The sequence below is a fragment of the Advenella sp. FME57 genome (assembly GCF_014897675.1).
In the GTDB taxonomy this organism is placed as follows: domain Bacteria; phylum Pseudomonadota; class Gammaproteobacteria; order Burkholderiales; family Burkholderiaceae_B; genus Advenella.
In genome coordinates this window covers 287,689-344,286 of record NZ_JABUXU010000002.1, presented here as the reverse complement: position 1 = coordinate 344,286, position 56,598 = coordinate 287,689, and the positions used below count along the sequence as shown (strand labels likewise).

Here is a 56,598-nt window from a genome sequence, read left to right as displayed (position 1 = left end):
ATCTTCAATATCCAGTTTTCCATTCCGGCTAATATAGTCTAAGTGATTACGTACGGCCCCGATACCGCTGGCTGATCCTTTGCGCGGCGGGATTTTTACCATGACTTCGGGCTTTTTCAGTGCTGCGGACTTGATGTTTTTCAAACCCGTACCGCGTTTTAAAGGTCGACGCATCGCTGCCCTACCCTCAGCGCCTTTTCTTGGCCGAGTTGACCGGGTTTTAAACTCCAAGAACCACTTATCCACCCGCCGTTCTAATTGTTTCATTGCAATCGCTCCTCATTAGAGATAATCAGATCCCGCACCTTATGCGTATGATCATCGATAACCCTCATGACGTCGTTAATTTTTTGACTGGTTAACTCGACTGGTCCCTGAGCATTGAAGGCGCGTGCAATTTGATTCAGATTGCGGCCAATCCTTAATAATTGAAAATTAGATTGATATAACGCCCGGACCTCTTCGTTATTCAAAATTGCCGTGTTTGTCAAATGACTACGCAGTGCCAGACGAATAAAGGCGCTGATCGACATATCCGCTTGCTCTGCCGCCTCTCGCAAGAATGCCGTTTCAACTGCATTTAATTTCAAGGAGGGTTTGATCCAATGTACTTCAGCCTCACCCTGCTCCTCCTGATCTTTGCTGATTTTGACCACCGCTTGCATTGGAAAATCAGCAAGCGGGCAGTTTTTCTCACTCAAAACCCGGGACAACACCAATTTGGCGTACTCAGATACGCTATTTATTCCCAGCTTTTCAGCCTGGGTCTTCAGCTGGTCATACTCTTTGGCAGTCAATCCATAGACTTGAATGCGCTTCGCTGTCATCGTTCCACCTCCACTTCTTGACGCTGTGGCAATACTTGCTCCACAGCCAGGGTTTGCTCTTGGTAAAAGGAAACTAATGCCGTTTGCCTGGCATCTGCAGGCAAATGTTTTACCACCTGCTGCATCATGGCCTCCATTGTGCTAAAGCGCTCCTGTTGATCAATGGGCAAAGTTTGCAGCTGTGACTGATAAACCGCCTGCGCGCTTGGCTCTGGCGTTTCTGACATTTGGGTCTTGGCGGGATCAGCCCTGTCTGGTGCACGATCAAGGTACACAGACAGATAGTCCTGGATTTTCTCCGCATCCTGGCACGCCCGAACAATTTCGGTGGGATCTTCTTTTAAGATCTCGACCCAAGAACCGACGTAGGCCATATGTTGGCCAGGATCATGCGATATACCCAGGCGTTGGCCTACCAGCAGCGACCCGATCTCGGCCCGCAGCTCCTCCCGCGCATACCCCTCAGAACCAAAAGCATTAATAAAGGGACGATTGAGCCGAGATTCGTGACCCGTCCAGTGACCAAGCTCATGTAAGGCCGTACTGTAATATCGTTCGGCGTCGGCAAATTGCTCTTTAAGTGGTAAAACAATCCTGTCCTGAGCTGGGCTGTAATAGGCCCTGTTTCCAGACTGATGATCAATCTGCGCGCCGCTTGCCGTAAGCAATTTGTCGATCTGCTCAACTGCGTTCCATTGATGCTCTGGGCGAGATAATTGCGGCATACCCGTCATTTGTTCTGCATTAAATACAACAAAGGAACGAATAATGGGCTTATCCAACTTCGTTTGCTCACGCACAGCATGGCCCTTGTCATCCTTGACTGGCTTGCCCTTGTCGTCCCGCAGTTGCTTTTCTTCATAAAAACGAAAAGTCTGGATCAAAGACCCCTTTTCTCCTTTATTAATCCGGTAGCCTCGTTCCTTAGCCTGGTTAAAGGTCAACCATCGGGGGTCCGTATACCCTGCCAACATGAGATTCATGACATTACTGCCGCGATAGGATTTTCCTGTTGATTCGTTATAGGGCAAACCAATGGGTGCCGTATCCCAGGGCCTTTGCCAAGGCGCCATCCCCGCTTGCAACTGGGTAATGATCTTCTCGGCCAGTTGCTCATGAAATGCCGTTTTTTTCTCGGCCATGTTCTTTCTCCTCAAATGCAAAAAGCCGCTACGATCTCGCGGTAGCGGCTTGTTCTGTGGGATTGCTAAGTAACGTAAAGGCTTAGCTTTCGTCCCGCACTGTGTCCATATCTTGGCCTTGGGCCAGCGCATGGCGCTTGACATGGGTCAAATGATCCTGTTCGTAGCCATAGATGTTCGGCATTTCAAGCATGAATTCAAACAATTGCTGGCACGTATCCACCAGCTTTACCTCTTGTGCATTCATAGTATTGACTCCCTTACTTAGTTATTTACTCATTCATTTGAGAGCGACGCCACTGCCACGGCTCGACCGCCGCGCCGTTTTTCCACAACCCCCGCTTTTCGGTTCGTGCAAGGGATTCCAGTGGTTCATATCTTGAATCCTGAACTTTGCCATCATCACGATAGGCCCAGGCATGGCCCGAGCGTACCAATAGCTCATTCACAGAGAGCCGGCTTTTCTTCTGAGTGGCTGGATCCAACGTCGGCATATACACCTCCCCGAGCGTTCGGCCAGATTTGTCCTGGTTTCCCAAGGCAACATCGACAGAATATCCTTGGATATACTGGTCTAGGTACTGCTTCGCAGCAGCACCATTCTCCTGAGACAGCTCTGGGGCATCAATCCCCACCAGACGAATACGCACTGTATTTTTGTCGATCAGCACATCAATGGTATCCCCATCAATGACCCGCTGAACCACAGCATTGACAGTCGGGACGGTATTATCAGCACGATCAAACCACATCGCCCCAACAATCACCCCGACTAGCAACACGACCGAGCCGATTTTGGCAAGGTAATTTCGCATAAATCCCCTTGAAATACTGACCAATTCATACTACCGATCAAGCGTGATATTCCTCTGCTGTTCCCTTTCCCGGTCCTGCTGATGCACTTGCTGAGTCGATTTCTCAGCCCGCTCTCGCATGGGTTCGGGCACGTTCAACGTGGTGCCATTCACCGCTTTTTCCATATTGGTACTGAAATTGCGGTGCGCATCTTCCCGGCGATCATGACGAAGATAGCTAATGACCGTATTGGCCATCTTCTGCATATACCGAAAATTGGCCTGGTTGGCCGGATTTAAACGACTGGCAAAACCTTGCTTCGATTCAGCCTGTTGCCCGCTCGTGCTCGCGCTTCGCATTTGATCGGCGGCTATCTTAACCTGAGACGGCACGCTTTGCCCGCCAATATCGGCCATGCGGACATCAGCATCGACATCGGCCTTGGCAGAGGTCTCAATATGCGCCTGAGTAGGCAGCTCATTTTGAGAAACTAACCTGTCAGCAACTGAGCCCGCTTGCGGATCTGACGTGGTTGTCGTCTCGATACTTGGCCCCTCAGCCATTTCTTTCTCCTGATGCAAGAATTTCACTTCCCACGCATTTCGATGCGTCTGCACCTTTTCATGCCCAATAACCGTTTCTCCATCATCACCATAGACAGGCTGATCCACTTCAACAGGCTCACGGCCACGATTTTTTAGCATAATCTCATCGCCTACCTTGGCCCCACTCTCTTCAATGGCCACAGGCAGGCCAACCCCCCAAATCGTGCGCTCTGTCTCACCGTGGCGCAGGGTGACAAAGTAGCTCGGCTTATTTTTTTTATCCTGTAAATACGGCGCTACGCCATGCTCTAGAAGGACACCCGATGTTAGGTCTTGTTGATCTGGACGCTGTGACTTATCAGTGGCTTGTGGTTCTTGATCTGACACCATGGCCTTTTGACCGTCCTGCACTTGATTCAAACTCCGTTCTTCAAAGCGTTTATTAACCATACCCAGATCCTCGGGGCTCGGTTTATGACCTCGCGTTTTAATCCCTTGGCTCTCGGCCTCGATGAACATCAGTCGCTTGAACTCCGGCGTACCAGACAATTTAAGCCTTTCCCAGCCTTTCGCCTTGGCGACCTCAACCATATCATGCACCGTCTGAATATCCTCCTTTACGGTAGCAAGGTACTTGCCCTTGTCCTGAAAAATCGTGGTCACCCCATTACCGGCATCTACATATTTGCCCTCAACAAACAAATACCTCACTTCCAAACCATCAGGCGGGGCCTTATAAGCCAGATCCAAGATCGGCTTTTTTAGCACTGCCTCCTCAGCGATGTGCTCCGCTGGTGACTCAACGGAAGACGCTGCTGATGCAGTGTCAACTTCCTCTTCCTCCCGTTCAATCGCTGCTACAGGCGGTTTTACCGGAGATACTGGATCTGCGATCTGGGCCTGTTCGATCACCTGTTCCAAGTCGGGTTCAATCCGGTTTATCTCTTGTCGCCCAAAGACAGACGCCGGCAATGCCGGCGTTTCTTTATTCTCGATCTCTGAGGTATCCTGCTGAATCTGGGCAGGCTGTATTCCCTCGTTGACCGCCTCTGATCCACGAACCTGAGCCAAATCATTGAAATCTGAGGCAATTGCCTCGGGCCCATGTTTTTGCCGGAATGCTGCAAAATCGGTGTCGGTAAACTCCGGCATGACCGCACGAGCCTTTTCTCCCATAATGTTAGCAGCCTGTTCGGCATAGTTAATGCCTACCCCATTGGCATCATTATCAGCACAAAAGGTAACGGCAATACCCGGCATTTTTCCCTTCAACGTCTCGGCAACCGGTTTCATGTTGTAGGCGTGGACAGCCATCAACACAGGCTGACCGGTTGCCTGGCGCAAGCTAGCCGCCGTCGCAAAGCCTTCGGAAACCAACACGCCGCGCTCAGCCGTTGCTTCTTTAGGATGGCCGATCAGAAATGCGGATCCTTGCACCTGACTGCCCCGGCCAAAGGACTTAAAACCATTGGAACCGATCGATTGCAAGGCGACCAGCTCTTTGTTCTGTCGCAATGGGATAAGTAATTGATTGCCGTCTTGGCGAATGGCGCCGATAACGACCGGATCTGTTATTCCCTTGGCAACCAGATAAGGATGTTTGGGATTGGCTGCACCGGCTTTGTCCCAGCGCGCCTGCGCCTCGGCCTTCGCTTGAGCGGCTTCAATTGTCCGCTCAGCAAGTGCCTTCTCTTCTGCTAAGCGGCGCTCCTCCTGCCTGGCCGCCTGCTCGTCGGGACTAGGCGGTGTGTAGGGAGTCCCCGGCGTATACCCCGCGCGCTTGGCTTCAAAAAATACGGAGCCAATATTGACACGACCTGGTTTTAGGCTTTTCCAGGCCGATTTTGCAGCCTTTGCGTTGTAATTATCTGATTGCTGCGACCAGGCGTCCCAAATATCAAAACCGCCCTCTCCCAACTCCGATTTGATGCCGGCACCCATCCGCAGCCACATTTCCCGATCACGAGAATCGACATGGTTCAGGGCCTGTCGGATTTCATTGTCACTTGTCGTTGTTTCATTTGCCATCACTCATTCCTTATTAAGTGGTTGCTCACTGTGCATACTTGCAGTATTACTCGTAAACGCTTCCTAAAACCCGCTCAAAAGCGCGGGTGCCGCTGTCCTGCCATGCTTTGGCAACTGCCTGTTTTAAGTCCGCCAAATATTGCGGTGGAGAGTCCTGTGCGCAAAGCCCAGCAATGACGCTTTGCATCAGTTCCTCCTTGTTTGCCACAGTATTTAAAGGCATGCCGTCCAGCTCTTTCGCGGGCACAATTTCCAACGATCCGCTCTGCTCACTGCCCGCTGCTGCATCAGGTCGGTTAATGCGTGCAGCAGTGTCGATCCTCGGGACAGGCGGCTGGGCAAAACCCAATCGAGGCAAAAACACCTTATCCTTGTAATAAAAGATCTTGTCCGCATAGATGGTTTGCATACCAGACAGATTAATGACGCACTGTTCGTGCGGCATGGTCTTGACCTCTTGCGGTAACATGACCGGACGACGCTGATCGCTGTAGGACTGACTATTGCTGCTGCTTTTGCCGCTGCTGCGCGAGGTGGACCGACTCTTAAAGGTTTCAGTACCGATGATTTCTGAGTATTCCTGCGCATCTTTATTGTCACGAGGCGTGAAGATGATCTGACATTCAAAGTTCGTCGTCAGCGTCCTGGCACCATCAACGCCATACATAGCATTAAGCTGAGCCAGATTCTGAAAGATTGACAACAAACGCAGGTTGTACCCCGCGATATACGCAACGCCAGATTCGATAATATCTACCCTGCCAAGCGCTGCAAACTCATCCAGGAGCAGCAAGCATTGGTATTTAAGCGTAGGATTCTGGCTGGCCAACTGATCGGTGTTCTCACTGATCAGTTGGCTAAAAAATAGGTTAATCAGACGAGAAAACCGGGAAATATCGTTTGGAAGGATGCCCACATAGATTGTCATGCGCTGGTGGCGCACCTGGCGCAGATCGAAATCGTCGCCACTCGTGACTGCCGCGACCATGGGATCCGAGAACACACTGAGTGGCGCCAGAAAGCTGGACACAATGCCCGAGGCCGTGGCACCGGTATTGGAGGCGTAGCTGAGCAGATTGTTTTTACACTCCCGGCTCAACTCTGGGTCTTTGACTGCCTTCTTGATCCAGTCTGCCAAAGGCTCGCCAGTAGCCGGAGTCGACAGATGCAGCATGGCCGATAGTGTTGGCCTGATGCCGGTATCCTCTTCTGTCTCAATCAGGTACAGGCATAGCCCCACAAAAAGCTTTTGCGCCATTTCATTGAAAAACCGGGTATTGCCCTCCATCTTTCCCGAAGTCGGATACAGGATGTTGGCAATAGAAAACGCCCCACCTGGCGCAAAATTGCGATCCCGCTTAATGTAGCTCAGGGGATTCCACCGATGACTCGTAAAGTCCTTGGTACTCGGGTTGAACAAAAACACCTGCTGACCGTGCGCCGCCCGGTAGCCCGCCGTGATCTCAAAGTTTTCCAACTTCGGATCAAACACCACCAGGCTATCGCGATAGTGCAGACAATTGGGAATCACAATACCCACGCCCTTACCAGAGCGAGTGGGTGCAGCCAGAAACGCAAACTGCTTCCCAGCCCAGCGCAAATATCGATTCTTGTATTTGCCAATAATAATATCCGGTTCAGTGTGGCTGTCTTTTAATAGGCCTGCTTTAGCGATCTCTCCAGCACGAGCAAAGCGGGCCGAGCCGTGTAATTCGCGCTTCGGGCGTGAAAACAGCGTGGCAAAACCCAAAATGACCGGAGCAAGCGTAATCACACCACTGATGCCGACTGCTACCTTATATTGCAACAGATCCCAAATACCGCCATCCTGGGAATGTTTATACAAATCCCATAAAACAAAAATACCAGGATCCATCGGCACCTTAGCGAAGCGGATAAATACAAAGCTGCCCACAAACTGACCGATAACGGCAAAAAGTAGAATACTGACAATCAGTATTGCCAGCCATATCAGGAATGTTTTCATCAAGAGCGTCTCCTAATCAATGAACGACTAACAAGCCTTCATCCAAACTGCTCAAGCGGGTTTGCCTGGATTCGAGTGGTTTCGACATGTTCCTGAACGGGTGCGGCCTGCTGCGGTTGCTCTTCTGCCCCCTCGCCGTGCCGGATTCTGCTGTGGATCATTTTCATGTCGTGAACCTTGACCAGGACCGATAAGCGATTCATGCCGCTGCGGCTATCCTCATAGATCTTGGTTTGCAGCGGGCCGCGGATCCAGATTTTGTCGCCTTTTTTCATATATTTGGCGACAATCTCAGCTTGATTACCCACGAGTGACGCGGTATGCCATTGTGTGCCCTCTTTGACTTCGCCCGTGTCCTTGTCGGTCCATTGCTCTCGTGTCGCAATGGAGATGCGCAAACTAGCCGTACCGTTGGCAAAATAGCGTAATTCAGGGTCCTTACCGAGGTTGCCCAGGACGGTCACTTCATTGATGTAAGCAGACATGAAAAACATCCTTTTAGAATAGAGATTGTTTTTTATACCAATTTAGGTATAATGCAGATATGGAAGAAGGAAAGATAAAGTCTTTGTATTGGGTCGCGTCCAGCAAAAAAGATCTGACTGCGATGCCGGAAGATGTGCAAGATACATTCGGATTTGCGTTACATCTGGCTCAAATAGGTACGATGCATCCGCAAGCCAAACCATTAAAGGGTTTTGGCTCTGCTGGAATAGTCGAGGTCGTGGAAAATGCAGACGGTGGCACGTACCGTGCGGTGTACACAGTCAAATTTGGAAATGCCGTCTATGTTCTGCACTGTTTTCAAAAGAAATCTACCAAGGGAATAGCGACCCCAAAACCTGATATGGACCTAATCCGCGCAAGGCTGAAAGAGGTTCAAAATCACGCATTAGGAGAAAACAAATGATTGCTATTGAAAAAAGCAGCGGCAATGTCTATGCAGACTTAGGATTTACCAATGCGAACGAAATGCTCGTTAAGGCACAACTGGCTGCCAAAATAAGTGAAATTATTCGATCTCGTAGTTGGACACAACAACAAGCTGCCACTGCACTTGGTATCTCACAACCTAAATTGTCCAATCTGCTGCGCGGCCAATTTAGAGGTATAAGTGAAGCAAAAATGCTCGATTGCCTCGTGCGTCTTGGACGTGAAGTACAAATCGTCATCGGACCTGAAAAAGCAACCGAAGAAATCGGGCACGTTAACGTTATGTGCGTCGCTTAATATTTGCGCTGTAATAGTGCGCATAAATGAGACGAAGAGCATTTTGTCTCAGCCATCCAAAGCTATGCTTTTTTGCACCGGGTCGTAATACAGTTCGGTCATGTACGTGTCATTAAAAAAACACACAATATCAATCGTCTTTTTTGCACTCCCCAGTAGATATTGATAATCCATACCTGCCCCCACCGGCGACTGCTTGGCCAGATCCGCGATCCGATGAAACACGCTCCGGGAATCATTGGCGTGCACGGACGTTAATCCCCCGGGATGCCCAGTATTTAGCGCTGTCAGATAGTCCCAGGCTTCCCCGCCGCGCAGCTCGGTCAGAAAGATTCGGTCGGGCTTGATCCGCATGCAGGATGCAATCAATGCCTGCGCGGTGACATGTTCCTTAATAAATAAATGAACATGATTCGGATGATTGGGCAGATCCAGCTCGTGAGAATCTTCAAGGGTCGCAATGCGAACATGGTGAGGAATCAGATCGGCAATAGCTTTTGAGAAGGTAGTTTTTCCAGAACCTGTGCCGCCCACCATGCAAATATTGAGTTTATGCTGCACAGCCAATTGGAAGAAATTTGCAAAGTCCCGATTGGCCTTGTAATGCAACAGGTCGAGTTCAAAATCCTCCAGCCGCACATCATATGGAATACGCAATTGCTCGGCCACATCCCGATACTGACGACCGCTGTAGAGCCCCGCAAGGACATTCATCGCTTCTAAGGCAGTTTCGCTCATATCCCGAACCCTGTCCAAGCGGCCGGTATTAATATAGTCATCCAAACAAAACCGTTCCTGTGACGGTTTTCTGAAGCCATACACGACGGTCTGTTCCTCACACGCGGGCGGGATCAAAATATGGCCGCGTTCTCCATCTGGCAGCATGACCGAATGCATGGGCTGGGCCAGGCTAATATGCTTTTGATTAAAAATCGCCAGCACGTTTGCCAGCTCCATCAGGCTTTTAAAATCCAGATCAGGGCTCTCCTCGCGGGTTACCCCGCCCTGCTTATCAATAAAAACCTCGCCTGGGCGGTTAATCATGACATCCGTCACCCCTGGCCGATTCAGATACTCCGAAATGCCCAGCCGATCCAGTATGTTGCGGGCACTAATGTCAGGGGCATAGCCAATATCTGGCCTTTGGCTCACAACATCCATGTTTACTCCCTATTTTGTTGATGAGCTATAGAAGTACGGTTGCACCAGCTCATAGACAGATCTGAAATCCACATCGCGAGCCACCATGACATTGACCAGCGTGCCCTGATTGACATATCCCGTTGGCGCGATATTAATGGTATTTTTTAGAGCCTCGGTGGCCATATCCTCAGCTGAATCCGACGAACTATCGAAAGTGACCCCGCCCTGGTTACGACTACTGCTGTCGGCCATGCGGATTCCGTCTTTGATTAGACTGAGCATAATCGCCCCGCCAAAACGCTTCCAGAAATGCGTATCCACTTGAGCCTCTTGGCCAGAAGCGCCCAGCGAATCGGCACTAGCACTGTTGACAGTCACAGAAACCCCTGCCTGCGTCTCAATCGTGGACCACAGCACATACACCCGCGCCTGGCCCTGTACCAGCGCAGCTGTCTGCTCGCCGATCACTTCGGAGCCACGCTCGATAAGCAACACCCGACCATTGGCCGAATACACGTCTTTTGTGACCATGCAACGGGTGATGCCAGGCTGTGTGGTCACGATTTTCGTATTCAGGGTGCAAGCAATATTGGTGCCCTTTTTGAGCAAATAGGTCAGATCGGCTCGCCGCTGAGCAACAGTCGGCTCTGTCGTCGTGGGCCGCAGCTTCGACGCAAACCCGTTTGCGCTAATGCTTTCCGTACGGCTGACAGGTTGCCTATTTTGCCGCTCTTGCCCCTCTTGGCTGTTAGCAGATTGGCCTGCGTTCGCATCAAGAGTGACCGGACCCGTCAAGCGTCGGTCGACAGGCGTAGGCTCTTTGTGCTGATTCGTTCCTGGCTTTTGCGCTTCATCCGCTACGATAGGGGTTTTGGGCTCCTCGGCTGGCGGGATCGCCACGGGCGGTGGGTCAGGGGCCGGCGGAGTTAACTCCGCCTGTTCCAGAGCAAAATTCTTGGGACGGCTATTTTTCACCATATCCACCTCTTTGGGTGCTGTATCCTGGGATGAGTCCCCACTGCCCGACATGCCCATCACGGTAATGACAATGAGTAATACCGCTAGGACGATCCCTCCAAAGACAAAAACCTTACCTACATTGGTTTTTTTCCGGGAACTCAGATTCTGAGGTAAACCCCGCTCTACCTCATCATCCCCGACCTTTTGCTGAAGCGTCTCATGCTCTTGTTGATCTTCCGCCTCCACCCGGTTGGACCCGTATTCATCCGAACTGTCCCCTGCCGAAACTGGCCGTTCTTTATCATCTTGACTCATCACGTTATCCTTATTTCACAACCCGCACACGGCCATCCATGCCGGCACCGGTTTGATTAAAACGCCCTCGCTGGCTAAAGCCCCTGTTATCGACGCCCAGCACTGTATTGCCCAGACGAAGCACAAATTTGTTGCTGAGCTCGTGAATCACAACGGTATTGCCCTCAACATGCAGGTTCACAAGGGACTCCGACCCATCAGGCATGATTTTGTAAATGCTTGGCATGTCCCGGCCATTATCAAACTCAAGGTACGTAAAACGACCATCGTCATACATCGCTGTCGGCGTCAATGATTTATCGCCGTATCCCCAATAGTTCTGATTAGCCCGAACAACGTTAGGCCGCAGTTTCTTACCGGAGAGAATGTCGTGTGCCTGGTCGTTCTTGGCTATCTGCGCCTCTCTGCTCGCCCGCTGGGTATCTGGATAGCGAAAGCGCAGTACATACGTCGTCGCCTGCTTACCTCGACCATCAATTGAGAGTTGGAACACATACGTGCGCTTGTTTGTCGTCACAATTAGGTTCGTTTCGGGGTTGGGCGCCGTGGGTTTGAAGATGATGTTGTTGCCTTTGACATTCAGTTTCCAGGCTTCCGAATCACCCATGCCCAGCGCAGCGTTATCTCCCTGCAGGCGTTCATCATCTTCCAACTGCACCAACACAGCCCGGCCAATCTGAGCCCGAATATGGAACACATTATTTGGGTTGTAGGTCACAGTCTGAATACGCGGATCCTGACTAGAACCCTTAGGCACTGACAAGGCGCTGGCCTGGCCAGACACAAAAAAGACCGCAATTGCGGTCACCAGTGCAAAATATTGGTTTCGTTTCATGGTCATCCCCTCACCTTAACTACCCGATACGGCTTCCGGATCGATCCGGTAGCTCATGACCTGGAACCCTAATGGATTCACAAGGCGATCTTTTTCAGTGATCGGTTTATTGACATACCGGTAAGCAATCGTTGCCAGCATGCGCTGAGGTGCAGGCGCTTTGGCCTGGTCTGACGCCAACATCTTGACCTTGCGCTCGAACCGTACCTGAGCCACCTCCCCTACCCAACTAACCCCGATGACACGAATATCCACCCGTGCCTTGTCTTTGAGCACCCGGTAAGGCGCAACAGGAGAATCAAAGAAACCGGCGATATCGTTCTGAATTTGCGGTGAGCTCATCAGCATGGAAGCGTCGTAACCCGCCTGGACAGTCCACCAGTCGTACCCCTCCCGAAAACGGATGTACTGGCTGAGCCAAAACTTATCGATGGCCTCGTCGTACTTGATTTTTTTGATGTCCCGAACCGAGGTCACAATGTCCGTCGCACCGGTATTGTTATCTACCCGCAACACGAAGGGCTCGACTGTTTTCAAGGGCGTCAGGCCAACAACGGCACCGACGGCCAGCGCCGAAATAAACACCTGAGCCCAAGCCACACGCCAGGCTCTCTTGTTACTGGATTTAATGTCCTCAATCTGCGAACGCTCAAACTCCTGGGCTTTCTGAATGAAGGTGATTGCTTCCTGTCGTGGCGATATCTCGCTCTTTCGTTTTCTCTTTTTAAAGAACATGGCGCAGCTCTCCCTTTATTTTGTAAGCCTGATTGATGGGAAACGGCTTGCCTTTGGGTTCGGGCGCCGACGTGTGACTCGCACACGCAGTCAGGACGACAAGCATCAACATGCTTGAAAACAGCTTTTTCATGACCTACTCCTATGAGTAAATTGCTTTTTAAAGAACACATTCATCTTCGACAGACGAAAAAAAGCCGCATTGGGAAAAATGCGGCTTATATAAAAATATAGATTTAATGCATCACTATGACGGGTGCAACGTTTTCATCACCACATCAGGCGCGGCTTGCACAATCTTGAGTAATACGGCTGCTGGCCCTGTCGGCGTACGCCGATTTTGCTCCCAGTTTTGCAACGTTTTAGGGCTTACTCTAAGCAGACTGGCAAACTCTATTTGTGAGAGCCCCGTTGCTTCTCTAATTACCTTAACATCAGGTGCGGTTACCAATGTGCGACGTGATGCGGGCGATTTCCCTGTGGATATCGCCTTCGCTTGTTTAAGACTCTGGACTAAATCATCGAATAATGCTTTTTCCATACCTATAACTCCTTAACTAACTTCCTCAACACGGCAACTTCCCGTTCTGTGAGCGAATCTTTCTTAGACTTTGGAGAAATCAATAGCATATAGATCTGTTGATTATCCTTTAGCCAATAATAAATAGCACGAACCCCACCACTTTTACCTTTACCCGCTAAGGCATAACGGACTTTTCTGATACCACCGCCTCCTTTGATAATATCGCCTCGTTCGGCATTTTCCGCTAATAAATGCTGTAAGCCAGCATGTTCATCATCACTAAGCAAATCCATTAATAACCGGGTAAATATAGGGGTTTCTATAAATTCCATGATGTCCATCATATACGCCAATGGCGTAGTTTGCAATTTTTTTGGAAAAAACCGCATCTGTAGCGGCCCTTTGTGTCGGATGTACGAAATAATGACGACTAGCTATCTCGCATAGAGATCGCTCAGTTCATTCAAACCTCGCCAATGAATCACACCGATGACGATCAACGTGATCAGACCGATTCCCAAAGTCATCTCCGACCAGCCGTACTTCGTATAGGTAAGGCCTCCCAGCCCGATCACCCAATTAAAGGTAAATAGTCCGCACATAATTAGGCAGAAGATCGGATATCGGCGTAGCCACATCATCAGGACAAATGCCGCAATACCCACTAACCACGATTTGGCTGCCATCCCAGCAACACCCGCCACCCAGGTCAGCTCCAAGTTAAACAGTAACGACATGCCACGAATGACCCGGTCCCGCGCAATTGCGCGACGATATACGGTTTCTAATCCTTGACTCATAATGATCTCCTTTAATCCTGACTGGCTCGGTTAGTAACGCTGCCACCTCTCCTACCCTTACTGGTGAGATTATTGTAAATACGGCTAATACCACCGGTAAAACGACCTACGGTACGGCCGTGAGAATCCGCCATAGCGCCACCGGTCAAGGCAGATGCAATACTCGGAATGCTCAATGCAGTAAGGGTAAGGATAAAGGTCAAAACTAACAGCTGACCCACGATATCCCATGCCTTAGCTAGGTTCCATGTCGCGGAATCTTCAGCCCAGCGTTGAACGTGATTTGAGACGAAATCACTCTGTATTGCCGTTAACAAAGTGAACATGGCAATAGTTATTGCATAGTTAAGGCACTGTCCTATCCAGTTCATTGCATACTGTCTAGTACCTGGAAATAATGCTGCCCCTAAAAATAACGGACCAATCATCAGAGTAAGAGCGAGGCACACCTTACTAATTAAGTAAAAAGCAAATGCCAATAGGAACAACCAATATCCAGCAATTAATACAATAAACTTTGCACCCATTACGGGTAAATGAGTCGAAAACTCATACCAGGCGGCATCTTTGGAAATATCATCTAAACTGGCTACCATTAAATCAATACTCTGCAAACCGGTTTCAACGGCGCCAATACTCGTTTTTTCATACCCAAAGAGCTCACTTAAATCATCCGGCAGCGCGTATATTATTTCTGCTAATTTAGCGTAGTTACTGGCATTAAATGCGAAGGCGATAATTATTAGCCAAACCAACACGCGTCTTGATAAATCTACGATAGACTCATCAAACCCCCTGTTGTAATAGTAAAACGTCAGTAGAACAACGTACAGGCTCAGACCCATCGAAAACAAAGGGGCAATTCCTTCTATGAATTGCCCCGTTCTCTCAAACAGATCTGGCCCGAGTTTGGAAGTAAAAAGTTCCGTTACCTCGGAAACAGTGCTCATGACTATCCTTTATTCATACAAATCCACTCACTCGCAAGCAGCCTTATTGAAGAATTTTTCACACACTTCTTGACCTAAATCTTTTTTACAACTCTGAGCATGTACCTTGCTATCCTTGCCCGCTAGCTGCGCCTTGCGCTCACATAAAGCCAACTTTAGATCCTCATTTAAAATTTCACCGTCTTTAGGCATTGGAGTTCCTTCTGGGATAGGTTGACCCGGTGGCGTCGGTGGCGTCTCGGCAACTGCCTTCTCTCCGCACCCTGTCATAACACTTAAACCCAAAACGCCAGCAATCAAAAAATTACGCATGTCATATCCTATTCAGATGAACCGATGCAGCAGCAGGCATACTATCCTGCCACTGCCCTCACCCATAAGAATGCAACATTCGAGCGTCAACTACAACCACCATTCGTTCTGTTAGCCCATGCTTTTAGTGAACAATTGTTATATTCAGACAATTTCCGGCTTTCGATTTCCTTCTGGTTTTCGTGCAGCCTGGCCATCATATCCAACTTAACCTGAGTGTTCATAATGGCCGCGTTCTCCGTGGCAATACGGTTTTGCAAATCGGCTGCACCCTTCACATCCTGGGTCAAATCAATCTGACCCATCAAACCTTCGATGTTACCCAGTCTTGCCTTAGTATCTTTAAAGGCCCGTTCAGAGAACTCCTGAATCGAGGCCAGATTCTTCAAACCCGCTTGCGGATCAAAGCCCTTCAGATCTGTAATTTGAGACACGTCGACATTGGCCGCTTTGTAAATATCCGCCCACTCTGACGGGATCACGTCCTTGACCTGACCTCTGAGAAGACTTCCCATATTGCGAGAACCGGTCACAGCTTTGACTTGATTTTTCAGTTGGGTAATTTGTGATATTTGGTTTTGAATCTGCGTCTGCATATGCCTGACCTGCTCGGCCATTTGCATCAGCGCCGCTGTATCAATGGTTGGAACCCCTATCCCATATGCCTGGGTGGACAAAGATAAGGCCACAATCAGCGCGGATTGCATTATGAATGTAAGAGTCTTCATTGTAATTTTCCTAAAAAATGGTAGCGAAGAACGTGGATGGCCAATTCAGGCACACTATTGTCAGAACAGAGATCAGGTGCTAAGCCGCTTTCTTTCTCTTGGCCTGCCGCGCGTCACGCACCCGCTCCTTAAAGACGGGATACCAAACATTCACCGGCTCCGCTCCCAATTCGTAGTGAACATCGTCAAAAATGGCTACATTGTCCGATGAACCAGACAACACGGCGATCTCATCCTCGAAGCCGTACAGATTCAATTTTGCAAACGCAGACTGTCGAGATTGTCTGATCAGAAAAGTACGCGACTCCAAGGAGAGTTTTACCAGCTCCTCGAATTCCTTCTGTGTGATACCGCAACGAGCGTAGCTACCCTCAAACTCAGCATCGGGATTGGGCAAGAATATCTTGGTCGGTGTCTGCTGCACAATGGCCGCAAAGATCGGGCTGTTAATCGCGTCTTCTGGGCTCTGGCTCGTCAAAACCACCCAACCACCCAATTTACGGTCAGTTTTCAGGCTCTTAAGCATAAAGTCCTGAGTCGTCTCGAATCTGGCTGGATACCAGAACTCCTCGATGACAGTCGCCAGAATTCCACCCGAAGCAGCCACTCTGTCCATCATTTGTGACCGCAGATAAAACAGATAGGCCAGGACAGGCTCCGTCGGCAGGTAGTCGTCCTTTAAAATGTCCGTTAGATCAAACCCGATCCGGTAAAATGTAGCCGGATCAAAATCATTAGACGGATTATCCAGACACCATGCATATCGCCCGCCTTCACTGCGGCACCAACGCGACAGCCGGGTTCTAAGACTATCGGCATTGCCTGGATCGTGCGGAATCGATTGAAGCAGAACACTGAAATTGCGGTTCTCAAAATCAATGGTGTTCATCAGGGTATCGACAGCGAGCTGGATCTGCTTCTCTTCTACTGCCGTGACTTTTCCCTCAGATGTCTTGCCGCATATCCCGACGAGCTTATATAGAAACTCTCGAGTTTTGGGGCTATCCTGTATCTGGAACGGATTACAGCCTGTAGGCCGGCCATCTTTCAGAGAGTAATAGGTGCCTCCTGTCGCTCGAATGAAAATTTTCATTCCCTCGTCCAGATCCATCACAAATAAATGCGGGTCAAAACGGTCGCAGAAGGCTAACAGCGCTGTTTCCAAGGTTGTTTTACCGGTCCCCGTCGCGCCCAGAATCAACGTATGGCCCGCGATCTTGTCGCCGATATTGTCCTCCTTCGGATTAGAGAAGTGAAAATTGAAGTCATAGATAGTATTGGAGACGGTTTGCAGCGGCATAATGGCGGATCCATCGCCAATGGGATTGCCCTGGCTCTTGCCGTGAGAATAATTGTGCATACCGAACGTTGTAGCCAAATTGACTGTCGATTTTGGGAAACACCGAGGCTTGTGCTTGGAGCCAGGCACTTGACTAAAATACGTGGCTGGCGCGGACAGGCCCGCTTTGACAAACCGATAGCCACCCGAGTTCTGAAACCGGGTATAGACCTTGGCTCCGTTCTGAGAAGCTTGTTTGGCAGTGTCCCCATACACAACCAGAACACTGTGATACTCGCCAAACATCAACTCCCCAGAGGCCAGACCACCTTGGCCCGCTTTGAGTTCGTCCTGCTGAGTTAGAGCTTGGTCTCCCACTGACCGCAGGTTATTAAGCTGCTTTTTGATGGTCTCTTGCATTGTGGGAGAATCGACGTACACAAAAGATTGTGTCAGCGTAAACTCACACGGTAGATCCAGAATGCCACTGAGCACCTTGACCTTGGAAATCCCAAAATCCTTCAAATCAAGGGAAGTCGCAAAGCGTGTCCCTGTTTGACTACGAATCTCGCACACATCGGTCCCAAAGTGTAGATCCGAGCTGGCTAGCGTTTGAAAGGCATCAACGTTGGATAGGGGTATCTCCTCCTGAACGCCATTGATCAGAAAGCCGAAGAACGAAAATACTTCAGAAAATAAAACACCCTCTTGGTTCTGCCATGCCGTCAGCGTCACCGGGTCATACGGTTGCAATCCTTGCATCAATACGGTAAGCAGGTCCTGAGCCTCTTTGATACCATCATCAAAATCCTCGTACTTAATCAACCCTGTCAGGTAAAAGACATTCTCGAAATAGTCCCCGGTCGCAAACTTCGCCAAATACTTGGCTGCAAATTCCTGACAAAACGGATTATCAAACGCATATTCACGGTCAAACACTTTCTTGCGCCGCTGCAGCGTTGTCCACAAACCGAGTCGACCACCGAGCGTTTTACCTGCGCCAGACAACAAACGCGCCAACTGCGTAAAGTGGGCGGCAAGGTGGGTTTCATTCTCACTCTCAAAAGGCAAACCTTCTAGACGGATCACAAACCCGATATGTCCGGTCTTAATGTGAAACAGCTCAGCGGTGATATGTTGGGATATCTTGGGCAGGAACATATCGCCGGAGGTCTGTTTTTTCAGTATGTTGTTCAACAAATCGCTGATAATCATTTAAATTTCTCCCAAAATGGGTCGCCAAAAGTGTGGTTGTGCCGTTAAAAAACGCCGCATTACGTCGATAAAACCAGCACCGCAGCTCAAAGCCGATGATTTTTAATGCCTGGTCGTCATTGCGTGAGACGGTTTTCATAAAAATGACCACGGGAATGGGAATTAACATCAAAAGTAAGGCTTTGCCCTTGAGAATGGTCAGGAGCAGCATGGTGGCGGCCAGGCTGCCACCAGCCACCATCGCCAGTGGAACAACAGGGATTCCCAGCACGAGCGCTGCTCGACCCAATGCATTAAACGTGGGGAATCCCATTTTTTTATAGTTCTCTTCTTCGTGCATGGATAAACATTCCTTATGCTTAGACGCTAATAGAGCCGCCTTGTGAAAATATCCATGTCGTCACAACAATTGCGGCACCGGCTGCAAACACCCACAAACCGATATGCAACAAATCCATCCACGTCTTGCGGCCACCTGCCCCCTCAAAAATGCACCACAGCACTGTGATGCCGCACATCGTGCCGACGAAAATATAAATTCCATCTCGGATGCCCTCGCCCATGCTATTAATTTCATTGGCAAAACCCTGGGCTATTGCCAGAGGCGAAGCTAGTAACAACGCCACTGTGAAAGCGGCTTCGGCGATACAACGCAGTCTTGTCTTGTGAGGTGCATTGCTGGATACGTGTGTCATCGGTATTTCCTTAAAAATCAAACATGAAGAACAAAAAAACACTCCTCGGAGTGTCATCAGGTACAACAAAGAGCAAGAGTTGCGATGAATGGCAAAGCAGTGGCTTTGGCCATCACTCGACTTCGTTTGTGATTCAAAAAAGCCACTGTCAAATACCAGCGGTCAAAGATCGCGACAAGGCCCGATCCCTATGGTTATATAGGTTATACAAGGTTAATGGGCTCATAACATATTGATAAAACGGGAGAAATCCGGCTTGTTTGACGGTCAAAAATCGCAATATCAACGGTCAAAGATCGCAATTTCAGCGCTCAAAAGTCGCAGCATGTGTGGATAAGTCAGCGCTCAAAGATCGCAGAATGACGGTCAAAAGTCGCACATCGGTGAAAAATCACTGTTTGTGCACAGGGGTTAGATGAAAAAGTCGAATTTTTCTGGATATAACCTGCACCGAAATGAGCCAAAACAGCTTCAGGCGAGATTTTTGACCGCTGGTCCCCTTTTATTCTGACGGTCAAAGATCGCAACGCCGTCATTGCCATCACGACTTATCCACAGCATTGACGGTCAAAAGTCGCAAAGTCTAATTGACGGTGTCACTCACATGAGTGCGCAAGTGCGATCTTTGACCGCTGCTTTTAAGCAATGGATTCGGTCATTTTCGACAAAAATATCAGCCACCCAGCCATTACTTTTTAATTCCTGGCACTTGGACTTGGCAAATGTGCGCGCTCTGGCGGCAGAATCCATCTCAACGCCACACAGATTGACAAAATTCTCGACGCTCAGAGGCAACGGCGTTTTGTGCGAACTCACGTAATCGACCAACCGGCGGGCGGCGGGTGATAGGTTTTTGTAAGCATCCCAGTTATGAGAGGTAAACAAATTGCCTGCAAATAAAAGCATTATTTTTGGGCTCATCCGAACATAGTAGGTATGTTGGTCACCCTTCTCATCGTTGAGGCTGTCATACTCAAGCATACTGAACGAACCGCTCACCCCATAGGCCTTTTTATTAGTGACAAGCACTTCCGTGGCCCGTAAGCGGCTAATGCACTCTCGCAGCCTCTGGTAGGCCGCTCCACTGCGAGGCCAATCCAAATCATGAAGTAACTGGGTCAAATTGAATTCAAACGTGCTTCCCAGATCAACATCTTTTGCATAATGTACCAACTGCATCCAGACCAGCTCATCATCAACCGCCCGTAACTCAAAGCCCGTATATAGTATTTCCACGTCATGCAGATGAAACAGTTTGGTGCGCAGCATATTTTTACGTGGCTGCTTATTATTACGTGCGGTAAATAGTGAACTTCGACAATAGTCGTTGGGCATGTGACGCAAATCCTCGCGTCCCCCGATCGCTGCCGGAAATTGAAATGCCAATTGGCTTTTGCTCTGCGGGTCAATGCCTTTTGACAATAAATAATTCTTTCTGTGTAGCGCTTCTGCTTTGTCCTGCAGCTTCTGCACTTGCACAGGGAGTGTTTCGGTATACATACTCACAGTTACCTCGTTTCTCTTGAATTACCAGTCTGAGAAGGCATCCCAACCGGCTGTCTCGCGTGTCTCATCAACCTTAGTGGCTGCTACCTTGTCAGATTCGTTCCGATTTTTTACCTTTTGGGCTGAACGATTTTTGACCGTCGCCGTCGCCGGTGTGGACAAAGGCGTATTGATACTGATGGCCGGTATTTTGAGTTTTTCATTATCAGAATTTTGTGCAGCGGCCAATTGAATCCGCTTCACATAAGAGGGCTGCCCCTTAAAGTCCTGGGTAAAGCCTGTCCGGAAATTACCGCTGTAATAGCAGGACAGTGCTTTCTGTAGGGCAACCTGAGCGTCTGCAGATCCTGCACGATCAAAACAATCCTCAAGGATCTGCGCGCCCGTTTTCAAGTTCTGACAAGGGTCAAACACCGTTTCATATGACAGACCGAATCGGGACAGATTGTGTTTATTAATCTGAGCCAAGCCCATGCTGAAATTCTTACCGGACTTATGCAACGCCTTCGCAGTCGCGACTGCCTCCTCCAGTGTTTGAGGCTGGGCGACTATTCCACCCACCACACCGATGGCATAGGGGTTAAAATGACTCTCCGTTCGGGCCAGTGCCTGAAGCGTACTGATATGCACGGCGGGTGCGCATTTAGCTGCCAACTGATTAAATGTCAGTGCCTCGGACTCATTCTGCGTGGCACCCTCGTCCTTGGCAGCCTGAGCCGGACGCCATAAGCATAATCCAACCAGCATAGCCACTATCGTGGTATTGATTCCATTCATTGCCATCCTCTCATTTGTAGAAACACCGAGCCGATACCCAGCGTCAATAAAACAGCCAACATCAGGAAGACGACGACCTGTTGCCTCAGGCGCTGTATGCGGTCCAAAACCTTACGCTGCACCCGGTTTTCGACCTGGAGAGCAATCTGCTGGTTTTTAGCAAGCAACTCCGCCACCACCCGCTCCCGGTACTGGACAAGCTCGGAATACATCGAATCGATCTTGATCTGACGCTCGTCAAGTTGTGCGAAGAACGCTTTGTTTTGGTTGCTGCGGTCAGAGCTTTGTTTCTCTAACGCGCGCTGCAGGCGCTGTTCTTGCAACAAGATCACGGCAAACAAGGGGTCATCGGGCGACAGTTTGACTTTTGTCAGAGCAAAGACTTCATTAACCAGCTCATCTTTCCTGGTCTGCATACTGACCTCCCTCCAACAAAAAGCCGGTCACGAGACCGGCACCATCAAACTACTGAATTGGAGGATCAATGAAATGACCGTCCTCTTTTTCTATTCCGATATAAATCGGGATCACCCCTTGCGTGTACTCGTTCTCGTCGTACACTTTGCAATAGCCCGGCAACTGGTTTCTGACGTATTCCACCCGTTCGATACGAACCGTATCATCGTCGCGTGACCACTTGTTCCAGCCCTTATCAACCGTTGTTTTCTCGTAATAAGCCTTGTTTAGGTTGTTCAAATAGGCGGCATCGCAATTGCCTGCACCCCTGGCAATGGCATTGACCAAAGCTGGCATATTGTTTTCCACATTATGAGATGTTGGGCACAGATTCAAGAAATCTCTGCGAGCCTCGAATGTCTTGTCAGGACGGGTGAATTTAATGGAAAAGTATTTATTCAAATACTCATTGCACTCACTTTCTCCACGGCCAGCACCACTGGCAAGGCATAGCACGGCGCCGCAGGCCAGTCGCTCGTCCCCTTGGGATTCTTCTGCGTCTTGGGCATAGGCCGGCCATAAAAAAACCGCCCAATTGGCGGCTATCACTACAATAAGCGCTGGCACGCTATGCCTGACGCTCTTTCTCCACGATTTGGGATTCATTTTTCTCTCCGAAATTAATAGCGTCTAATTGCTCGTATATACCGCGCTTAAACATCAAAATCCGTTGTTTGCTCATTATGAAGAACTTGTCCGATTGCGTGACCTCGTCAAAGGTGAGGTTCTGAGCAGTCATACTACGAATATCCATGCCAAACGTATCCTTAGAACGATCTGGAATATCAACTATTCCGCAAATCAACGCTTTGTTACTTTTATAGACACCCATGTCTTGAAACCCCTGGACATTATCGACAACTTGACCCTGAAAATTGTTTAGCCAGACAACCGTTTGGGTTTTCAATGATTTCAGGACCTTAGCAAGTGCTAAAATCGTATCGCCAAATGCCTGGCCACCCTGTAATGGCACATGGCAATAGACTGTGGTGCCTGCTTCGCGCAAAAAGTCCACAACACCATTCTCATTCATATAAGCAAGCAGTGGAATGAAAGAAGTTGACCCATTATCGATAATCCGGATTCCGTCAACAGAAATGAGTTTTTCCACCAAAGGGTCAAACTGCCTGGCATCGATCTCGTTCTTTTTATTTAGGATATTGATAAGCTCCACTTTCAAAGCAGCAATCTGGCTGAAACTCCTATTTACCGGATCCGTATCAAAACAATGTACCGGGTCCACGTTTTTTTCTAAATAGTATTGGGCAAGGATAGAGGAAATAAAGGTTTTGCCAACGCCTCCCTTCCCTTGGATAACGATATGAACTGATCTCATATAATCCCTTAAAATAATAACGAATTCGTAACAAAATAATCTCTTACGCGCTTCGGTTCTCTGATATTTTCACGATCAGTACTATCGAAAACTGTACTATTGCGGGAAATCGCAGTGTTAAAAATCAGGAACTTACAACAACTGTATATCTCGATTTATAGTACAGTTGTATCCAGCCAACTCATTGAATTTAAAAAACAAATACCCGCATAGACAATCCGGCTACGAACCAAGGGGTCGTGGGTTCAAATCCTGCCGGGCGCGCCACATTACTTAGGGTCTCCATATGGAGACCTTTTGTTTTTTGTACGCGCTGGATTACCGCGCCACTGAATCGTGATATAGAAATTGCCCGGGACATCGGCATTACCACCATTAAACTTGGTTTTTCGCGAATACAAGTTTAATGAATACCGCTTGTCCCCCTTTTATGATGAAGAGCCCGAGCCAGAGCCCGGCCCATCACCTTAATTCACACTCAGATTCAATCGCTTAATGATCGGTCCCCAGCGCTTGAGCTCCTCGTCCATATAGCGGGCAAACTCTTCCGGCTGATTACCCACAGGCAGCATGTATTGCGCCTTCAGGCGCTGCTGCACGTTTGGATCATGGATTGCCGCAATCAGTGCATCGGTCAGGGTTTGTCGGACATCGTCCGGCATGCCGGCAGGCGCGACAAAGCCTATCCAGCCTGATCCTTCAATGTCTTTTACTCCCTGCTCGGCAAGCGTCGGAATATTCGGAAACATATCCGTAGATTCATTGAACACAACTGCCAATGCGCGCAACCGTCTGTCGTTCACCATGGGCATGACAGCAATCGGTGGAAGTGCCGCAAACTGCCCATCGCCTGACAGCAGGGAGGACAGCGCCGCCGGTGAAGACGCATATGGGACATGAACAGCCTTTCCACCCACACGTTGCAGAAGTAACTCGACTGACAAATGCGCGATCGTGCCTGTTCCGGTCGAAGGAAAATTGTATTGCGACTTCGGATTACGCATGGCCTCAAGCAATTGCGGCAGTGTCTTGATGGGAGAGTTTGCCGGCACGACCAGCACGTTTGGCTGGTGCACAGCCAACGTCAGCGGCACCAGGTCCTTTTTGGGATCGTAGGGTAAGTCCTTGTAGATAAGCGTGTTGTTGACCAGCGGGCCGGTAATGGATACGCCAAAGGTATAACCGTCGGGTTTGGACTTGGCGATCACATTGGTTCCCAGATTGCCGCTGGCACCAGGACGATTCTGTATCACGATGGGTTGACCCAGTGTCTTGCTTGCCTGCTCGGAAATGACGCGCGCCATTTGATCGGGACTGGAACCGGGACCGAACGGCACGACAAGCGTCAAGGGACGCTCTGGCCAGGATCCTGCTGCCATGGAAATTGTCGAGATACTAAGTGCAATGGCGGAAAATCCCGCTTGAAACCATCTACGCATTCTGCGTTCTCCTTTTATTGTAAAAATATGGCTTTGAATAACGAGTAAACAAACGGAATCAACGAATGGCTCGCATGAAGGTTTCCATTTTGGTGGCCGTTTCAACAATTTCATGATTGGGATCGGATCCGGTCACAATACCCGCTCCGGCAAACAGCCGCAATTTGTCTTCACCTGTATGCAGTGCGCATCGCAAGGACAATGCCCATTCACCATCTCCATCGGCCTGCTGCCACCCCACCAACCCGGCAAAGTAACTACGATCGAATGGCTCCAATTGGGCCAAGTGCGAGAACGCCGTTGCTGTCGGATAACCGCAGATGGCAGGAGTTGGGTGCAGCGCACAGGCCAGTTCCAGCGCGGACATGGCAGGATTACGCAGCCGACCTGTAATGTAGGTCGATAAATGCCACAGTGTATCGGTGCCAATGACCGAAGGACCCTCAGGGATGTCCAGATCAACGCAATGCTCTTGCAGGATACGCACGATATCATTGACAACGTAGGAATGTTCGCGCAGATCCTTTTCCGACATGGCTAAGCCATCCCGCAGCAGTTGATCCTTTGACGGATCCTGATTGCGGCCGATCGAACCGGCCAGCGGATTCACATGTATCGTATCTCCTACACGGCGCACCAGGAGTTCCGGGCTGGCACCTACCATCATGCCGGCAGGAACCGTCTGGTCATCGTCTTCCCATACGGGGATGGCGAACGTATAGCCGAGTGCGTTGCGTGAAAGCAGATCTGGCAGAAGACGCGAATAGTCCAGCGGACGATCAAGGGTGACCTCCATGGTGCGCGCCAATACAATCTTGCGCAAGCCGTCTTCCGACATAAGGCCAAGCGCCTTGCGCACCATATCACCGTAATATTCGGGTTCAGGGACGGGCTTCTGAGCCGCAATTTGTGGCCTGCCGCTGGCTTCGGAACGTTTGACCTGCTCAGCGGGGATAGACGCGCTGTCTACGTGCGAAGCAATTGCCAGGCTGGCACGGCGGCTCACATCAAATGGCACCAATCCAAACATGACAGGCTCTGCCACACCATGCTTGCGCGCCTTATCGAACAGGGCATTCACCGTTTCTGCATTCGCCGGCTGATAAGCTACGGCAGCCACATCGTGGCGGCTTGCTCTCCATTGTCGCTGAGGAGACGCAAAGAAAAAATCGCCGATTCGAAAATCATTAATAAGCCATTGCCCTACTGACCCGTTCGACGCTATTTCGTCATTTGTATTTGCTGCTGCCGAAATATCTGGCTCCCTGGACATATCAATACCTGTAACAGTCGATTAAAAACACTGTACATTAGCACAAAAGCCTGCATCATGCTTGGGCTTGCGGCGCAGTCCGGCCCATCAGATCCGCGGTTTCATGGAGCGCAATTCAATCGCCGCCAGCGTCACGCTGCTCCATACTCTGCCGGCCATGTCTGTCGCTCCGGAGATGACAAAGCAACGGGTTGAACAGATCGCTCCTGAACTGCTCACAGTTGTCGGACAGCTCGTGATGGATCCCGATATCAACAACTGAATCATCAACCACAACCGGTCAACGGCGTCTGGCGACAAGCTTCGCAGTCAACTACGCTCCAGCGGCTCAATACGCTCGCCAAGCTCCAGAGAATGCCGCCTCACTCAGCGCCGTTTTCCCGCTTTATCCACCCATAAATCCTGGCGTTTGGCAGACATGCTATAAAATGGCCGTTGCACCTCTTTCGGAGAAGGAAGCATGTCTGTTCAAACGTTTAGCCGATGCGCCGTTGTCTTGTCTCTCGCCGTCTTTATTGCTGGCTGCGGTGGAGGCGCCAATAAAAAGCCTGTCGCTGCCGATCGCCACAACGATTGCAAGTGGCATCGCAGCAGTTGTCTGTATGAAGGCTCATATGAGCCGGGAGAGCGGGACTACGCAGAACAAGAAGCCAAACGCCTGAATGAGGCCCAATCTATCAGGTTGGTTCACAGCTCCTGGCAGTGATCGTAGAACCGCCCCGCGCCTTGTCCCTGTCCTGTAGGCAATGAAATCATTGCGGATAACATTGGCACTGGTCTTGAAAAAGCGCTATTGAAACATGCCCGTATGTTCACCCCTTGCGAACACACTTAGCATAACCTTGCGCGCTTGCACTGAAAATCACAATTACAATCGCCATTGCCTGTTGCGGCTTATTTCGCACAACCACCCTGTTGACATGTACGCCATACGCAAGGCCAAGTGACAATCTTGCCAGTGCGTCCGGGCAGCGGCTTCACGCCGGGCAATACTTTCAACTATCCAATCTAATGCTAATGCAGCCCAATCGCTGAGCAGAATCTGTGTGCGTTTATGATACCGATTTAATATCAAATAATCTATTTTTAATATTGGACCAATATCGTATTTATGCTTATGCTTTTCCTTATTCGGAAAATCATAATATGAACGACATCACATCCTCTCCCAGCGCATTGGCCGGTATTACCATTGTTGACCTGACCTCCGTGGTCTTTGGTCCGTACGCCTCTCTGATCCTGGCCGACTATGGTGCCACGGTGATCAAAGTTGAACCGCTACAGGGCGATTCCACACGGTATACCGGACCAGCCTACCAGGAAGGTTTGTCCGCCGTTTTTCTGGGTTCCAACAGAAACAAGAAAAGTATCGCAATCAACATCAAAACCTCGGAAGGGCTCGAGGTGCTGCAGCGATTACTGGAACACGCAGATGTCTTCATGCATAGCATCCGTCCCCAGAAACTGAATAAGCTGGGACTGGATCCGGCCACACTGACACGGCGCAATCCGAAACTGATCTACGCAGCGCTACTGGGTTACGGATCAAATGGCGCTTATAGCGGCATGCCGGCGTATGACGATATTATTCAGGGCTTGTCCGGCATACCGGATCTGATCAGGCAACAGACCGGCGCCGTGCGCTATATGCCGATCATTGCCGCCGATAAAACCTGCGCCCTGATGGCTGCCCACGCGATTCTGGCCGCCCTCTTCCAGCGCGAGCGCGATGGCCGCGGGCAACTGATCGAAATCCCGATGTTCGAATCCATGGTCTCGTATGTGCTGGTTGAACATTTCTACGGACGTCATCTGGCCGACAAGGATCTGGACGCGGGTTATGTCCGGGTGCTGTCCGAATGGCGCCGACCATACCAGACCACAGATGGCCATATTTGCATGATGCCCTATACCGATGAGCACTGGAAGCGGTTCTTTATAGAATCGGGCCATGGCAAACTGGCGCAGGACAGCCGCTTTCACAGCATCAGTGCACGCACACAGAATATCAACCAGCTGTATGAGCTGACTGGCAGCATCGTTAAAAATCAGTCCACCGCACATTGGTTGCAATTTTGCGATGAGCAGGAAATTCCTGCGGCACGTATCAATACGCTCAACGAGCTGGAGCAGGATCCCCATTTGCAGTCTGCGGGCTTTTTTTCGGAGCTGACCGACCAGGGTCACCGTTACCGCTTCACAAACAATCCGGTCAGCCTGTCAAACTCACAAGTGCCATTGAAAATGCCGCCGCGGCTTGGCGAACACACCCAGGAAATTCTGGATCAGCTGAGCTATTCGCAACAACAAATCAATCATTTACGTGAGCAACATATTGTGGGCGCTGACCAGCCGGACCAAACCACTTAACAGGAGTATAAAAAATGCAAAACGACCCAAAAATACTGGGCATGGGATTTTACTGGCAGGATCTGCAAGTGGGACAAAAGTTTGTTACCTTCAAGCGGACCATCACCGAAACCGATATCATCAATTTTATCAGTTGCACCGGCATGCTCGAAACCATCTTCATAGACAAGACCTTCGATGCCGGCGCCATATCGGGCAGGCCCGTGCCCGGTGCGCTTACCTACGGCATCATTGAAGGCATTCTCATGCAATCAATGGTCCAGGGCACCGGCCTTGCCTTGCTCGAAGTGCATAAAAAGATGCTGGCGCCGGTCATCGCCGGCGACACCGTTCATGCAGATGTCCTGGTCACCGGTATCAAACCGACCAGCAAGCAGAATCGCGCCGTCGTCGATACTCACATTGACATCAAAAATCAACACGATGTGGTCGTAATCAGTTATGACGTAAAGCGGATGCTGGCTGGCCGCCCGCAATAATTCAGACATGACATCGGCAAAACAGAGCGAGCAACTATGCTGACAAATCTTGAACTTGCCCGGCTGCCAGACCAGGACGAAAACGTACGGCAACCGATTCGCGCATTCATCCAGGAAAATACGCAGCACATGACTGCGTTTGACCGCGCCCGGTCATGGATGGGATTCGATGCTGATTTCAGCAAAAAGCTCGCGCAGCAAGGCTGGCTGGGCCTTACCCTGCCGCAGCAATATGGAGGCGCCGACAAAGGCTACTTCACCCGTTTCGTGGTATCCGAAGAATTGCTGGGCGTCGGCGCGCCCGTATCGGCACACTGGATTGCCGACCGGCAAAGCGGCCCGTTGATCCTGCGTTATGGCACCCAGGCACAACGCGATTTCTATCTGCCTAAAATCTGTCGGGCCGAAGCCTTCTTTTGTATTGGCATGAGCGAACCCGACTCGGGATCCGATCTGGCCAGCATCCGTACTCGGGCCATAAAAAATGATGATGGATGGACGCTCAATGGCAGCAAAATCTGGACCACCAATGCCCAGCACTCGCATTACATGATCGCATTGGTGCGCAGCAGTGGCACCGCCCAGGAAAAGCACAAAGGCCTCTCACAATTTATTATCGACCTGAGCCTGCCAGGCATCACCATCCGGCCCATTCATGACCTGGCCGGCGATGCCCACTTCTCGGAAGTATTTTTTACAGACGTACAGTTGACGCCAGAAGCTTTGATCGGCCAGGAAGGCGCGGGCTGGGAGCAGGTCAATGCAGAATTGGCTTTCGAGCGCAGCGGACCGGAACGCCTGTATTCCAGCATGGCATTGGTCGAATGCTTTATCCGCGAGTGTCGTCAACAGGATTGGGGCAGCCCGGTTATTCAAAGCACGGTGGGCGAAATCACAGCGCGCCTGGCGGTGTTGCGCACCATGTCACTTGCGGTGACAGCAAAACTGGCCAATGGACAGAATCCGGCGCTTGAAGCCACGCTGGTCAAGGATTACGGCACTTCGCTCGAGCAGGACATTCCCAAACTGATCGACCGGTGCCTTGGCCTGTATCCCGCTCACATGCCCTCGACAGAACTGATCAATACACTGTCGTTCGTCAGCCAGATTTGCCCGAGCTACTCGCTACGTGGCGGTACGCGCGAAATATTGCGCGGCATTATCGCACGAGGCCTGGGCTTGCGCTAAGGAAACAACATGGACACATTACTCGAAGATGCCCTTGGCGAGCTGTTTCGGCACGTAACGTCAGGCGCATCGCCTGGCCTGGAAATCACGGCGGATCAGCACAAGAAAATATCAAATGAAATTTACGCCAGTGGCTTTGCCGACCTGCTGCTGCCGCAAGCGGCCGGTGGCAGCGGCATCAGCCTGTATGAGGCGGTTGCATTGCTGAAGATGGAAGGGTATTACAACGTGCCCATACCTTTTGCTCAGACCGTGGTCACACGTGTTTGGGCACACACGCACAGTGTGGATCTACCGGAAGGCTCGTTCAGCTACGCCAGTTCGGCGCTTCAGATTGATGCACAGACCCGTTCGGCCACATTGCACAAGGCCTGGCATGGTCACTGGGTTGATCACATGCTGATCGCCACGGACCAGCAATGCTTCCTGGCGCACAGCCATAATCGTCGGATTTTGCAAGCCTACCATGGCGGCCTGTTCGCAGCCGTGGCCTGGCCGACTCAGGGCCTGAGCAGACTCGATCTGCGCGAGCAGGCAACGCACGACCTATTTCATTTGAGTGTCTTTGCCATGCTGGCAGCGACCGTGGGTGCCATGGAAAAAACCTTCGAACTCACGCTGGAATATGCTGCCCAGCGCCAGCAATTTGGCCGGCCGGTAAGCAAATTTCAGGCCGTGCAGCACCAGATCAGCGAAATGGCCGAACACGTGTGCGCTGCCGATATGGCATTGCAGATGGCGGCCGCCACTGACGGCAGCGCCCAGACTGCCCCTGGCTCCCGAGCGCTTGCCATCGCGCAATTTCAAATCGCACATATCGCAGACAGAATCGCCGATATCGCACATGCAATACACGGCGCAATCGGCATCAGCCAGGAATACCCCCTGCATCACTACACCCGCAGAATCCGGGAATGCAAGTCCTGCTTCGGCTCAGCCCAATACTGGGCGGCTGAAATCGGGCAACACATCCTGCACAAAAACAATGACACGCTTTTCGCATTCCTGACTTCGGCCCAGGATGAACAAAGGACAGGCTAGATACCGGTTCCAGCGAACCGGCTCGCCAAATAAAGTCTGGCCGTAAGCACGCTCACGCAGGTGCAGTCCACAATCACATGAGGAGACAATCATGTATTTCTGCAACACCCGCAAATCCGCCGCAGCCCTGCTTCTTGGCTGCACCCTGACCAGCCTTTGCAGCGCAGCCGCTACAACCGATGTCACATGGCCACGACAGCCGGTTACCATGGTGGTCCCCTTTCCACCGGGTGGCCCAACCGACATCGTGGCAAGGCAATTGGCAAAGCAGCTGGCGCAACGTCTTGAGCAACCGTTCGTGGTGGAAAACCGCGGCGGCGCCAATGCGACCATCGGCATGCAACATGTGGCCACCGCCAAACCCGATGGCTACACCATCCTGTACAACACATCCTCCATTGCCTTGAGCCCCGCTCTGTACCCGGATTTGTCATATGACCCCACGACGGCATTCGATCCCGTATCGACAACGGCCAATGTGCCAATGGTCGTGCTAGTCAATCCAAAGATACCGGTAAACAATCTGGAACAGCTCAAGGCACATGTGATCGCACACAAGACGAGTTATGCCTCCAGCGGAATGGGCAACATTACCCACCTGGGCGGTTTTTTGCTTAACAAAGGGCTCGACATCAAGGCATTGCATGTGCCATACAAGGGCAGCGCTCCGGCTATGGTCGATTTGATGGGCGGCCAGGTAGATTACATGGTCAATACACTAAATGATTCCCTATCGGCCATTCGCGGCAAAAAAGTGAAGATACTGGCACTGGCAAGTCTGCAGCGCAACGAGCAGGTGTTGCCCGGCGTGCCGACGGTAGACGAAGCGGGCGTTAAAGGCTTTGAGATTGGCGCCTGGCAAGGCGTCGTAGTGCCACGCGGCACCCCACAGCCGATTATCGACAAATTGAACAAAACTATCCGGGACACACTGGACTCACCCGACTTCAAAGCAACCCTGCAAAAACAGGGCACAGATACGCTTGGCTCAACGCCCCAGGCGTACCGCCAGTTTATCCTGCAGGAAACCAAACGCTGGAAACAGGTGGTGCAGGAAGCCGGCGTCAAATCCAATTAAAGTGGCCTGGCTGTCGATTCTACAATCGACAGCCAGCATACACGTCATGACATTCAACATAGAATGATGGAGACAACATGAAAAAATCCCCCTCAGCAGCGCTTTGGGTCGCAGCCGTACTCACCGCAGCGATTGTCCCGGTAGCCGGATGGGCAGCCTATCCGGAAAAACCCATCAAAATGATCGTCTCATTTCCTCCGGGCAGCGGGACCGATACCAATGCCCGTTATGCGGCAAAAAACATGTCGGAAAAACTCGGTGTGCCTGTCATGGTGGAAAACAAGCCCGGTGGCAACAGTTTCATCGCCGCCGAAGCCGTTGCCAGTGCAAAGCCGGATGGTTATACCCTGCTGTTTGCCAGCAACTCGCCCGTTGCCACCAATGTAGCGATGTTCAAGTCCCTGCCCTATGACCCCGTCAAGGGCCTGACACCGCTGGCCAAACTCAGCTTTGGAGCAATGGGCGTGGCCGTCAATGCCTCTGCACCTTATTCATCGATTCCGCAATTGCTCGAGTATGCCAAAAAACATCCCGGAAAAATGAACTATGGTAGCGGCAGCGCTTCCTATCGAATTGCCACTGAATTATTTCTGTCCATGGCGCAGATTACCGCCAGACAAATTCCTTATAAGGGCGCATCCCCAGCGCTCACGGACCTGGCCTCGGGCCAGGTGGATTTTGTATTTGCCGACTATGGCGCCATACTGCCGCTGGCCAACGCAGGCAAAGTCAAAATCATTGCCGTCACCGGCACCGATCGCCTGGCCACGGCCCCATCCATTCCCACCCTGAAGGAACTGGGCTATACGGACTATTACATGGTCAACTGGACAGCGGCTTTCGGCCCCGCCGGCTTAACCGAGAATGTGCGCGACCTGCTAAGCAAAACGCTGGAGGACATTTATCGAACTGACGATGCCAAAGCTTTTCTGGCGAAAATAAACTGGGAAGCCTTCCCCGGCGACTCGGGTGATCTGGCCCGCTTTCAGCGCACCGAAATTGAGCGCTGGTCCAAGGCGGCAGCACGTGCGGGCATTGCCAAACAGTAAGCTTGCCGGCGCAGCATCAGCCATAGTCCTGCCAAGCTTGATAAAATCGGTCAGACTGTTCCGGTAATGCGTACCGGCAACACCCCTACGTATGCGATTATCAGGATATTCAAATTGGAACTGCGCCGTATCAGACATTTTGTCGTGCTAGCCGAAACGCTGAACTTTCACAAGGCAGCCGAAAAATTGCATATTGCCCAGCCCCCGCTTTCGGTCTCTATCCAGAAACTCGAAGCCGAACTGGGGCTTACGCTGTTTCATCGCAATCCCAAAGGCGTGTCGCTCACAGAAGAAGGCGCCCACATTCTGCCGCTGTCGATCCGTCTTTTGCAGGCTGCCGAGCAAGTGGAACAAACGGCACTTGAAATCCGCGAGGGCACCAACGGCTCTTTGCGTATCGGCATAGTTGGCTCGACCACCCAGCAGTTGTTTCAGAAGCTGGTATCGGCATTTCGTACGTCATATCCCAAAATTTCGCTCTCTTTCAGCGAAGCTACCTCGACACAAATCGTGCAAGCTGTCAGTTCGGGCAAGCTCGATATCGGGCTTATCAGGACCCCGATATTGGCCAGCGCCGATGTCAATATGCAAATTCTGGAGAACGATCATTTCATTCTGGCGCTGCCCGAGGGGCACGCATTGGCCAACCAGCCGGTACGGCTGAGCGATCTGGCCGACACCCCGTTCATCGTCTATTCGTCCGAGCATGCTCGCGGCCTGCATTATGCGATGATGGCCGCATGCCAGTCGGCCGGCTTCTCGCCAAAGGTATCCCAGGTTGCCGTACAGGTGCAGACGGTCCTATCGCTGGTCGAAAGCAATTTTGGTCTGGCCCTGGTGCCGTCAGTGATGGAGAATATCAACCGCTATCGCATCATCTACAAACGGCTTGAAGATGAATCGACCGTCAAGCGCATTGGCTACGGATTGGTATACAGGCAGGAAACCGAATCGATGGCCACCTCCAGATTCCGGGCGCTGGCCTCGGATATGTCGGTTCGTACATGAGCGCCATATACTGCAGCATTATTGGGCTGCTATGCACTGCCCTGTTGGATCTCCAGTTGCTTGTGTAACCGGCTGAACACCCGCAAGGCATTGCCGCTCATGATTAGCTTTCGTGCATCAGGCGTAAGCCAATCAACGGCATCGATATAGCGTTTCGTGTCGTCATAGTTAAAACCGGTTTGCGGATCCACGCCCTTGACTGCACCAATAATTTCCGATGCAAACAAGATATTTTCATGCGGTATGACGTTCAATAGCAACTCGATGCCAGGCTGATGGTAAACGCAAGTATCAAAGAACACGTTTTCAAGCAGTGTATGCAATGGCGGTCTGCCCATGTTCTGGGCAAGACCGCGATAACGCCCCCAATGATATGGCACGGCCCCGCCTCCATGCGGGATAATCAATTTGAGCGTAGGAAAATCACGAAACAGATCCGATTCGACAAACTGCATGAAAGCCGTTGTATCTCCATTCAGATAATGTGCTCCGGTAAAATGGAAATTGGGATTGCAGGAGCAACTGGTATGAATCATGCCGGGAACATCAAGTTCAACCATTTTTTCAAAAAGCGGGTACCAATGACGTGTGGTCAACGGCGGATCGGTCCAATAGCCATCAGTGGGATCAGGATTAATATTGCAGCCGACGAACCCCAGTTCCTGCACACACCGTACAAGTTCAGATACACAATTGCCAGTGCTTACGCCTGGCGATTGCGGCAATTGACAGACACCGGCCAGCCTGGTCGGGAACAGGCGTACTGCGCGATGAATCAAATCATTGCAATGCCGTGTCCAAATCTCACTGCTGCGCGCGTCACCTATATGATGCGCCATACCACCGGCACGTGGAGAAAATAAGGTCAGATCGACCCCACGCTCTTGCTGAATACGCAACTGGTTTTCCTCCAGGGACTCGCGAATCTGGTCATCGGTAATATGACGCATTCGTCTGCACTCGCCGCCAAAATCTTCGGCCAGCATGGCGATCTGGCATTTCCTGAAATCTTCAAGCGCTTTGGGCGCTGTCGTATAGTGTCCGTGGCAATCAATAATCATTCCCCATCCCATTTTTTATGCAATGCCAGGCAAGTCGCTTCGTTTGCAGGCGGTTGATTGGATTCAGTATCAGTTGGCGCGAAGGTTCGCCTTTTCTACTACCTTCTCCCATTTGTCTACCTGTTCAAGATAAAACGTATTGAACTGCTCGACCGTTCCGCCACCAATTTCAATCGCCATTTTCTCCAGCTTGCTTTGGACCGCGGGGTCTTTCAGGGCGGTGTTGATATATGTATTAAGCGTCTGGATAATTTCAGGTGCAGTCGCTTTGGGCACCGCGAACCCCCACCAGACTTTTGCTTCAAGATCGGAATACCCAAGCTCCTTGGCTGTAGGAACATCCGGCAATTGCGCAATGCGTTTATCATTGTCAACCATCAAAGCGCGCAATTTTTTGCTTTCCACCTGGGGCACCGCCTCCAGAGGATTGAGAAACATAAAAGAAACCCGGCCTGAAACCAGATCAAGTTTAGCTGGTGCGCCTCCCTTGTAGGGAACGTGCAGCATGTCGGTATCGGTCGTTATCTTAAGCAGCTCAGAGGCCAGATGGGGGGCACTTCCACTGCCGGAGGTGGCAAAAGACACGGCACCCGGCTTAGCCTTGGCCTCGTTCAACAGCTCAGCAAAAGTCGTGTACGGTGAATTGCGGGCGACGACAAGAATCAACGGTGCATAGCCTACATAAGCGACCGGAGCAAGATCTCTGACCTCGTTAAATGCCCGTTTGGGATACACCGCCGGATTGGTTGCCAGGCCATTGGCGCCAATCAGCACTGTATAACCGTCAGCTGCAGCCCTTACCACTGCCTCGGTCCCAATATTGCCATTGGCTCCCGCCCGGTTCTCCACGATCACGGGCTTGCCGGTCTGGGCATTGATACTGTCGGCAAAAATCCGGCCTAGCGTATCGACGGCCCCTCCGGGGGGAAAGGGAACAACTAATGTAATCGGTTTTTCTGGATAAGCCGCGTTGACCGGCACGCTAATGACACTAAGAGCCGCAATGGCGCAAATGAAAAATTTCCTGACTATCTGTTTGGTTATGTGTTTCATGAGCTTGTCTCCTGCAATTTTTATGATGATTGGCGTTATCACTGCCATCAGGTCTGTGGCGAAGCAATTATTTTTCCTACCACCGGGCCATGCTAATAGTTCTTCGTTTTAATTAACAGAAGCATTTCCGACTAGCTGATATTCCTTAAATACATATCTGAACCCGTGCAGTTGAGCCCCTCATGCAGCGGGGACAACAAGACATTGCCATGATCTTAGCGAGTACCTCGAGAGTGGCTGCCCACAACTTGCTGCAACAGTTCACAGGTGCGGACCACCAGCGTGGTGCGTGGCCGATCCGCCGAGGTAGCCAAAGCCAGTGTGCTGATCATACGCGGTGCGATGATGCGACGCATGTGCAGATGGTCCTTAGCGTCGCTGATTGCCACGGCGTGATCCGTCGCTATGGCGTATCCCTCGTTCTGAGAGACTAGCTTAACGATCGTCGCTACTGCGTCGATCTCAAGCGCAATATTGGGCTTAAGCTGCATGGCAGCCAGCCGAGTTTCAACCATCATGCGCAGCGGGTGCGGTCGGCAAGGGATGATGAGCGGCAAGCCTGCCACTTTACGCAAGGATATCGATGGACCGATGTCCGACGCCTCCCTGTCCTTGTATGCAAGCAAAAGGAGGTTATCCTTGCGAACCGGGCATAAATCAAGACTTGGTGACGGTATCGGATCATGCAACAAGGCAATATCAATCCGCCCTGCTTGTAGCCATTCGTATAGATGGATAGTCAACCCTTCAGTGATGCATAGGTTGGCTTTCGGATATTGCTCTCTGAATGACTTGATAAAAGGAATGCTTAGTGCCCGGGCTGCGGCGTAAGGAAGGCCAATCGTCACACGTCCAAGTGCACAGCCTCTGGCGTCTTCTACATCATGACGGGCATGCTCAAATTGCATCTGGATGGTCCGTCCGTGTGCCAGCAACCGTTTACCTGCTTCGGTAAGACAGACACCGCGCCCATTGCGGTAGAACAAGGTCTGCCTGAGCTCTACCTCCAGGCCTCTGACCTGCCGGCTAAGCGCAGGCTGCCCTACACCAAGCACCATCGCCGCCTGCGTAAAGCTGCCTAATTCGGCTACACAAATAAAGCACTCAATCTGCCGCAAATCCATCGTCCACCCCTTAAAGAATAAACCTGCGTAATAAACGGTTATACCATTAAGCTTGGGCACGTGTCGTGCACAGGTGATGCGGGCATACGCCAGCAACGCTGTCAAGCCGAAATCACCGGCAGTGGGGCTGCGTTTATGATGGCGGGCACAACACAATTGTGTACCGATGATCAAAACTGCTGGCAAAAAAAGAGCGTTGAAATATCAACCATTACAGTTGGCATTCAACGCTCCAGGGCCTTTTTTAACTCGCCTTTGTCCCGCTTAATCACATCGCTAAAACATATCGAATAAGCTCATCACTTAAATCATTGCTTAAGCCAGTAATTTACGCCAGTCACTTAAGTCAGGCGCATTTGGGCGCTCGCGCGCGAGCCGGTGCATCGCAGGTCAGGCTTCGCCTTCACCGGTAGCCGGCTCGGGTGCATTGCCTGCACGCACTTTTTCTTCAATGCGACGTCCAACGTCCGCGTCAATACGCTTCCAGTAGTCGAAGGCACGTTCCAGGACCGGGCTACGTACACCGCCCAGCAAGCTGCCGGCCACCTGTTCTATCAGCTTGTTGCGTTGCTCATCATTGAAGACGTGGCGGACGAGCGTGCCGGGCTGGCCGAAATCATCATCGTCGGCATGCAGCGAATAGGCTTGCCGAACCATATCGCCATCTGTTTCCCAACCGTCGTCCATTTTCCCGGTACTGTCGGCCCAGTCACGTCCGGCACTGTTGGGCGCGTAAACGGGCGCATTACCACTGTGCTCATAAGCCATCTGACCATCGAACATATAGGTATTGACAGGAACTTTGGGACGGTTCACCGGCAACTGATGGAAATTGGTGCCGATGCGATTGCGCTGCGCATCGTTGTACGCAAAGGCACGTCCCAGCAGCATTTTGTCCGGAGACAGGCCGATACCCGGAACCACGTTGCCAGGCGAAAACGCAGCCTGTTCGATCTGTGCAAAAAAGTTCTCGGGATTGCGGTTCAGTGTCATCGTACCGACCTTGATCAACGGATAATCTTTGTGCGACCAGGTTTTGGTCAGATCAAAGGGATTGAAACGGTACTTGCCGGCATCGGCATAAGGCATGATCTGCACCGACAGCACCCAGCTTGGATGCTCGCCGCGGGCAATGGCATCAAACAGGTCACGCCTGTGAAAATCGGCATCTTTACCCGCCATTGCAGAGGCTTGCTCGTTACTGAAAAACGCCATTCCCTGGTTTGTATGGAAATGATATTTGACCCAGAATTTTTCACCCGCGGCGTTGATCCACATATAGGTATGTGAACCGTAACCGTTCATATGACGCCAGGTACGCGGCAGGCCACGTTCGCCCATCAGATAGGTGACCTGATGCGCTGTTTCAGGGTTGCTGGTCCAGAAGTCCCACTGCATATGATTGTCGCGCAATCCGGAATCGGGCAACCGTTTCTGGCTGCGAATAAAGTGCGGGAATTTCATCGGATCGCGCACAAAAAAGACCGGGGTATTGTTGCCCACCAGATCGTAGTTACCCTCGTCTGTGTAGAACTTCAGGGAGAAGCCGCGCACGTCGCGCCACGTATCAGGACTGCCTGCTTCCCCGGCCACGGTAGAGAACCGCGCCAGCATCTCGGTCTTACAGCCTTTTTGAAAAACTGCGGCTTTTGTGTATGCAGAGACGTCTTCCGTCGTTTCGAACTCGCCAAATGCACCGGCCCCCTTTGCATGTGGCTGACGCTCCGGCACTTTTTCGCGATTAAAGTGTGCCATTTGCTCAAGAAAATGGACGTCGTGAAGCAAAATTGGCCCGTTAGGTCCGACAGTAAGCGAGTTGCGATCGCTTTGCGCGGGCGCGCCAGCGCCTGTGGTAGATCCGGAAGCGGGCTTTTTGTCTGATTCATTCATGGAAAACATCTCCTGTTGCACAAAAAATAAGCAAAGCGATCTCTGCAATGATCGGCTTCACACCGTTAATATAGGCCATTTTCGGCCGCGATTGGGCCAGTCTATCGTACTCATGTTTCATCCGATCGGATAGCGGCAGGCGCACGACCTTTTCGCCTGAACACCGCGACCTTCTTTGCAATGTCATAGCACCAGGGCTATCATAGGCTGCACGGATTCGTTCGAAGGCTTGTATCCGGCAAAAGTATGATGCCCCCTTGACGCGCTGCTGTATGCGCCTGCATTTGGTTACCGGCTGCAGCCGGCGATGACCTGGTCCGCCAGAGGCCGGCAAATCATCAGCGAATCCGATCCGACAGCACAATAGCAAGGAATATGATGGGACTATTAATCGACGGAAAATGGCAGAATCAGTGGTATGACACGGCCGGCAGCGGCGGCCGCTTTGTCCGCAGCGACGCGCAGTTTCGTCACTGGATCACAGCAGACGGCAGCCCCGGTGCGAGCGGCGAAGGCGGCTTCCGGGCCGAAGCCGGTCGTTACCATCTCTATGTGTCACTGGCCTGCCCTTGGGCAAATCGCACACTGATCCTGCGCGCACTCAAAGGCCTGGAAGACAAGATCAGCGTGTCCGTTGTCAATCCGTACATGGGAGACAAGGGTTGGACCTTTGAACCAGGCGCTGGAGTCGTGGGCGATCCGGTCGGCAACGCCCGGTATCTGTATGAAGTCTATCTGAAAGCGCAGCCAGACTATAGTGGTCGCGTCACGGTACCCGTCCTGTGGGATCTGGAACGCAACACGATTGTGAACAACGAATCAGCGGAGATCATCCGCATGCTCAATAGCGCATTTGATGGCATTGGCGCAACACCTGTTGACTTCTCCCCTGCTGCGCTGTTGCCGCAAATCGATCAGGTCAACGCGCGAATTTACAACAACATCAATAACGGCGTGTACAAGGCGGGCTTTGCGACAGATCAGGCGGCTTATGAAAAAGAAGTAACCAGTCTGTTTGCCACACTGGATGCGCTGGAGACCGAACTGGGCCAGCGCCGTTATCTGCTTGGGCAGACAGTGACCGAAGCCGACTGGCGCCTGTTCACTACCCTGATCCGCTTTGATGCGGTGTATCACGGCCATTTCAAATGCAATCTCAGACGCCTGATCGACTACGAAAACCTGTGGAGCTACACCCGCGAACTCTACCAATGGCCGGGCGTTGCCGCCACCATCGACTTTGATCATATCAAACGGCATTACTATCAGAGCCACCAGACCATCAATCCGAATGGTATCGTTCCGCTGGGCCCGATTCTGGATCTGGAACGCCCGCCCAGCCGCAAGCTATAAATGCAGCAAGCCATAGTGCCTGCCCCGTCGCTTAAACGCGGCGTGCAGGCCGCCGCAATATGATGTATGCCATAATCCCTATGGACAAAACAATCGCTGACATTAGAAAGGCAGAGGTAAAAATGTCTTCGCCCTGCAGGTTGAACAAATCATGGGCCTTGCCCGAGATCCATTGCATAAATGATGCACCCAGAAACAGCGACGTGTTAAATAGCGCAATGGCACGGCCCTGCATGTTCTGAGGGTATACCTCCTTGGCATCGGCCAGTTGCCAGACGGTATTGCCGGCGCCGACCGCTATAACGACGATTGCGGCGATACTAAGCCACAGCTGCTGGCTATAAGCCAGGATAACGAACGCAATCACCAGAACCCAGGGCTGCATGCATAAATACGCATAGCGCTTGCCGGGGCCCGGATCCAGGCGCCCGAACAGCATCGGGCTGAACACGGAAATAATGGACAGCAGCAGGGCCAGGTTCCCCGCAAAAACCAGGCTTGCGTGATGACGCTCGACCAGCAGCGGCCCCAGCCATAAGCCTCGCAGCGTCAAAAACGCGGCATAAATGACGAACACCAGCGACAGAATGCCTGGCGTTTCCCGGATTTTCAGCAAGGCCTTATAGCCCGATATTGAACGCACTGCCACAAGGATCTTCTGTTTAAGACTGAGCGATGAGGCCTCCAGTTCACTGTCCACATTACGAACCCCAAAGTAAATCAGCAGCCAGGTCAGAAAACTCAAGAACGCCAGAATATAAAAGCAGCTGCGCCAGCCGAAATGACCAACCAGCCAGGCGGTCGGCGTTGCGGTAAAAATCAGCCCCAGACTGCCCGATCCCAAGGCAAAGGCGTACATCATTGAAAACTGCTTACCCGAAAAATGCCGGGCCATCAAAACAATACACGCCAAAAAGGCCGGGGCACAACCAAAGCCAATCAAAATCTGCCCCCACTGCAACATCGCCGGAGACACTGCCATGGCCGACAGCACCGCGCCCACCACTGAAAATGGAGAAACAACAAGAATGGTTTTTCTAATACCAAAATTGTCGATCAGAATACCGATCACCACCTGCAGGCAGCCAAATGCAATATGAAAAGAACCGATCACGCCTGCCAGCCTGTCGCTGTCAAGCATGAACTCGGTCTTCAATGGCACGGAAAGAATACCGCCCATAGTACGATAAGCCTGACTCAAAACAAACCCGGACAACAGAAAATAAAGCATGAGCTTGACTTTATTTATTGAGATCGACTGCGTATTCAACGGATGCCTCTGATTGAGATTTTAATTATCGAAGTTTGGATTGTAACGCACCGCAGCATGAAAGGCCGTTGACATGCCGGGCCCGCCCATCGGCTTTCCGCCTGCTGAAAACACGATGTTTCTTGCGATCATTTCATCAGACTTCGGTCTCGCGACGCTCATGGCAACATGAGCACCAGGCACGTATCGCATCGACAGGCGAGCCCAAAAGCACTCTAATCAGATGATGGCAATAGCTGACGTTCTGGCGTGAACAAAACATTCTCTCGCGTGTAAAATATTCCCGAACTCTCCGTCAAAGGTCAGCAATGGCAGCCCCGGTTCTATCCACCCCTCGTTTAATGCTAAGGCAATGGCAAGATAGCGATTTAGCCGCCTTTGCCGCCTTGAATGCCGATCCGCACGTGATGCGTTATTTTCCCGCTGTGCTGAATCGGCAGGAGAGCGACGCCCTGGCTGCCCGAATACGGCACCGACTTGACACCACGCAATTTGGATTTTGGGCAGTACAGATTACCGGCGTGGCTGATTTTGCCGGATTCATCGGACTATCCGTGCCCTCTTTCGACGCCCCGTTTATGCCATGCGTGGAAATTGGCTGGCGGCTCGCCCGTCCATACTGGAAAATGGGCTACGCCAGCGAAGGTGCGCGTGCAGCCCTCGACTACGCCTTTGGCGCGTTACACTTACCACAGGTCGTGGCATACACTGCGGCAATCAACACCCCGTCCATCTCGCTCATGCAGCGATTGGGTATGTGGCACCACGCCAGCGATGATTTCGGGCACCCCGCGCTGACCGAAGGCCACCCCTTGCGCCAACACGTGCTCTACCGCGTGACACAAACCGATTGGAAAACAGGTAAACCGCCCCATTGATCGTGGGACGCTACTTGGTTCTGAGGGCATCGTTATAAAAAGGTAAAATGTTTCCCGATCGCCTTGGCCTGTATACCCAAGGGATGAAAAGACATTATTATTGTTCGAGACCCTGGCCAGGATGCCAAACAGGAATCTGGCTTTATCCACCTGCCCCGCCATTTACCAGATAACACACTGGAGAATCGTTGCCATGACAGCCTCCGAACACATTGACGATCTGATTGCAAAACTCACAGACTGGCGTGGCAACATGCTGGCCAATATCCGCAAGACGATTCTTGCTGCCGACAGCGACATCATTGAAGAATTCAAATGGATGGGCAGCCCGGTATGGTCCCGCGACGGAAATATTGTGGTTGGTAACGCGCACAAGAACAAGGTCAAACTCACTTTTTCCCAGGGTGCCCACCTGCCCGACCCAGAGAAGCTATTTAACGCCGGGCTGGACGGAAAACAATGGCGCGCCATTGACCTGTTTGAAGGCGACCGGATCAATAAGCCCGCACTAAAGATACTTATCCAGGCAGCGGTTCTGTTCAATCAGCAAAAACTGCAGGCCAGACAATCGAAAAAATCTCCAGCCAGGAAAAATTGATTGATCGACGTGAGCCAGGACCGCCCAGCGTTGCGGCAAATCAATCACAACTGAAATTGCGGTCCCGTCGGCTCATATCCATTGCTGCCGTTATATCTTCCGACAGTAATGCCACTGGCCATTAATTTTCTGCCTCAAGCACTGCGCCGGCCAGTTCCATCAGAACCGGGCTGAGTTTGCTCACGATATCGACTGCTGGCAGATGCGTGTTGACGCTGACATTCAACACATGAACAGGCTGATACTTGAAACGCAATGGCGTTGCCAGCGCAATCACGTTCGGCTGCCAGGATGCGACGCAAAAACCTGATTTTCGCACCTGCCGCAGCGATTGCCGAATTTGCCGCTCCAGCGAGGCCCAGTCTGCATGGCGTCGCAGGTGCAGGCGTTGCATCAATTCATCGCGCGCCTGCGGCGCCATGCTTGCCAGATACGCCCGGCCCAGCGAGGTCAGTTCAATGGGCACCCGCTGCCCCGCGACCACATTGCGCAGCGAGACTTTCTTATTGAATCGGACCGATTCCAGATAGACCATTTCATCATGGTCAATGACCGCAATCCCCACATTGATTTTGTGCGCCTGGGCAATGCGTTGCATCAGCGGCGCTGCAATTTTCAACACAGGCGACGCCGAACGCATTGCATGCCCAAAGCTGAGCAACGGCGCTGCCAGCCGATAGGCGCGTTCGCGAGCTTCGTAATCAAGCATTCCGGTGCGCACCAGGGTTTGCGTCAAGCGGCTGACCGTTGCCGGCGCCAGGCCAGTGCGTTCGGCCAACTCACTGTTTCCTATCAAATCCGCTCCTGGACGGAACGCTCGAAGAATGTCGATCCCGCGCTCCAGTGAGCGATTTTGAGCCGGGCGATCCAGGCGTTCCTGCACGTTTTTGCTGACCATACGTACTCCTCTTCAATTCCATCTAGTGAAATTTCGTTATTACGTATTGCAAGTTTAACGCATAAACTGCAATCGTAATATTGATACGCCAACACAAGCTTGGGCCGCCGCAAGGCAGCGCCTGAACAACCAGACAATGACAGGAGACCTCATGAAAACTAGAAACATATCAAGCGCTTGCCTGAAGGCAGCCTTCTTGGCAATGACCGGCCTGACAGCGGCCTTTGCGAGCCAGGCTGCACAAGCAGCCTTTCCTGAACGGCCGGTGCGGCTGATTGTCCCCTTTGCCCCGGGAGGTGGCACGGATATGATTTCCCGGCTGCTGGCAGAAGGCATGGCGCGTGAGCTGAAACAACCGGTAATTGTAGAGAACAAGCCCGGTGCAGGCACCACCATCGGCTCGGACGAAGTGGCCAGGGCGCGCCCCGACGGATACACGCTGCTGATGGCGACCTTTGCCCATGTCGTCAATCCCTATCTGCATCCGAAGCTACCTTACGATACCGATAAGGCATTCGCCGCAATCAGCATGATCGGCCACTCTCCCAGCGTGCTCGTGGTCAGACCCGACAGTCCGATCAAATCCGTGAAGGATTTGATCGAGACAGCAAAACAAAAGCCCGGCACGCTCACCTATGCGTCTCAGGGCGTGGGCACCTCGGCGCATCTGGCCGGCGAACTGCTCGAGTCTCTGGCGAAAATAAATATGTCGCATGTGCCTTATCGGGGCGCTGGGCCGGCGCTGAATGACCTGTTGGGCGGCCATGTCGATACGATGTTCGGCACTGCCGCTGCGGTGGGCCCCTCCTTGGAAGCGGGAACGTTGCGGGCATTGGGTGTGACCACAGCCGAGCGCTCTCCTGCGCTGCCGGATATTCCCACTATTGCCCAAAGCGGTTTAGCTGACTATGTGCTGGACAGCTGGTATGGCCTTTATGCACCGGCCGGTACGCCGCCGGAGGTCATCGCAACGCTGAATGCCGCTGCGCATAAAGCATCCGGCACCGATACGTTCAGGAAAAAGGTTCAAGGCGAAGGGCTGGTGATATCCACAGGCACACCCCAGGCGCTCGATGACTATATCAAAGGCGAGCAAGCCCGTTGGAAAAAGGTAATTTCATCCAGCAAAATCACGCTGGACTAGTCGCAATCGAAATAAAGGAAGCAGTGATATGACACACACATTGATCGATGTCCAGGTGCAATCCGGTATTGCAACTGTATTTCTCAACCGACCTGAAAAACGCAACGCCATGAGTGACGATATGCGAACAGAGTTCATTGAGGCCCTGGAACAAATCGCGGCCAACAAATCCATTCGGGCGCTGGTTCTGACCGGCAATGGCAAGGGCTTTTGCGCAGGCGGGGATATCGCGGGTATGCAGCGGCGCATGCAGGCACAGCCCGGAGAGGTCGCCATCAATGGCTGGAGTCGCCAGCAGCGCGTCCACCATGCAGTGTCGCTGCTGCATACTATGCCCAAACCTACCATTGCTGCGGTCAACGGCCCGGCCTCGGGCCTGGGCGCCGATACAGCCATGAGTTGCGATTTTATCGTCGCCTCGGAGGCCGCCACTTTCAGCTGGTCATACATCAATCGAGGGCTCATTCCCGATGGCGGCGGCATGTACTTTCTGCCACGACGCATCGGCCTGCCCAAAGCCAAGGAACTTATATTCAGCGGGCGCACCGTCGCTGCACAGGAAGCACTGGCTCTGGGGATCGCAGATCGTGTGGTCCCGCCCGACGCATTATTGAGCAACGCACAGCAATGGGCAATAGAACTGAGCGCCGGTTCAGGAACCGCACTGGCCCTGGGGAAAACCATTTTGAATCAAACATTCGAACTGACAGCAGCGCAAGCATTTGCCCAGGGGAGCCAGGCCCAGGGCATCTGTTACACCAGCACCGAGCACCGGGAAGCCGTGATGGCATTCCTGTCCAGAATGGCCGAAAAAAAGACCACCAAATAACGGGAAAAGCAACACAATCATGAATGCAATATCACGTCTTATTCGGCCACGCAGCGTGGCAATCATCGGCGCCTCTGCCGATTTGGGAAAAACAGCGGGAAGGCCCCTGGCCTATTTGCGCAAACATGGCTTTGATGGCGCCATCTATCCCGTCAACCCGCGCGTGACGCATATTGGCGACGTACCGTGCTATCCGGATATTGACTCGCTGCCGGCGGTTCCTGATGTGGCCATCATATTGCTGGGCGCCGGGCGTGCGCATCAGGCAGTTCGGGAACTGGCGCAAAAAGGCACCGCGGCGGCCATCGTGCTTGCCAGCGGCTATTCCGAAGCAGGAGCCGAGGGAAAAGAACGCCAGCAACAACTGCGGCAGGCCGCTGGCGCAATGCGAATACTGGGACCCAATACCATTGGTCTGGTCAATCTGACCGATGGCATTCCGCTGTCTGCAAGCGGAGCGCTGGAAATGGATCAGTTCCCGGTCGGCGACGTTGGCGTGGTTTCGCAAAGCGGCGGCATTCTGGGCGCCCTGCTCTCGCGCGCCGCGGCACGCGGAATCGGCATGTCCAAGCTGATATCGACCAGTAATGAAGTGGACCTGGAAATGGCCGATTTCATCGACTATCTGGTTGACGATACGTCCACCAAAGTGATTGCACTGTATATTGAATCAATACGCAATCCACAAAAATTTCGCGCCGCTGCATTGCGGGCGCGACTTGCGGGAAAGCCTATCGTGGCGTTCAAAATCGGCAGATCCGAAGCGGGCGCCCAGGCGGCCATCTCGCATACGGGCGCATTAGCCGGTCAGGACACGATGTATGACGCCCTGTTCCGGCAGACCGGTGTGATCCGCGCGCAGCGATTCAGCGACCTGCTGGATATGCCAAGCGCATTATCGACCGGACGCATACTGCGCGGCAGACGTGTCGCCATTCTGACGTCAACTGGCGGCGCCGGCACATTGGTGTCAGACAGCCTGGGCGTGGCCGGTTTTGAAACCCCGGCGCCAGGCGCCCGGACCGCAGCCGCATTGCTTGCACTGCAGGGTGATATGCCGGCGGCGCTGGATCGCAACCCGGTTGACGTGACCCTGGCCGGTCTACAGCCTGATCTGTTGCGTGGCGCAATCGCCACCCTGTCGGCCAGTGACGACTATGACGCACTGGTCATGATTGTGGGTTCGTCCAGCCTGGGCAATCCGCAATTGATGGCCAATGCCATTTGTGATTGCCTGCCCGAGACAGACAAACCCATTGTCGCATTCGTCAGCCCGCATGCGCCAAATGTGGCCCGTCTGCTCAATCAAAGGCAAATACCTGCATTCATGGAACCGGAGTGCTGCGCTGTTGCCCTGGATGCCATGTGGCAAACCCAGGCAGAACCTGCCCTGCAGGCGCCGTGCATTGTCCAGTCGACCCCACTGGCAGACCTGCCGGCGGGAACATTGAACGAAGCCCAGGCCAGAGACCTGTTTTCTCGATTCGGCATTGCCGGCGCCGGACAAACCATTGTCTCGAATCCGATACAGGCACAGGCGGCCGCCCTGCAATATGGATCTGCGGTCGTGCTGAAAATACTGTCCAGCCAGATCATGCATAAAAGCGATGTTGGTGGCGTGTGCGTGGGCGTTGCACCCGAGCATGTGGCCGAGCGCATCACCCGGATGCAAACAGAAGTCTATGCCAAAACCGGCGTGCGTCCTGAACAGTTTCTGGTACAGCAGATGGTGACCTCTGGCATCGAACTGATCCTGGGCTTTCATCGTGATGCGCTGGGCAGCGCAATTTTGCTTGGCATGGGCGGCGTGACTGCAGAATTACTGAAGGACACCACAATGCGTCTGTTGCCGCAACAAGGTGGGCTCAGTCTTGCTGACGCCTATGACATGATGCATGATCTGCGTACCTGGCCCCTGCTCGATGGCTATCGCGGCCGCATAAAAGCCGATCAGCAAGCGTTGGCCCAAGCCATCGTGAACTTTTCCAATATGGTGGCCAGCGTGGGAGACAGGCTTATTGAAGCCGAGATCAACCCACTGTTTGTTCTGCCCGACGGACAGGGAGTAAAAGCGGCAGACGGCATCGCGATCCTGGCCGGTTAATGGGGCCGATTAATCTGGGTAACTAATCTGGCCAATTGATCGGCTCAACTAATGGATTGAGCAATGCAATGAACACAGGATTGCCGGCGCTATCGCTTCATGGCCTGGCGGCCGACACCACAAAACGCAGGCTCGGCCATGGGTCATCGCAAACTTCACAGATCAAGCACCAGCAGTTCGCTTTTCGCTCTGGAAACACACGCAGTCAGATATTCGGATTGCTCATCAGGGCTCAGAATGTAGTCCTGATGGTCGACCTCGCCCTCCAGATAGCGAACTTTGCACATCCCGCACAAGCCTGAAACGCAGGACGTCTCCAGCTCTATTCCAGCGTCGGCCAGCGCCTCTACCAAACTTTTATCGGCAGGCACACCGATCTGCTGCCCCGTACTGGCTATTCTCACCTTAAAGCGGCCGTCAAATTCTGAATCCGATTCTTTATCTTTACGCTCAGCCACTGGCGCCTTGAAATACTCACAGTGAACTGTCCCGTCGGGCCATTCCTGTGTTGCCTGCGAACAGGCTTGCATAAAGCCGGGGGGACCACAAAAATACACGTGTGTGCCGTCCTCTGAAGCGTTCAGCAGCGCCGCAATATCCAAACCTCGGGCCGGGTCGCCGTTGTCGAAGTGCAAATGCACCTTTGCATGGTCAGCGAAAGCGGCGGTGAAAGCAGCACAGGACGCGTCCCTCGCACAGTAATGCAATTGATAATCCATCGACCATTTATCAAGGGTGTGGATCATCGATTTTAAGGGCGTAATGCCAATGCCTCCTGCCAGAAGCAGGATTTTTCTGGCGTCTGGCTGCAGCGGAAAATGGTTGCGCGGCACACTGACTTTAACCATGTCCTGCACCCTTAGCGTTTCATGCAAGGTTTTTGAGCCACCCAACCCGGTCTCGGACTTCAGAACAGCAATGACGTAGCGCTTTGTGTCCGTCGGATCATTACAAAGCGAGTACTGCCGGATCAGCCCTGGCTGTATGTGTATATCCAGATGCGCCCCGGCAGTAAATACCGGCAAATCATCACCCTGCGGATGAACCAATTCGTATGAATGGATGCCGGTGGCCTCATAACGGATCTGCCTGACCATCAATGAAAGCGTTGACGCTGTCGCGCTCGCCGGATTCGTCGCTATATCTGTGCTCATATCGTGTCTACCATCTTTGATATCGTTATTGGAAACGTGCTCACGGCGGGCTGCCTGCCCGCCTGATCGTTTACACCTGTTTACCGTAAGTGTCTTTCGCCGTTTTTTCCAGCAGTTCCATCCTGTCGCGTACGAAGTCCGCCCGGGCAGGGCCCGTGTGCTTGTCGCTTTCAGTTAGAATGGCAACAATCTGCTTGGCGACAAATCGACGCTGCGCCACTTCAGCCTCAACGGTCTCCGCTACAGGAAGATCAAAGACGTTGCCCGAGCAATAACTATTGGGTGCACCGCCCGTCTCCAGTAACCACTGCCTGAATCCGTCGGCTGACGCGGCCGGGTTAGTCCCCCGAATGCCATCCCGCAACAGTTTCCTGAACATGTACAAACCGGCGTCGAATTTGGTCGGGTTTTCCAGCGCATGGATAGCAATCGGGCGCTGGCTGATAATGGCTTCATAATCGCCTGGTGCATACTGGCATTCTTTATAATTGGCCCGCTCCCGGTGATTGGGTGGAATGGGCGGCATATCTTCCAGCTTATATTTGCCAAAACGCTCGGGTCGGCGCATGGCAACCTGACCCTCCAGAAAATCGATGCTTTCATAGCCGACCATGCCTTTGTCTCCCACGCTACGCGTGTCGATCCCTGGACCCATGACGCGCCATCCGATCATTTTGGCATTTTCATCATCAACGGGTACGGTCCAGCGGATGATATGAAAGCGGCTGAACAACTTTTTATTCGAACCATCTTCCGAGGTATATGCATGCAGGCTCAAATTCGGCAGTATCTGGTGCTGTACGCGGATAAACAAACGGTCCTTGTCCACTCGCCGGGCCCCTGAGCAAGCCAGGCTGCGGCCCTGGTGTACAGGAATAAATTGCATATCAGGCGGCACCTCCATAGAAGCGGCGCCAACTTCATCAAAGGTCGTGCCTTGATAATGCCCATCGACCACATTTTTTGCTGCATGCAGTGCCATGGTGTGATAATTATCTGCCGCATTATCCTGGACCTGCAGCCAATTGCAATGTTGGAAATTGCTGAACGGCACCAGTTCATCACCTTGTGCAACGGTGAAATTTCCTTCCCACTCGGGAAAAGGCGGCTCTTTATCCGGCGGGCCCATGTACGCAAAAATAAGTCCGTTACGTTCCACCGCTTTGTAGGCCCCCTGTTGAATCGAACAGGCAAATTTCTCTGCTTCTTTTTCTTCGCCTTTGGGAAACGGCGCACGCAGGCAGGTACCGTCAACATCAAACACCATGCCGTGATAACAACACATAATGCCGCGTTCCTGAATGGCCCCATACTCCAGCGAAGCGCCGCGATGGACACAATGCGCATGCAACAAACCAATGCGCCCGCTCCCGTCCTTGAAAGCCACCAGCTCTTCGCCCAGGATTTTCAAAAAACGGGGCGTGTCGGTCAATTCCATTGCCATGCAAACCGGATGCCAGAAACCGCGCATGTATTCTCCCATCGGTGTACCCGGCCCCACCTCGGTCAATTCCGGATCATGGCCTGGAATCTTGTTGGTGTAATAGCCGCCGTAAGGAATCAGTTTTTTTGTCACTGCACCTGCGGCGCCGGCGCCTCGGCCCTGTTCTGCTTTATCCATTGGTCTGCTCATTTCATCGCTTCCTCTAAAGGTTGTGAATTCCCATTGCGGGTTAAATTATTGATTTAATGTATACTGAACTCTGTATACAAAGAATAAAACGCCAACTGAACGCTGTACATATGGGTAAACCCTTGTGTTTGTATTCTGTATACAGATAATGCACTACAATTTGTAAAATGAATCGGACGCTCCGGCGCTTGTCCTGCAATGTTGCATCCGTGACCGGCGGCGTTATCAGACACAGACGTGTTAAAAGAGCATCATGAACAACAAACTTATGAAACTGCAGTCTCGTCCCGACTACGTAGACGAAGTGTATAAAGCGCTACTTGACGCAATTAGCGATGGCACTCTTGCGCCGGGAATGCGCATCACCCAGGAAGAGATCGCCGAACAGATGGCGGTTTCCCGCTCGCCGGTGCTACAGGCATTACGCTTACTGAAAAAAGACGGATTTGTTCAGGACGCGCCAGGAAGAGGCATTTTGGTATCTCCTCTGGACCCTGACTGGACCGGCAGGCTTTACGAAATCCGGGGCGCGCTGGACATGCTTGCGGTTCGTCTTGCTGCCGAGCGCAAGGCAGAAATAGATCCGGAACTGATCGTTAATGGTCGTCAAGCCTCCAAAAGTGGTGTGGTCAAAGCGCTTATCGATACGGACATTGCCTTTCATACCGCCATATACCAGGCTTCGGGCAATCCGCTGATTGCCGAAAGCGCGCTGGTGCACTGGAACCATTTGCGACGAGTCATGGGTGCGGTGCTGCAATCGTCTGCACAACGGCAATCCATTTGGGATGAACATGAAGCCATTGCCAACGCAATCGCCGAAGGTGACAGCAAACGCGCGGTGGAACTGACCGATTTACATACCAGTCGCGCCCGTGTGAGTCTGGTAAAACGACTGGATGAAGTACTCAAACAGCAAAGCAACCAGGACACAGCCTGATCACTCTGCTTGTCGTTACAGCAATCAGATTTCTGCCGTAACAATGGGCCGGCGCACGCTCCCTGTCTCGTTCTGAGCCTTCGTTGCTGCTTGCTTTTTACTGTTCACCATTCTGCCCGGGACGGCAAAGACCAGCGCGCTACCGATCAACATGCTGATCGCCAAGCCATACACGCCGCCACCGGTAGCGCCGGTATGGGTCTGAAACCAGCCGATCAGATATGGACTGACCACACCCGAGATACTCCCGACCGAGTTTGCAAGCGCAATCCCGGCAGCCGCCGCCGCTCCCCCCAGAATAGCCGGCGGCAACGTCCAGAACTGGGAAATGGTTGTCATCACTCCCATCGTTCCTATCGTTAATGCAACAATAGCAATTGTCGGGCTATGGGCAAAGACGACACTCGCGCATAGGCTCAGCGCGCCCACGATACCCGGGATGGCCAGATGCCACCTGCGTTCGCCCTTTTCGTCCGAGCGTCGGCTGACCAGAATCATTGTCAGCGTTGCGGCTGCATACGGAATTGCGGTAAGCAGTCCGATATTGAGAGGATCGTTTACACCGGTAGCCTTGATCAGCGACGGCAGCCAGAAACTCACGCCATACAGTCCCATGGTGAAACAGAAATAAATGCAGCTCATCAGCCAGATTTTAGGATCAAGCAAGCCTTCTTTGACTGAATGCAATTGGTGGCTCTGCTTGTCCGCATCCAGGTTCGAGCTTATCAGCCGTTTTTCTGCAGCATTGAGCCATTTGGCGTCAGATACCCGGTCATCCAGATAGAAAAAAGCAATAATACCGACAAGAACGGTCGGAATGCCTTCCAGCACAAACAGCCACTGCCATCCCGTCAGGCCATATACGCCGCCCATACCATTCAATATCCAGCCGGACAGTGGTCCGCCAATCACACCTGACATAGGAATGCCGGTAAGGAACAGAGCGGTCACTTTACTTCTGCGTGATGATGGAAACCAGTACGTCAGGTACAGCAAAATGGCGGGAATAAAACCGGCTTCAGCGACCCCCAGCAAAAATCTCAGAATATAAAAACTGGTTGGTGTAGTCACAAACATCATGCAGGCCGATAGCGCTCCCCAGGTCACCATGATCCTGGCAATCCAGCGTCGCGCGCCGACACGCAACAGTATCAGATTGCTTGGCACCTCAAACAACAAATAGCCCACAAAAAATATCCCGGCGCCCAATCCGTAAACTTCTTCGCTGAACGACAGATCATTCAACATTTGTAATTTGGCAAAACTCACATTGATACGGTCTAGATATGCGCACATATAACAAAGAAAGAGAAATGGCAATAACCGCCACATCACTTTCCTGTATAGCCCTGCCTCGTCTTTGACAGCACCTTGTTCAACATCATTTTCAATCTGCATTATTGTCTCCACCGAAAAAAAGGATTATTTGGCCGGCCCGATTGTTGTCATCTCAAGCTTGTTCGCTTCGCATGACGCGGGTCATGTGAAACGCTGCCAAATAAACATTAATCAAACATGTCAGGCTGCGTAGCCACCAGTTGATCCCAGATTGCCTGGAAATGCAGCCAGCCGATGTATTCACTGCCCACATGTTCCCGGCTATAACGTGCGCGCTCTGGCGTTACCAGGCGAGGCGTAATCCCGGTTGCCTCGATCATCAGTTGCTGCTGGCAGCAACGCTCAAGTGCAATAAACCAGAATGCCGCAGCCTCTATGCTGTGACGGCTCGCCGTCAGCAAGCCGTGATTCTGATGAATTGCCGCTTTCACGCCGGCAAATGCATTGGCCACTTTATGCCCAGCCTTGACCTCTACCGCGACCTGCCCGGCTTCGTCGCCGATCACCACATGATCTTCAAAAAACGCAGCTGCATCCTGACTGATGGGCGCCAGTGGTTTTCCCAAAGCTGCAAATGCAGTTCCGTACACCGTATGTGCATGGCACATGGCAACAATATCCTGATGCTGCTCGTGTACGGCTGCGTGCAAGACAAACCCTGCCCTGTTAATGGCGTGCCTGCCTTCGACAACCTTGCCGGTGTGATCGGCAAGAATCAGGTTTGATACCTTTACTTGTGAAAAATGAACTGCCATCGGATTGGTCCAATACAGCCCCGGGTCTTCCGGATCCCGAATGGTCAGGTGTCCGGCAAACCCGTAGTCGTAGCCCTGCAAGGCAAATGCACGGCAAGCGGCGACAAGCCGTTCTTTCAAATGCTGCCTGTGCGCCGATACAGTCGTAAACTGCGGGAGCTCGGGAAAGATCAACTCTTTTTGTTCAGGCTGGTAAATGGATACACGACCGTCATCGAGCGCAATATCGGTTTTTTCAAGTACAGCTGCCATGCGTTTTCTCCTGTTAAATACTCAATAGATGAACTTTGAACGTCCACATCGTCACACGCCCCCGCAACCTTGACAAACGATAGTTCTTCATGGAATCATGAATGTGATTCATGGATAATGAAAAATATGAGAAACATCCCGCACTTCACCTTGCTACGCGCCTTTGAGTCGGCCGCTCGCTTAAAAAGCTTTACGCTGGCTGCACAGGAATTGCATTTGACCCAATCGGCAATCAGTCATCAGGTCCGCAAACTTGAAGACTATTTTGGCTGCGCGCTCTTTATCAGGCGCAATCGGCGTGTAGAGCTCACACTCGAAGGCCAGCGGTTCCTGGAGAGTCTTTCAAGAATATTTGACGTTATTGAAGCTGCCTGCGCCGAAGTGTCGCTCGCACCCAAGGCTCAGGTGCTCGCGCTCTATTGCGCCCCCAGCCTGGCCGTCAAATGGCTCGGACCCAAGTTGCCGCATTTCATGAAAGCGCATCCTGATATTACGATTCGCCTGACTACCGGGTCGGAACAGGTGGATCTGGTTCGCATGCGCGAACTGGACATTTCGATTTGTTATGGCACGATCATCGAACGCGCCGGCATTGTGAATGAGCCGCTTGGCACCGAGAGAAATGTGCCCTTGTGTTCACACTCGTTGGTGGAGGCTGGCGCAGACGCAGCGGCACTGATAAAAAAACTGGTTCTGATTGATTCACAATTGAATAATGTGACCTGGGCCAGCTGGTTTACCTTGAACAACCTTCGGTTGCCGGCCAGGCCTCGGCCATCATTTGATCGTGCCGCGATGTCGCTATCGGCGGCAACCGACGGCATGGGCGTGGCATTGGAAAGTACACGCCTGGCCGAGCGCGAGTTGGCCCGCGGCGATCTGATCGAACTAGGACAAGGTGTCTTTAAAGAAATGGATGTGGTCACCCACACGGTGTCCTGGCGTGCCGATGAAAGCCAAGTGCCAAAAATTCGTATCTTCAAGGATTGGCTATATCAGATCGCCGAAGCGCAGCCTACATAGGTGGCGGAAACAGCACAGGCGGCTGTCCGTCTTCCCATGGTGCATATTTGTGCATCACCCGCGCAAAGATTGCTGACTGCTTCCAGTTTTCAAGCCAGCGCAGCACATGCGGCCAGGCCTGCGTTTCAAACCACGCAAAATCAGTATGCGCAAACTGCCTGACAAACGGAGCAATGGCCATGTCGGCAAGCGCGCAATGCGTACCCGAAAGATAAGGCGTACGACTCAGGGTGCCTTCCAGTGTCATTAACCAGCCTGCCGCCTGAGTGCGGTGCTGCAATCCGTGTTCAAGATCGTAACGTTGCGGATATTTGTAGCGGTCAAGATGACACTTGAAATCCTGCTCGCAGGACTCGATGAGCGCCAGCATATCGGCCAGCGAACACCCCGCCGGCGCCAGCCAGCCAGATGGATCATTTTGGCGCAAGGCCCATAGCATGATATCCAGGCTTTGTTCAAGCACCTGCCCATTGGGAAGAATCAATACCGGCACAGTTCCCTTTGGCGAGGCAGCCAGCATGGCAGCAGGCTTGTTGCGCAGAACGATTTCACGCAATTGGCAGGTCTGCGCGCTGGCCGCGATAGCCAGCCGGGCGCGCATGGCGTACGGGCAGCGTCGGAACGAATAGAGAACAGGATGGGACATAAAAAAGCCAGAATAAAAAAAGGATGCCTGCCTCACATTCGTGAAGTGCAGGCATGCTTTGACTCTACCACATTCGCTTGCCAAAGGTGCTCGCAGTGCTATTTTTTGCTGGTATCGCCGGCCGCAGGATTTTTCAGCGCGGCCATGGCCTTTTCGTAATCGGCATGCGCGGCTGCGCGGTCCTGGCCACCATACTCAACGCTCAGATATTCCACCACGGCAGGAATCATATCGTCCTGCAACGGCGGTTGGGGTCTTATGTATCTTCCTTTTTTTGTAGCACCGGCGCGCCACACAGCGCCACTATGAGCCGTCGCTGCATGTGGGCCGGCATGACTGACATGCAACAGGCTGGGCAATATGCTTTTTATATTACGACAAGTGATTTAATCGGTATAGAACCAGTTGGTTTGCCCTCATGAGGCCAGGAGCGCGCAGCTCGCATGCAAATACGCCAAATCAAGCACTTATTAGATATTGAGGACTACAACAAAAATATACATGGATACACAGTTGCAATAATGTCGCAGTAACAGAGCCACGCCATACCAGAATGCCTGGCATACTCGATCAGCCTGCATCGTCCAGAAGCACTTTCACCTGGCCGCGCC

General features: G+C 52.0%; 61 protein-coding genes (2 of these 61 cut by a window edge). 19 read left to right on the top strand and 42 right to left on the bottom strand.

Annotated elements, in window-relative coordinates; all coding sequences use genetic code 11:
• The 8 genes from INT32_RS04605 to INT32_RS04570 all read right to left on the bottom strand — a co-directional run.
• Positions 1–267 carry the 5' end (the start) of a relaxase/mobilization nuclease domain-containing protein gene (locus INT32_RS04605; RefSeq protein WP_193087540.1) on the bottom strand. 738 nt of this gene lie to the left of the window's left edge, so the window shows 267 of its 1,005 coding nt (coding positions 1–267); its start codon is at positions 265–267; the stop codon falls past the left edge of the window.
• Complete coding sequence (locus INT32_RS22090; RefSeq protein WP_226816500.1) at positions 264–827, bottom strand: CopG family transcriptional regulator; 564 nt, start codon at positions 825–827, stop codon at positions 264–266. Before INT32_RS22090 ends, INT32_RS04605 begins: the two co-directional genes overlap by 4 nt.
• Positions 824–1,969 (bottom strand): ArdC family protein, encoded by a 1,146-nt coding sequence (locus tag INT32_RS04595; protein ID WP_193087539.1) that lies wholly within the window; start codon positions 1,967–1,969, stop codon positions 824–826. The genes INT32_RS22090 and INT32_RS04595 overlap by 4 nt, the downstream gene beginning before the upstream one ends.
• 82 nt (positions 1,970–2,051) lie before the next feature.
• Positions 2,052–2,216: a hypothetical protein gene (locus INT32_RS04590; RefSeq protein WP_193087538.1), complete on the bottom strand. Its 165-nt coding sequence runs from the start codon at positions 2,214–2,216 to the stop codon at positions 2,052–2,054.
• 25 nt (positions 2,217–2,241) lie between these two features.
• A complete protein-coding gene (locus tag INT32_RS04585; protein WP_193087537.1) occupies positions 2,242–2,784 on the bottom strand; it encodes a thermonuclease family protein in 543 nt (180 codons plus the stop codon).
• 30 nt (positions 2,785–2,814) lie between these two features.
• Entirely contained in the window at positions 2,815–5,337 is a 2,523-nt protein-coding gene (locus INT32_RS04580; protein WP_193087536.1) for an LPD7 domain-containing protein, read from the bottom strand.
• A 46-nt stretch (positions 5,338–5,383) separates the two neighbouring features.
• Positions 5,384–7,324: a type IV secretory system conjugative DNA transfer family protein gene (locus tag INT32_RS04575; RefSeq protein ID WP_193087535.1), complete on the bottom strand. Its 1,941-nt coding sequence runs from the start codon at positions 7,322–7,324 to the stop codon at positions 5,384–5,386.
• A 38-nt stretch (positions 7,325–7,362) separates the two neighbouring features.
• Entirely contained in the window at positions 7,363–7,809 is a 447-nt protein-coding gene (locus INT32_RS04570) for a single-stranded DNA-binding protein (protein ID WP_193087534.1), read from the bottom strand.
• 59 nt (positions 7,810–7,868) lie between these two features.
• Here INT32_RS04570 and INT32_RS04565 point away from each other — a divergent pair, with 59 nt between their 5' ends.
• Positions 7,869–8,234, top strand: a complete 366-nt coding sequence (locus INT32_RS04565) for a type II toxin-antitoxin system RelE/ParE family toxin (RefSeq protein ID WP_193087533.1) — start codon at positions 7,869–7,871, stop codon at positions 8,232–8,234.
• Positions 8,231–8,554, top strand: a complete 324-nt coding sequence (locus INT32_RS04560) for a helix-turn-helix domain-containing protein (RefSeq protein ID WP_193087532.1) — start codon at positions 8,231–8,233, stop codon at positions 8,552–8,554. Before INT32_RS04565 ends, INT32_RS04560 begins: the two co-directional genes overlap by 4 nt.
• A 48-nt stretch (positions 8,555–8,602) precedes the next feature.
• Here the strand turns inward: INT32_RS04560 and INT32_RS04555 are convergent, their stop codons facing one another.
• The 21 genes from INT32_RS04555 to INT32_RS04455 form a co-directional block, all read right to left on the bottom strand.
• Positions 8,603–9,715 carry an ATPase, T2SS/T4P/T4SS family gene (locus tag INT32_RS04555; protein WP_193087531.1) on the bottom strand — a complete coding sequence of 371 codons (1,113 nt, stop codon included), beginning with the start codon at positions 9,713–9,715 and terminating at the stop codon, positions 8,603–8,605.
• 9 nt (positions 9,716–9,724) lie between these two features.
• The gene (gene virB10 / locus INT32_RS04550; RefSeq protein WP_193087530.1) at positions 9,725–10,972 is read right to left on the bottom strand and encodes a type IV secretion system protein VirB10; all 1,248 of its coding nucleotides are present in this window, start codon (positions 10,970–10,972) and stop codon (positions 9,725–9,727) included.
• 10 nt (positions 10,973–10,982) lie between these two features.
• On the bottom strand, positions 10,983–11,807 hold the full coding sequence (virB9, locus tag INT32_RS04545) for a P-type conjugative transfer protein VirB9 (protein ID WP_193087529.1): 825 nt from the start codon (positions 11,805–11,807) through the stop codon (positions 10,983–10,985).
• Between the two features lie 15 nt (positions 11,808–11,822).
• Positions 11,823–12,542, bottom strand: a complete 720-nt coding sequence (locus INT32_RS04540) for a virB8 family protein (RefSeq protein WP_193087528.1) — start codon at positions 12,540–12,542, stop codon at positions 11,823–11,825.
• Positions 12,532–12,675, bottom strand: a complete 144-nt coding sequence (locus INT32_RS04535) for a hypothetical protein (protein ID WP_193087527.1) — start codon at positions 12,673–12,675, stop codon at positions 12,532–12,534. Before INT32_RS04535 ends, INT32_RS04540 begins: the two co-directional genes overlap by 11 nt.
• Positions 12,676–12,789: 114 nt before the next feature.
• On the bottom strand, positions 12,790–13,083 hold the full coding sequence (nadS, locus tag INT32_RS04530; protein WP_193087526.1) for a NadS family protein: 294 nt from the start codon (positions 13,081–13,083) through the stop codon (positions 12,790–12,792).
• A gap of 2 nt (positions 13,084–13,085) precedes the next feature.
• Entirely contained in the window at positions 13,086–13,397 is a 312-nt protein-coding gene (locus tag INT32_RS04525; protein WP_193087525.1) for a type II toxin-antitoxin system RelE/ParE family toxin, read from the bottom strand.
• Positions 13,398–13,499: 102 nt separating this feature from the next.
• Positions 13,500–13,865 (bottom strand): hypothetical protein, encoded by a 366-nt coding sequence (locus INT32_RS04520; RefSeq protein WP_193087524.1) that lies wholly within the window; start codon positions 13,863–13,865, stop codon positions 13,500–13,502.
• Between the two features lie 11 nt (positions 13,866–13,876).
• Positions 13,877–14,815 (bottom strand): type IV secretion system protein, encoded by a 939-nt coding sequence (locus INT32_RS04515; protein WP_193087523.1) that lies wholly within the window; start codon positions 14,813–14,815, stop codon positions 13,877–13,879.
• Between the two features lie 27 nt (positions 14,816–14,842).
• The gene (locus INT32_RS04510) at positions 14,843–15,127 is read right to left on the bottom strand and encodes a hypothetical protein (RefSeq protein WP_193087522.1); all 285 of its coding nucleotides are present in this window, start codon (positions 15,125–15,127) and stop codon (positions 14,843–14,845) included.
• An 86-nt stretch (positions 15,128–15,213) separates the two neighbouring features.
• Positions 15,214–15,855: a type IV secretion system protein gene (locus INT32_RS04505; RefSeq protein WP_193087521.1), complete on the bottom strand. Its 642-nt coding sequence runs from the start codon at positions 15,853–15,855 to the stop codon at positions 15,214–15,216.
• A gap of 79 nt (positions 15,856–15,934) precedes the next feature.
• Positions 15,935–18,349, bottom strand: a complete 2,415-nt coding sequence (locus INT32_RS04500) for a conjugal transfer protein (RefSeq protein ID WP_193087520.1) — start codon at positions 18,347–18,349, stop codon at positions 15,935–15,937.
• Positions 18,258–18,689: a VirB3 family type IV secretion system protein gene (locus INT32_RS04495; protein ID WP_193087519.1), complete on the bottom strand. Its 432-nt coding sequence runs from the start codon at positions 18,687–18,689 to the stop codon at positions 18,258–18,260. Before INT32_RS04495 ends, INT32_RS04500 begins: the two co-directional genes overlap by 92 nt.
• A gap of 19 nt (positions 18,690–18,708) precedes the next feature.
• Positions 18,709–19,044 carry a hypothetical protein gene (locus tag INT32_RS04490; RefSeq protein ID WP_193087518.1) on the bottom strand — a complete coding sequence of 112 codons (336 nt, stop codon included), beginning with the start codon at positions 19,042–19,044 and terminating at the stop codon, positions 18,709–18,711.
• A 600-nt stretch (positions 19,045–19,644) separates the two neighbouring features.
• Positions 19,645–20,544 (bottom strand): plasmid replication initiator TrfA, encoded by a 900-nt coding sequence (trfA, locus tag INT32_RS04485; protein ID WP_193087517.1) that lies wholly within the window; start codon positions 20,542–20,544, stop codon positions 19,645–19,647.
• A gap of 27 nt (positions 20,545–20,571) precedes the next feature.
• Positions 20,572–21,327, bottom strand: coding sequence for a lytic transglycosylase domain-containing protein (locus INT32_RS04480; protein ID WP_226816498.1), 756 nt, complete (start codon positions 21,325–21,327; stop codon positions 20,572–20,574).
• On the bottom strand, positions 21,324–21,743 hold the full coding sequence (locus INT32_RS04475; protein ID WP_193087516.1) for a hypothetical protein: 420 nt from the start codon (positions 21,741–21,743) through the stop codon (positions 21,324–21,326). Before INT32_RS04475 ends, INT32_RS04480 begins: the two co-directional genes overlap by 4 nt.
• A 49-nt stretch (positions 21,744–21,792) precedes the next feature.
• Complete coding sequence (locus INT32_RS04470) at positions 21,793–22,389, bottom strand: TrbM/KikA/MpfK family conjugal transfer protein (RefSeq protein WP_193087515.1); 597 nt, start codon at positions 22,387–22,389, stop codon at positions 21,793–21,795.
• Complete coding sequence (locus INT32_RS04465; protein ID WP_193087514.1) at positions 22,352–23,119, bottom strand: conjugal transfer protein TraL; 768 nt, start codon at positions 23,117–23,119, stop codon at positions 22,352–22,354. Before INT32_RS04465 ends, INT32_RS04470 begins: the two co-directional genes overlap by 38 nt.
• Before the next feature lie 467 nt (positions 23,120–23,586).
• Complete coding sequence (locus INT32_RS04460) at positions 23,587–24,558, bottom strand: tripartite tricarboxylate transporter substrate binding protein (RefSeq protein WP_193087513.1); 972 nt, start codon at positions 24,556–24,558, stop codon at positions 23,587–23,589.
• Positions 24,559–24,616: 58 nt separating this feature from the next.
• Positions 24,617–25,831, bottom strand: coding sequence for an isochorismate synthase MenF (locus INT32_RS04455; RefSeq protein ID WP_193087512.1), 1,215 nt, complete (start codon positions 25,829–25,831; stop codon positions 24,617–24,619).
• A 103-nt stretch (positions 25,832–25,934) separates the two neighbouring features.
• Here INT32_RS04455 and INT32_RS04450 point away from each other — a divergent pair, with 103 nt between their 5' ends.
• The 9 genes from INT32_RS04450 (at position 25,935) to INT32_RS04410 (ending at position 34,044) form a co-directional block, all read left to right on the top strand.
• Entirely contained in the window at positions 25,935–26,093 is a 159-nt protein-coding gene (locus tag INT32_RS04450; RefSeq protein WP_193087511.1) for a hypothetical protein, read from the top strand.
• Positions 26,094–26,259: 166 nt separating this feature from the next.
• A complete protein-coding gene (locus tag INT32_RS04445; RefSeq protein ID WP_193087510.1) occupies positions 26,260–26,493 on the top strand; it encodes a hypothetical protein in 234 nt (77 codons plus the stop codon).
• 484 nt (positions 26,494–26,977) lie between these two features.
• On the top strand, positions 26,978–28,201 hold the full coding sequence (locus INT32_RS04440; protein WP_193087509.1) for a CaiB/BaiF CoA-transferase family protein: 1,224 nt from the start codon (positions 26,978–26,980) through the stop codon (positions 28,199–28,201).
• A gap of 14 nt (positions 28,202–28,215) precedes the next feature.
• Positions 28,216–28,680, top strand: a complete 465-nt coding sequence (locus tag INT32_RS04435; RefSeq protein WP_193087508.1) for a MaoC/PaaZ C-terminal domain-containing protein — start codon at positions 28,216–28,218, stop codon at positions 28,678–28,680.
• 36 nt (positions 28,681–28,716) lie between these two features.
• Positions 28,717–29,868, top strand: a complete 1,152-nt coding sequence (locus INT32_RS04430) for an acyl-CoA dehydrogenase family protein (protein WP_193087507.1) — start codon at positions 28,717–28,719, stop codon at positions 29,866–29,868.
• 9 nt (positions 29,869–29,877) lie between these two features.
• The gene (locus INT32_RS04425; protein WP_193087506.1) at positions 29,878–30,909 is read left to right on the top strand and encodes an acyl-CoA dehydrogenase family protein; all 1,032 of its coding nucleotides are present in this window, start codon (positions 29,878–29,880) and stop codon (positions 30,907–30,909) included.
• 91 nt (positions 30,910–31,000) lie between these two features.
• Complete coding sequence (locus tag INT32_RS04420; RefSeq protein ID WP_193087505.1) at positions 31,001–31,987, top strand: tripartite tricarboxylate transporter substrate binding protein; 987 nt, start codon at positions 31,001–31,003, stop codon at positions 31,985–31,987.
• Between the two features lie 77 nt (positions 31,988–32,064).
• Positions 32,065–33,036, top strand: coding sequence for a tripartite tricarboxylate transporter substrate binding protein (locus tag INT32_RS04415; RefSeq protein ID WP_193087504.1), 972 nt, complete (start codon positions 32,065–32,067; stop codon positions 33,034–33,036).
• A gap of 114 nt (positions 33,037–33,150) precedes the next feature.
• Entirely contained in the window at positions 33,151–34,044 is an 894-nt protein-coding gene (locus INT32_RS04410; RefSeq protein WP_193087503.1) for a LysR family transcriptional regulator, read from the top strand.
• Positions 34,045–34,073: 29 nt separating this feature from the next.
• On the opposite strand, the gene INT32_RS04405 is transcribed toward INT32_RS04410, so the two are convergent.
• The 4 genes from INT32_RS04405 to INT32_RS04390 form a co-directional block, all read right to left on the bottom strand.
• Positions 34,074–35,105, bottom strand: coding sequence for an amidohydrolase family protein (locus INT32_RS04405; RefSeq protein WP_193087502.1), 1,032 nt, complete (start codon positions 35,103–35,105; stop codon positions 34,074–34,076).
• 69 nt (positions 35,106–35,174) lie between these two features.
• Positions 35,175–36,158, bottom strand: a complete 984-nt coding sequence (locus INT32_RS04400; RefSeq protein ID WP_193087501.1) for a tripartite tricarboxylate transporter substrate binding protein — start codon at positions 36,156–36,158, stop codon at positions 35,175–35,177.
• A gap of 215 nt (positions 36,159–36,373) precedes the next feature.
• Positions 36,374–37,282, bottom strand: coding sequence for a LysR family transcriptional regulator (locus INT32_RS04395; RefSeq protein WP_193087500.1), 909 nt, complete (start codon positions 37,280–37,282; stop codon positions 36,374–36,376).
• 390 nt (positions 37,283–37,672) lie between these two features.
• Positions 37,673–39,172 (bottom strand): catalase, encoded by a 1,500-nt coding sequence (locus INT32_RS04390; protein WP_193087499.1) that lies wholly within the window; start codon positions 39,170–39,172, stop codon positions 37,673–37,675.
• A gap of 378 nt (positions 39,173–39,550) precedes the next feature.
• On the opposite strand from INT32_RS04390, the gene INT32_RS04385 reads away from it, so the two are divergent.
• A complete protein-coding gene (locus INT32_RS04385) occupies positions 39,551–40,525 on the top strand; it encodes a glutathione S-transferase family protein (protein WP_193087570.1) in 975 nt (324 codons plus the stop codon).
• Between the two features lie 31 nt (positions 40,526–40,556).
• Here the strand turns inward: INT32_RS04385 and INT32_RS04380 are convergent, their stop codons facing one another.
• On the bottom strand, positions 40,557–41,756 hold the full coding sequence (locus INT32_RS04380) for an MFS transporter (RefSeq protein ID WP_193087498.1): 1,200 nt from the start codon (positions 41,754–41,756) through the stop codon (positions 40,557–40,559).
• Positions 41,757–42,103: 347 nt separating this feature from the next.
• On the opposite strand from INT32_RS04380, the gene INT32_RS04375 reads away from it, so the two are divergent.
• A complete protein-coding gene (locus INT32_RS04375) occupies positions 42,104–42,673 on the top strand; it encodes a GNAT family N-acetyltransferase (RefSeq protein ID WP_193087497.1) in 570 nt (189 codons plus the stop codon).
• A 193-nt stretch (positions 42,674–42,866) separates the two neighbouring features.
• Entirely contained in the window at positions 42,867–43,271 is a 405-nt protein-coding gene (locus INT32_RS04370; RefSeq protein WP_193087496.1) for a DUF1801 domain-containing protein, read from the top strand.
• Positions 43,272–43,392: 121 nt separating this feature from the next.
• On the opposite strand, the gene INT32_RS04365 is transcribed toward INT32_RS04370, so the two are convergent.
• Entirely contained in the window at positions 43,393–44,169 is a 777-nt protein-coding gene (locus tag INT32_RS04365) for an IclR family transcriptional regulator (RefSeq protein WP_193087495.1), read from the bottom strand.
• A gap of 151 nt (positions 44,170–44,320) precedes the next feature.
• Between INT32_RS04365 and INT32_RS04360 the strand changes: the two genes are divergently transcribed.
• From INT32_RS04360 to INT32_RS04350, 3 genes are read left to right on the top strand one after another with little or no spacing between them, the layout of a single operon-like run.
• Entirely contained in the window at positions 44,321–45,313 is a 993-nt protein-coding gene (locus INT32_RS04360; protein WP_193087494.1) for a tripartite tricarboxylate transporter substrate binding protein, read from the top strand.
• Positions 45,314–45,341: 28 nt separating this feature from the next.
• Positions 45,342–46,142, top strand: a complete 801-nt coding sequence (locus INT32_RS04355) for an enoyl-CoA hydratase/isomerase family protein (RefSeq protein WP_193087493.1) — start codon at positions 45,342–45,344, stop codon at positions 46,140–46,142.
• 19 nt (positions 46,143–46,161) lie between these two features.
• Complete coding sequence (locus INT32_RS04350; RefSeq protein WP_193087492.1) at positions 46,162–48,246, top strand: acetate--CoA ligase family protein; 2,085 nt, start codon at positions 46,162–46,164, stop codon at positions 48,244–48,246.
• A gap of 155 nt (positions 48,247–48,401) precedes the next feature.
• Here INT32_RS04350 and INT32_RS04345 read toward each other — a convergent pair whose 3' ends face one another.
• Positions 48,402–49,400 (bottom strand): PDR/VanB family oxidoreductase, encoded by a 999-nt coding sequence (locus INT32_RS04345; protein ID WP_193087491.1) that lies wholly within the window; start codon positions 49,398–49,400, stop codon positions 48,402–48,404.
• A gap of 70 nt (positions 49,401–49,470) precedes the next feature.
• A complete protein-coding gene (locus INT32_RS04340; protein WP_193087490.1) occupies positions 49,471–51,033 on the bottom strand; it encodes a Rieske 2Fe-2S domain-containing protein in 1,563 nt (520 codons plus the stop codon).
• 253 nt (positions 51,034–51,286) lie between these two features.
• Between INT32_RS04340 and INT32_RS04335 the strand changes: the two genes are divergently transcribed.
• Entirely contained in the window at positions 51,287–51,973 is a 687-nt protein-coding gene (locus INT32_RS04335) for a GntR family transcriptional regulator (RefSeq protein ID WP_193087489.1), read from the top strand.
• A gap of 24 nt (positions 51,974–51,997) precedes the next feature.
• Here INT32_RS04335 and INT32_RS04330 read toward each other — a convergent pair whose 3' ends face one another.
• Positions 51,998–53,371 (bottom strand): MFS transporter, encoded by a 1,374-nt coding sequence (locus tag INT32_RS04330; RefSeq protein ID WP_193087488.1) that lies wholly within the window; start codon positions 53,369–53,371, stop codon positions 51,998–52,000.
• Positions 53,372–53,478: 107 nt separating this feature from the next.
• Positions 53,479–54,318 carry a class II aldolase/adducin family protein gene (locus INT32_RS04325; RefSeq protein WP_193087487.1) on the bottom strand — a complete coding sequence of 280 codons (840 nt, stop codon included), beginning with the start codon at positions 54,316–54,318 and terminating at the stop codon, positions 53,479–53,481.
• Between the two features lie 126 nt (positions 54,319–54,444).
• Here INT32_RS04325 and INT32_RS04320 point away from each other — a divergent pair, with 126 nt between their 5' ends.
• The gene (locus INT32_RS04320; protein ID WP_193087486.1) at positions 54,445–55,341 is read left to right on the top strand and encodes a LysR substrate-binding domain-containing protein; all 897 of its coding nucleotides are present in this window, start codon (positions 54,445–54,447) and stop codon (positions 55,339–55,341) included.
• Here INT32_RS04320 and INT32_RS04315 read toward each other — a convergent pair.
• The 3 genes from INT32_RS04315 to tilS all read right to left on the bottom strand — a co-directional run.
• Positions 55,334–55,987: a glutathione S-transferase gene (locus INT32_RS04315; protein WP_193087485.1), complete on the bottom strand. Its 654-nt coding sequence runs from the start codon at positions 55,985–55,987 to the stop codon at positions 55,334–55,336. The genes INT32_RS04320 and INT32_RS04315 overlap by 8 nt on opposite strands.
• A gap of 98 nt (positions 55,988–56,085) precedes the next feature.
• Positions 56,086–56,217, bottom strand: coding sequence for a hypothetical protein (locus tag INT32_RS22260; protein WP_255509664.1), 132 nt, complete (start codon positions 56,215–56,217; stop codon positions 56,086–56,088).
• Positions 56,218–56,557: 340 nt separating this feature from the next.
• Positions 56,558–56,598 carry the 3' portion of a tRNA lysidine(34) synthetase TilS gene (tilS, locus tag INT32_RS04310; RefSeq protein WP_193087484.1) on the bottom strand. 1,048 nt of this gene lie beyond the right edge of the window, so only the last 41 of its 1,089 coding nucleotides appear in the window; its start codon lies beyond the right edge, outside the window; it ends in the stop codon at positions 56,558–56,560.

Excerpts from the sequence above, each read along its gene's own strand:
- INT32_RS22090 (WP_226816500.1), bottom strand. The coding sequence starts at position 827 with ATGACAGCGAAGCGCATTCAAGTCTATGGATTGACTGCCAAAGAGTAT.
- INT32_RS04595 (WP_193087539.1), bottom strand. The coding sequence starts at position 1,969 with ATGGCCGAGAAAAAAACGGCATTTCATGAGCAACTGGCCGAGAAGATC.
- INT32_RS04590 (WP_193087538.1), bottom strand. The coding sequence starts at position 2,216 with ATGAATGCACAAGAGGTAAAGCTGGTGGATACGTGCCAGCAATTGTTT.
- INT32_RS04585 (WP_193087537.1), bottom strand. The coding sequence starts at position 2,784 with ATGCGAAATTACCTTGCCAAAATCGGCTCGGTCGTGTTGCTAGTCGGG.
- INT32_RS04580 (WP_193087536.1), bottom strand. The coding sequence starts at position 5,337 with ATGGCAAATGAAACAACGACAAGTGACAATGAAATCCGACAGGCCCTG.
- INT32_RS04575 (WP_193087535.1), bottom strand. The coding sequence starts at position 7,324 with ATGAAAACATTCCTGATATGGCTGGCAATACTGATTGTCAGTATTCTA.
- INT32_RS04570 (WP_193087534.1), bottom strand. The coding sequence starts at position 7,809 with ATGTCTGCTTACATCAATGAAGTGACCGTCCTGGGCAACCTCGGTAAG.
- INT32_RS04565 (WP_193087533.1), top strand. The coding sequence starts at position 7,869 with ATGGAAGAAGGAAAGATAAAGTCTTTGTATTGGGTCGCGTCCAGCAAA.
- INT32_RS04560 (WP_193087532.1), top strand. The coding sequence starts at position 8,231 with ATGATTGCTATTGAAAAAAGCAGCGGCAATGTCTATGCAGACTTAGGA.
- INT32_RS04555 (WP_193087531.1), bottom strand. The coding sequence starts at position 9,715 with ATGGATGTTGTGAGCCAAAGGCCAGATATTGGCTATGCCCCTGACATT.
- virB10 (WP_193087530.1), bottom strand. The coding sequence starts at position 10,972 with ATGAGTCAAGATGATAAAGAACGGCCAGTTTCGGCAGGGGACAGTTCG.
- virB9 (WP_193087529.1), bottom strand. The coding sequence starts at position 11,807 with ATGAAACGAAACCAATATTTTGCACTGGTGACCGCAATTGCGGTCTTT.
- INT32_RS04540 (WP_193087528.1), bottom strand. The coding sequence starts at position 12,542 with ATGTTCTTTAAAAAGAGAAAACGAAAGAGCGAGATATCGCCACGACAG.
- INT32_RS04535 (WP_193087527.1), bottom strand. The coding sequence starts at position 12,675 with ATGAAAAAGCTGTTTTCAAGCATGTTGATGCTTGTCGTCCTGACTGCG.
- nadS (WP_193087526.1), bottom strand. The coding sequence starts at position 13,083 with ATGGAAAAAGCATTATTCGATGATTTAGTCCAGAGTCTTAAACAAGCG.
- INT32_RS04525 (WP_193087525.1), bottom strand. The coding sequence starts at position 13,397 with ATGGAATTTATAGAAACCCCTATATTTACCCGGTTATTAATGGATTTG.
- INT32_RS04520 (WP_193087524.1), bottom strand. The coding sequence starts at position 13,865 with ATGAGTCAAGGATTAGAAACCGTATATCGTCGCGCAATTGCGCGGGAC.
- INT32_RS04515 (WP_193087523.1), bottom strand. The coding sequence starts at position 14,815 with ATGAGCACTGTTTCCGAGGTAACGGAACTTTTTACTTCCAAACTCGGG.
- INT32_RS04510 (WP_193087522.1), bottom strand. The coding sequence starts at position 15,127 with ATGCGTAATTTTTTGATTGCTGGCGTTTTGGGTTTAAGTGTTATGACA.
- INT32_RS04505 (WP_193087521.1), bottom strand. The coding sequence starts at position 15,855 with ATGAAGACTCTTACATTCATAATGCAATCCGCGCTGATTGTGGCCTTA.
- INT32_RS04500 (WP_193087520.1), bottom strand. The coding sequence starts at position 18,349 with ATGATTATCAGCGATTTGTTGAACAACATACTGAAAAAACAGACCTCC.
- INT32_RS04495 (WP_193087519.1), bottom strand. The coding sequence starts at position 18,689 with ATGCACGAAGAAGAGAACTATAAAAAAATGGGATTCCCCACGTTTAAT.
- INT32_RS04490 (WP_193087518.1), bottom strand. The coding sequence starts at position 19,044 with ATGACACACGTATCCAGCAATGCACCTCACAAGACAAGACTGCGTTGT.
- trfA (WP_193087517.1), bottom strand. The coding sequence starts at position 20,544 with ATGTATACCGAAACACTCCCTGTGCAAGTGCAGAAGCTGCAGGACAAA.
- INT32_RS04480 (WP_226816498.1), bottom strand. The coding sequence starts at position 21,327 with ATGAATGGAATCAATACCACGATAGTGGCTATGCTGGTTGGATTATGC.
- INT32_RS04475 (WP_193087516.1), bottom strand. The coding sequence starts at position 21,743 with ATGCAGACCAGGAAAGATGAGCTGGTTAATGAAGTCTTTGCTCTGACA.
- INT32_RS04470 (WP_193087515.1), bottom strand. The coding sequence starts at position 22,389 with ATGAATCCCAAATCGTGGAGAAAGAGCGTCAGGCATAGCGTGCCAGCG.
- INT32_RS04465 (WP_193087514.1), bottom strand. The coding sequence starts at position 23,119 with ATGAGATCAGTTCATATCGTTATCCAAGGGAAGGGAGGCGTTGGCAAA.
- INT32_RS04460 (WP_193087513.1), bottom strand. The coding sequence starts at position 24,558 with ATGCGTAGATGGTTTCAAGCGGGATTTTCCGCCATTGCACTTAGTATC.
- INT32_RS04455 (WP_193087512.1), bottom strand. The coding sequence starts at position 25,831 with ATGTCCAGGGAGCCAGATATTTCGGCAGCAGCAAATACAAATGACGAA.
- INT32_RS04450 (WP_193087511.1), top strand. The coding sequence starts at position 25,935 with ATGGAGCGCAATTCAATCGCCGCCAGCGTCACGCTGCTCCATACTCTG.
- INT32_RS04445 (WP_193087510.1), top strand. The coding sequence starts at position 26,260 with ATGGCCGTTGCACCTCTTTCGGAGAAGGAAGCATGTCTGTTCAAACGT.
- INT32_RS04440 (WP_193087509.1), top strand. The coding sequence starts at position 26,978 with ATGAACGACATCACATCCTCTCCCAGCGCATTGGCCGGTATTACCATT.
- INT32_RS04435 (WP_193087508.1), top strand. The coding sequence starts at position 28,216 with ATGCAAAACGACCCAAAAATACTGGGCATGGGATTTTACTGGCAGGAT.
- INT32_RS04430 (WP_193087507.1), top strand. The coding sequence starts at position 28,717 with ATGCTGACAAATCTTGAACTTGCCCGGCTGCCAGACCAGGACGAAAAC.
- INT32_RS04425 (WP_193087506.1), top strand. The coding sequence starts at position 29,878 with ATGGACACATTACTCGAAGATGCCCTTGGCGAGCTGTTTCGGCACGTA.
- INT32_RS04420 (WP_193087505.1), top strand. The coding sequence starts at position 31,001 with ATGTATTTCTGCAACACCCGCAAATCCGCCGCAGCCCTGCTTCTTGGC.
- INT32_RS04415 (WP_193087504.1), top strand. The coding sequence starts at position 32,065 with ATGAAAAAATCCCCCTCAGCAGCGCTTTGGGTCGCAGCCGTACTCACC.
- INT32_RS04405 (WP_193087502.1), bottom strand. The coding sequence starts at position 35,105 with ATGATTATTGATTGCCACGGACACTATACGACAGCGCCCAAAGCGCTT.
- INT32_RS04400 (WP_193087501.1), bottom strand. The coding sequence starts at position 36,158 with ATGAAACACATAACCAAACAGATAGTCAGGAAATTTTTCATTTGCGCC.
- INT32_RS04395 (WP_193087500.1), bottom strand. The coding sequence starts at position 37,282 with ATGGATTTGCGGCAGATTGAGTGCTTTATTTGTGTAGCCGAATTAGGC.
- INT32_RS04390 (WP_193087499.1), bottom strand. The coding sequence starts at position 39,172 with ATGAATGAATCAGACAAAAAGCCCGCTTCCGGATCTACCACAGGCGCT.
- INT32_RS04385 (WP_193087570.1), top strand. The coding sequence starts at position 39,551 with ATGGGACTATTAATCGACGGAAAATGGCAGAATCAGTGGTATGACACG.
- INT32_RS04380 (WP_193087498.1), bottom strand. The coding sequence starts at position 41,756 with ATGCTTTATTTTCTGTTGTCCGGGTTTGTTTTGAGTCAGGCTTATCGT.
- INT32_RS04375 (WP_193087497.1), top strand. The coding sequence starts at position 42,104 with ATGGCAGCCCCGGTTCTATCCACCCCTCGTTTAATGCTAAGGCAATGG.
- INT32_RS04370 (WP_193087496.1), top strand. The coding sequence starts at position 42,867 with ATGACAGCCTCCGAACACATTGACGATCTGATTGCAAAACTCACAGAC.
- INT32_RS04365 (WP_193087495.1), bottom strand. The coding sequence starts at position 44,169 with ATGGTCAGCAAAAACGTGCAGGAACGCCTGGATCGCCCGGCTCAAAAT.
- INT32_RS04360 (WP_193087494.1), top strand. The coding sequence starts at position 44,321 with ATGAAAACTAGAAACATATCAAGCGCTTGCCTGAAGGCAGCCTTCTTG.
- INT32_RS04355 (WP_193087493.1), top strand. The coding sequence starts at position 45,342 with ATGACACACACATTGATCGATGTCCAGGTGCAATCCGGTATTGCAACT.
- INT32_RS04350 (WP_193087492.1), top strand. The coding sequence starts at position 46,162 with ATGAATGCAATATCACGTCTTATTCGGCCACGCAGCGTGGCAATCATC.
- INT32_RS04345 (WP_193087491.1), bottom strand. The coding sequence starts at position 49,400 with ATGAGCACAGATATAGCGACGAATCCGGCGAGCGCGACAGCGTCAACG.
- INT32_RS04340 (WP_193087490.1), bottom strand. The coding sequence starts at position 51,033 with ATGAGCAGACCAATGGATAAAGCAGAACAGGGCCGAGGCGCCGGCGCC.
- INT32_RS04335 (WP_193087489.1), top strand. The coding sequence starts at position 51,287 with ATGAACAACAAACTTATGAAACTGCAGTCTCGTCCCGACTACGTAGAC.
- INT32_RS04330 (WP_193087488.1), bottom strand. The coding sequence starts at position 53,371 with ATGCAGATTGAAAATGATGTTGAACAAGGTGCTGTCAAAGACGAGGCA.
- INT32_RS04325 (WP_193087487.1), bottom strand. The coding sequence starts at position 54,318 with ATGGCAGCTGTACTTGAAAAAACCGATATTGCGCTCGATGACGGTCGT.
- INT32_RS04320 (WP_193087486.1), top strand. The coding sequence starts at position 54,445 with ATGAGAAACATCCCGCACTTCACCTTGCTACGCGCCTTTGAGTCGGCC.
- INT32_RS04315 (WP_193087485.1), bottom strand. The coding sequence starts at position 55,987 with ATGTCCCATCCTGTTCTCTATTCGTTCCGACGCTGCCCGTACGCCATG.
- INT32_RS22260 (WP_255509664.1), bottom strand. The coding sequence starts at position 56,217 with ATGATTCCTGCCGTGGTGGAATATCTGAGCGTTGAGTATGGTGGCCAG.